This window comes from Aliivibrio thorii, assembly GCF_057368585.1.
On the sequence record NZ_CM170654.1, the window covers coordinates 2,191,514 to 2,249,184 of the forward strand.

Below are 57,671 nucleotides of genomic sequence, written 5' to 3' on the forward strand. Positions count from 1 at the left end.
AAGCCAAAAGAAATAACACACCAACAACAACTGCAGTTAAACCTGTGCGACCACCAGCGGCGACACCAGCAACACTTTCAATATATGACGTAGTATTTGATGTACCTAGAAGCGCACCAACAGATGTTGCTGTTGAATCTGCTAATAATGCTTTATTTAAGCGTGGAATATTACCATCTTTATCCATGATCCCTGCTTTTTGAGAAACACCAACTAGCGTTCCAGCAGTATCAAATAAATCAACAAATAAGAAAGCAAAAACAACCGTTAACATACTAAGTTCAAACGCACTAGAAAAGTCTAATTGTAAAAATGTAGGTGCGATACTTGGTGGCATTGACATGATACCGGCATACTGAGCATCACCGAAAAGTAGTGAAATAGCCGTTACTGCTAAAATTGCAATCATAACCGCTGCTTTATAACCACGGTGAACCAGTGCAATCGTTAAAAAGAAAGCCAACGCCCCCATTGCAGCAGGGAAACTATTTATATGCCCCATTGAAACAAGTGTTGCTGGGTTATCGACAACGATACCTGAATTTTTTAAGGCAATAAAAGCAAGAAATAAGCCGATACCAGCTGAAATTCCTGTTCGTAGAGAAAGAGGGATTGAATTAATAATCAACTCTCTAATTTTAAACAAACTTAATAGTATGAATAAAACCCCTGACATAAACACAGCAGCTAATGCAACTTGCCATGTATGACCCATACCAAGAACCACGGTATAAGTAAAAAAGGCATTAAGCCCCATACCTGGCGCTTGAGCAATTGGAAAGTTAGCAACAAATCCCATAATAAAACAGCCAATTGCAGCTGCAATACAAGTCGCTACAAATACAGCGCCTTTATCCATGCCCGCATCAGCTAAAATTGCTGGGTTAACAAAAATGACATAAGCCATGGTTAAGAAAGTCGTTAACCCTGCAATAATCTCAGTACGAACATCCGTACCGTTTTCTTTTAGTTGAAATAGTTTCTCAAGCATTTGAGTAATTCCTAGAGTTTTTTTGCAATCTAAACGTTTGCGTAATCGATTGGCTGAGGATTATAAAGAGGAATTATATGAATTTCTAGCGATAGTTACCCATTTAATGAGCTTATGGTAAATAAAGTGAATACACTAATTTTAGTTAAGTTATATTTATCATTTAAATCAAACGGATAAATACAATTAAAAAAGAAAAGGATAGAGAAGAAATTATTTAAAGGCAAAAAAAACGCCACCCAAATGATATGGATGGCGGAGAATATAAGTCACCCTAGTTGGGTAAAATAGAATTCCAATTATAGGGGTATTACTTTACGCATAAAACCGAAGTTTTATTAGTAACCAAAGCAAGCTGGGTAAACAAATTGACTTGTGTAAACAGAGCGTTGGTTCCAGAAACTTGAAGAACTTAAAAAAGACATAACATCACCTTATCAATTGACAGTTAAAAACAATAAAATTGATCTCGGTTCCTTGGAGGCGATAAATCGGACTCATCCTTTGAGCATTTACTTCCCGCTATTAAGCAGGTTGAATAACTATATCACCATGAAATTTAATTACAACAAAAACATGACTCAGCTCACACAAAATAACAAGAAAGCCTAAATAACACACTGATAATGTAATTTTGTTACGTAATCGTTTGTGATTAAAGAAATAAAGATATTCTCCCTATGCTTTCATAAAATCTGATAATGTAATTACAATATCAAACAGAGTAATTGACTAAATTCAGGGGTATACTGAAGTTAAATTAATAATCAATTGCTCACGTTAATAGAGCATTTCTAAATAAATATTGTTTTAAAAAGGAGATCCTTGTGTCAGAGATCACTCAACTTAGCCCTCAACCACTGTGGCAATTTTTCGACAAAATTTGTTCAATCCCTCACCCTTCTAAATATGAAGAAGCATTAGCTCAATATATTATTGAGTGGGCAACAAATGAAGGTTTAGAGGTTCGTCGTGATCCTACAGGTAATGTCTTCATTAAAAAGCCAGCAACCGAAGGAATGGAAGATCGTAAAGGTGTGGTTCTTCAAGCTCATATAGACATGGTTCCACAGAAAAATGAAGATACAGACCATGACTTTACTAAAGATCCAATTCAACCTTACATTGATGGAGAATGGGTCACAGCCAAAGGAACTACACTTGGTGCAGATAACGGTATGGGTATGGCTTCTTGTCTTGCTGTATTAGCCTCAAACGAGCTAAAACACGGCCCTCTTGAAGTTTTACTGACTATTGATGAAGAAGCAGGCATGACTGGTGCTTTTGGCTTAGAAGCTGGTTGGTTAGAAGGTGATATCCTTTTAAACACAGATTCAGAGCAAGAAGGTGAGATCTACATGGGTTGTGCTGGTGGTGCTGATGGTGCTATCAAACTAAATATTGAACGTGAAGTATTACCAACAGGCTATGTTACTCGTCAAATTACATTAAAAGGTTTAAAAGGCGGTCACTCTGGTTGTGATATTCACACTGGCCGCGGTAATGCAAATAAGTTACTAGGGCGCTTCCTTGCTGGGCACGCAGCTGAACTTAATTTACGCCTTGTAGAATTCCGTGGTGGTAGCTTACGTAATGCTATTCCTCGAGAAGCATTTGCAACAGTGGCTGTTCCTGCTGAAAACGAAGCTAAGCTATCTGAATTATTCAGTTTTTATACTGAGTTATTAAAAGAAGAATTAGGCGGAGTTGAAACTAATATTGTAACATTCAATGAAGCTGCATCTGCTAAAAATACACTAACTCCAGTAACTCAAGCACGCTTTATTGCTACTCTTAATGCATGTCCAAACGGTGTCATCCGTATGAGCGATGACATTGAAGGTGTCGTTGAAACTTCTTTAAACGTTGGTGTTATTACAACAGATGAAGATTCGGTTACTATTCTTTGTCTTATCCGTTCACTAATGGACTCTGGCCGCAGCATGGTTGAAGGAATGCTTACTTCTGTTGCTGAACTGGCTAGTGCACAAGTTACTTTCTCAGGAACTTACCCTGGTTGGAAGCCTGATGCTGATTCTGAAATCATGCATGTTTTCCGTGATGTTTATGAAGGAATTTACGGTAACAAACCAAATATCATGGTTATTCACGCAGGTCTTGAATGTGGTTTATTTAAGAAACCTTACCCAGAAATGGACATGATCTCATTTGGCCCAACAATCAAGTTCCCTCACTCTCCAGATGAGAAAGTGAAAATTGATACAGTAGCTCTTTACTGGGAACAGATGGTTGCTATCTTAGAGAACATCCCTAAGAAATAATCCATTCATTAGTAATAAAAAAACGGTCAGCATACGCTGACCGTTTTATTTATATCAATTCAATTAATTAGCTAATTATTGGTTTTAGAAATAGACTCTTGGGTTAGTTGCCCCCCAGATAACGTATAGTTCAGGCATACTACGGCTACTGAACGCTTCCATTTCTTTAGTTTCAATCGTCTTTTCATTTTGAGAACCAAAAAGAACCACTTCATCACCTGGTTGAACATCAGCAATATCGGTAACATCAACCATGGTGGTATTCATAGATGTCACACCCACTACATTTGCTTTCTGGCCATTAATTAATACATAGCCGTTATTACCAATTGAGCGTACATAACCATCAGAATAGCCTAATGGTAGATTGGCTAGAATTGAATCACGACCTAGTACGTAAGTGCTGCTGTAGCCAATAGTGCTGCCTTTTGGTAAGTAATTTAAAGAGGCAACAGAGGTTTTAAAGCGAACGATACGTTTGTATTCAGGGTTACTTGGCATATCACCGTACAGTAGGCCACCAGGGCGAACCATATCTAAATGCGCTTCTGGTAAGTTAATTGTGGTGTAAGAGTTAGCTACATGTAAAGTGATATTTTCACGATTTAACTGAGCTTCGTCAATCAGCCATTGGCTTTCTTGTTTGAATAAATTCAGCTTTGTCCGGATCTCTTCAACTGACTCATTAGGGAAGTGCGTCATGATCCCAACTATATTAATATGACCATTAAAGGCAATATTTAACGCTTCTTTCTTACCTTGTAACTGAGTTAAATCTAACCCATTACGTCCCATGCCACCCGCATTAATTGCTAAGTGAACAGGAATAATTGTATTATTTTTTTTCGCTAATTTTGCAATGGTATTAGCTTGTTCACTAGAACCAATTAACTCTTCAATTTGGTACTCTAAACCTGATTGAATTTCATTAGGTGTTGCCGCGCGAACACGCATGATTTCGCCTTCGAAACCCTTAGCTCGAACAATACGAGCTTCTTCATTACTGGTAATGCCGATACAATCAACATTACGATCAATAACAGAAGCCATTAATCCTTCGATACCATTACCATAAGCATCTGCTTTCATGATTACACATACTTTTGTGCCTTCAGATAATGTCTGTTTTAATGTATCTATATTATGCTGGAATGCTTTTGTATCTATTTCTAGCCATGCATTGGTTTGTTGAATTTTCTCTTGATTCGTTAACGTATCTAAAGAAAGCAGTGGCGCAGAAACAGCCACTGTAGGAAAAGCTAAGCTTAACGCCAACGCACATTTTGTAAATTTCATAAACAACCGTTTCTGTATAATTATTATCTTATAAATTTTGAAACGGAATTATATAGTGCTGTTTTTCTAACCTCTAGAAAAAATACTTTATATTACAAACACCTAATTTATAAACAACGATAAAAAACAAAGTCAAAACGAGCAGATTACACCCACACCTCACTTTATAAACATAGGTATCATTAGTGCTACATCACGCTCAATAAATCATCTTCAAATTAAACTTAACTGCTGAAACACCTCTTTATCTTTTAGCATCACACTTACCCCTATCAACCTAATTTCTCGTCCTTTCTTTCTTTCTAGAACTTCAACGAGCAATTCTTCGAAAAAAGGTAAAGTGAGGTGATAATGTACGTGCTCTATTGTCGTTTGCTGAAAGTCTGCAAATTTAATCTTTATACCCTGCTTAGCAATATCTAATGAACCGTTAGCTTTTAAAAGTCGCTTTTCTAATTCAGGATATAATCGGGTTTGAATCACTGACCAACATTCTTCAAACGAACTAATATTATGAGTAAAAGTTCTTTCTACCCCTACCGATCTTCTATTTCTCTCTGTAACCACTTCACGCTCATCAATGCCATGAGAGCGCTTCCATAAAGAGGCTCCCATTTTACCAAATCTCAATAGAAGATCTCGTTGGTCACTGTTTTGAACATCACTACATGTATACAGCCCACATTGATGTAAACGCTCTAAACTAACCTTTCCAACTCCTGGAATTTTCTCTAAGGGTAATTTATTAACTTCATCCATTACCGTTTCAGGTGTTATGACATATTGACCATTAGGTTTGTTAAGATCAGAAGCTATTTTGGCTAAAAATTTAAGCGGAGCGATACCAGCAGATGCAGTTAAGGCTAACTCGTTAAAAATATCTTTACGGATTTGCTCTGCTATTAATGTCGCAGAACCATGTAAAAGTGAGCAGTTACTAACATCTAAATAAGCCTCATCTAAAGATAAAGGCTCTATTTTATCGGTATATCGTCTGAATATACGATGGATATGATGGGATACCTCTTTGTATACCTGCATTCTTCCAGGAACAACAATAAGGTTAGGACAAAGCTTTAAGGCTTTACCTGTCGGCATAGCTGAATGAATACCAAATTTTCTAGCTTCATAATTACAAGTACTTAATACACCACGTTGCCTTTCATGACCACCAACCGCTAAAGGCACATTACGCAAAGCTGGGTTATCCCGCATTTCTACTGCTGCGTAAAAACAATCCATATCAATATGAATTATTTTTCGCCCTTTTTTTTCAGCTTCTAGTTGCGAGATTTCCATGTTTACATTCATATAAGACAACTGTATAAATACACAGCCAAATAATAACGCTGAACTATTTTTTATTCAAATAATTAATCATCAAATAAAAAAACAGCACCATTACTGATGCTGTTTTTATTTATCTATAACTCACTGTCGACAGTTATGCGATACGATCTTTTTCCCATGCTGCCAATTTCTCAGCTCTAATCGCCTCTTTCGCTTCGCGTTTTTTACGAGCATCGCATGGTTCAGGACAGTTACATACTTTATCGATACCAACAGCACCAAGACCACCACAACTTCCTTTAACGACTTTACGTTGCACAATATAGCCAATTGCCATTGCACAAATAACCGCTAAGAAAACACCAAATGTAATTAGGAAAGTACTCATTATCTACTCACTTATTTCAAAAAAGGCTTAAAGGCTTTAGAAGCTATCTCTTTAAAGCCATCTTTTGTTTTCACAATCATGAAAACAGGAATATTGTTTTTGTTGGCGATTTCCATGCCTTTCTCTTCACCTAACACCATTAAACCTGTTGCTAGGCCATCCGCTGTCATTGAAGATTTATCAAGTACTGTAACTGAGACAACTTTATTGGCAATTGGTTTACCTGTAATTGGGTTAATGATATGAGAATAACGAACACCCTCTTTTTCAAAATAAATACGGTAATCACCAGATGTCGCTACAGCATGATGTCCTGGCTCAATAATTTCTTGAATTGAGCGTTCATCTACTGAAGGTTTTTCAATTGCAATACGCCAAGCAACATTCTCTTTATTGCTGCCTTTAACTCGCATTTCGCCACCAACTTCAACCATGTAGTCAGTAATGCCTAATTCTTCTAAATAATTAGCTACAACATCAACCCCCCAACCTTTTGCAATGGTTGAAAGATCCACATAAAGATTTGGGATATCTTTTGTTACTGTTGTCGCTGTCGCACTTAAATGTTGGATACCAACAACTTCACGACGAGCATTTAGTTCTTCTTCTGTTGGAACCACTTCAGGGCGAGCTTCTGGACCAAACCCCCATAAGTTAACTAATGGGCCAACCGTAATATCCAGTGCACCTTCCGTCATTTTATTTAAACGAATGGCCTCGTTGATTACTGTTGCTGTATCTTTAGAAACAGTAAACGGTGTTAAATCTGTACTTTGATTAAATTGGCTTAACTCTGAATCTTGGCGATATGTCGACATTTGATCATTAACAAGTTCGAGTTTTCTATCCACTTCTGCATGGATTTCTTCTGTTGTAGGTAAACCTTCTTTATTAATGAATTTAATATTGTAGCTAGTCCCCATTGTCGGACCATTTATATATATTTGCTCACGTTGATCACCACAACCTGAAAGCAAAACTAATGCTAAGCAAGATAATAAAACAATTTTAGTTTTATTCACTAAATGAGTAACACTGACAATCACTGCCAACTCCTTAATTAAAATACATTAAAATAACGTAAACAATACACAGGAATATAGATTTTAAAAAACCTATAACCCTGTACTTTGTCAGGTTAAATATCGCTCATTAATACGAAAAAAGGCTGACTCAGTGATGAGTCAGCCAATATTTCTTACTTCAATGGATTAACCACCGAAGTCATCTAGTAAGATGTTTTCATCTTCAACACCAAGGTCTTTCAGCATACCGATTACAGCAGCGTTCATCATTGGTGGACCACACATGTAGTATTCACAATCTTCTGGCGCTTCATGATCTTTCAAGTAGTTTTCATAAAGTACGTTATGAATGAAGCCTGTGTAACCATCCCAGTTATCTTCTGGCATAGGATCAGACAGAGCACAGTGCCATACGAAGTTTTCATTGTTAGCCGCTAGGCCATCAAAGTCTTCAACATAGAACATTTCACGCTTAGAACGAGCACCATACCAGTAAGACATTTTACGTGTTGATTTAAGACGTAAAAGTTGGTCAAAGATATGAGAACGCATTGGCGCCATACCCGCACCACCACCGATAAATACCATTTCATTATCAGTATCTTTTGCAAAGAACTCACCAAATGGACCAGAAATAGTACATTTGTCGCCTTCTTTTAAAGACCAGATATAAGATGACATGATACCAGGAGCTACGTCAGGATTATTTGGCGGCGGAGTAGCAATACGTACGTTAAGCTTGATAATGCCTTTCTCTTCTGGGTATGAAGCCATAGAGTATGCACGGATCGAATGCTCTTTAACGATAGACTCGTAACGGAACAAGTTAAACTTATCCCAATCACCACGATATTCTTCTGGAATATCATAATCTGAGTATTTCACATGATGTGGTTCAGCTTCAATTTGAATGTAACCACCAGCACGGAATGGAACTTCTTCGCCATCAGGGATAGCAAGAGCAAGTTCTTTGATGAAAGTAGCTTCGTTATCATTAGAGATAACCGTACATTCCCACTTTTTAACACCAAATATTTCTTCAGGAAGTTCAATTTCCATGTCAGTTTTCATTGCAACTTGACATGCTAGACGCTCACCTTCGCGAGCCTCACCTTTAGAAATGTGATCAAGCTCTGTAGGCAGAATATCACCACCGCCAGATTTCACTTTCACACGACACTGACCACAAGAGCCACCACCACCACACGCTGATGATACAAAAATACCAGCGCTACCAAGAGCATTAAGTAATTTGCTACCAGGTTGTGTAATGATCGCTTTTTCAGGATCGCCGTTTACAGAGATAGTAATGTCACCTGAAGGTACCAGTTTAGATTTAGCGAATAAAATCACCAATACCAAAGCCAATACTATAATGGTAAACATCGCTACACCAAGAATAATGCTTTGCATTTGTTATTCCTTATTATTGGGTGCTTACCCTACAGTTGAACACCAGAGAAAGACATAAAGCCTAACGCCATTAAACCTACTGTAATGAAAGTAATACCTAGGCCACGAAGACCTGGAGGTACGTCTGAATATTTCATTTTCTCACGAATACCAGCAAGAGCCACAATAGCCAACATCCAACCAACACCTGAACCGAAACCGTATACTACAGATTCTGCAAAGTTATAGTCGCGTTGAACCATGAAAGATACGCCACCGAAAATCGCACAGTTAACTGTGATTAACGGAAGGAAAATACCTAACGCATTGTACAAAGGTGGGAAGAAACGGTCTAAGATCATTTCTAGAATTTGTACAAGGGCAGCGATAACACCAATAAAGGTAATGAAGCTAAGGAATGTTAAATCAACACCAGCAACAATCGCATTTTCTTTCAGTAAGTAAGTGTATACAAGGTTGTTCACTGGTACAGCAATTGTTAGAACAACAACTACCGCAACACCAAGACCAAACGATGTTTTTACTTTCTTAGACACAGCTAAGAAAGTACACATACCTAGGAAGAATGAAAGCGCCATGTTTTCGATGAAAATCGATTTAACAAGTAAACTAATATAATGTTCCATTTCGACCTTACTCCTTCGCTTCTACTTGTTCAGGTTTAATGATACGGATAGCCCAGATCATGAAACCAATTAAGAAGAATGCAGATGGCGCTAGAAGCATCATACCATTTGGTTGGTACCAGCCACCGTTAGAAACAAGTGGAAGAACTTCAACACCAAACAGTTTACCTGAACCTAAAAGTTCACGGAAAAATGCAACTGTCATCAATACAAAACCGTAACCAAGACCGTTACCAATACCATCAATGAAAGATGGAAGAGGTGCCGACTTCATTGCGAACGCTTCAGCACGACCCATTACAATACAGTTTGTAATGATCAAGCTAACAAATACAGAAAGCTGTTTAGAGATATCATAAAGATATGCTTTCAATACTTGGTCAACAACGATTACCAAAGAAGCAATGATCGCCATCTGTACGATGATACGAACGCTGTTTGGCATGTGATTACGAATTAGCGAAACGAATAGGTTAGACAACGCAGTAACAAACATTACCGCTAACGTCATAACAAAAGCCGTCTCAAGTTTAGTAGTTACAGCTAGAGCCGAACATACACCAAGAACTTGAAGCGCGATCGGGTTGTTATCCAACACCGGCGCTAAAATGCTCTTTTTAATTTCTTTTGCGCTAGCCATTAGTTCAGACCTCCATCACGAACTTTAGCAAGGAATGGACCAAAGCCATCATTACCTAACCAGAAGTCAAACGTGTGTTGAACACCGTTACCTGTTAGCGTTGCACCAGAAAGACCATCTACACCGTGCTCAGAACCAGCTGGAGCACCGCCTTTAACAATCTTAATTGCAGGGTTATGATTTTCATCAAACAATTTCTTACCTACAAATTGTGCACGCCACGTTGGGTTTTCAACTTCACCACCAAGTCCTGGAGTTTCCGCTTGATCGTAGTAAGTGATACCCGCAACTGTGTTACCGTCAGTCTCAACTGCAACAAATGCATACATCATTGACCATAAGCCAGTACCATGAACAGGGATAATAACTTTAGATACTGTATCACCGCTCTTAACTAGGTAAACAACACCTAAGTTAGCACGACGAATGATCTTCGCTTTATCTTGCTCAGCGGTTAGCTTGATTGATTGTTTTGGATCTTTTGCTGCTTTACGTTGATCGTAAGTCGCAGCATCACCGTCAACAAACTCACCTGTTTTAAAATCAACAAGACGAGGTTCGATGTTCGCTGCAAATAGCTCAGGAATAGTACCTTCGCCAGTCACACCAGCAACTTGAACAATTTTGCTTTGCTTATCAAGCACTGCGTTCGCTTTTTGCTTATCACGCAGGCCAACAGCAGCTGTTGATACGATGATTGAACACACTAAGCTCAAACCAATAACAACACCGAGTGTTTTTTTAATGCTATCGTTATTACTTGCCATAGCGTTTTAGTCTCCGTTTCACGTTACCTTCAACTACAAGGTTATCAAACAGTGGAGCAAATAGGTTTGCAAACAGAATAGCTAACATCATACCTTCAGGGTATGCAGGGTTAACTACACGGATCATTACAGCCATACCACCGATTAAAATACCGTACCACCACTTACCTTTATTGGTAAATGACGCCGATACAGGGTCTGTTGCCATAAAGATCATACCAAATGCAAAACCACCTAGAACTAGGTGCCAATGCCAAGGCATGCTAAACATTGCGTTTGTATCAGAGCCGATCAGGTTAAACAGTGTTGATACTGCAACCATACCGATCATAACACCCGCAATAATACGCCAAGATGCAATACGCATATAAACGATCATTAGACCACCAAGGATCAAAGCAAGAGTCGAAACCTCACCAATTGAGCCTGGGATATTACCAATGAATGCATCCATCCAAGAGATAGTGTTGCCAGTTACCGTATTAACTAGACCACCTTGGCCGCCTTGTGCCCATTGGCTAAGTGCAGTTGCACCAGAAAAGCCATCAGCAGCAGTCCAAACCGCATCACCTGAGATTTGAGCAGGGTATGCAAAGAATAAGAATGCACGACCCGCAAGTGCTGGGTTAAGGAAGTTACGACCAGTACCACCAAAGATCTCTTTAGCAACAACAACACCGAAGGTAATACCTAACGCTGCTTGCCATAAAGGAAGTGTTGGCGGAACGATCAATGCGAAAAGAATAGAAGTAACAAAGAAACCTTCGTTTACTTCATGCTTACGCACCATACAGAACAATACTTCCCAGAAACCACCAACCAAAAATACGGTTGCATAGATAGGTAAGAAGTAAGTAGCACCCAGTAGCATGCTACTGCCCCAGCCTGCATCAGCACTTACCGTGCCGCCAAGCATTTCAGTCAACCAGTAATGCCAGTTGCCAGAAATTACCGAAGCCAGTTCAGCACCAGAATACATGTGCTCAAGAGCAACAATTGCTTGGTTACCTGCGTTGTACATGCCCCAGAACATTGCTGGGAATACTGCAAACCAAACCATGATCATGATACGTTTTAAGTCAACGCTATCACGAACATGTGAACCACCTTTTGTTACCGTACCAGGTGTATAAAAAAGAGTTGCTGCTGCTTCATACAGAGCAAACCATTTTTCATGCTTTCCACCAGGTTCGAAATGAGGTTCAATTTTTTCAATAAACTTTAAAAGGCTCATCGATTACCCTTCCTTCTCGATGGTATCCAAGATCTCACGAAGCATTGGACCATACTCATATTTACCAGGGCACACATAAGTACATAAACCTAGATCATCTTCATCTAATTCTAATGCACCTAAACGCGCAGCACTGTCAACATCACCAGCACAAAGATCACGTAGTAACATTGTTGGTTCCATATCTAATGGCATTACACGCTCGTAACTACCGATTGGCACCATTGCACGATCACTACCATTAGTAGTTGTCGTCATGTTAAACACTTGACCAGAGAATAGATGACTCAAGAATGAACGAGTAACTGAGAATTTGTTTTTACCTGGGACAGCCCAACCAAACAATTCTTTCTCACGACCTTCACGAAGCACACATACTTGTTGATGGTAACGACCAAGGTAGCCATGAGGACCAGACGCTTGAGTACCGTTTAATACAGAACCAGAAATGATTCGTACTTCACCAGGCATAACTTCGCTGTCTGTTAATTCAAGTAAGCTAGCACCAGTAATAGTACGAACTAAACGAGGATTATTTACTGCAGGTCCAGCTAGAGAAACGATTCTGTCCGAGTAAATTTCACCCGTTAAGAAAAGTTGACCAAAAGCAATTACATCTTGGTAGCCAATACTCCACGCAACATTATTTACATCCACTGGATATAAATAATGCATGTGTGTACCTGCTAATCCTGCTGGATGAGGTCCATCAAATACATGTTCTTCAACATTGCTTTGAGAAGAACGAGGTAAACTACCCCCTTTCTTACATACATAAACCTTCTCACCTGTTAATACAGATAATAGATCTAAGCCTGCAACAAAAGCTTCTTCTTGTTGGTTAATGATCACTTCTGCATCAGCTGCTAGAGGATTAGTATCCATAGCAGTCACAAAGATAGCCTTTGTTTCAGAATCGATCGCTGGAACCTTGCTGAACGGACGAGTACGTAATGCAGTCCATGCACCTGAATCAATAAGCTGTTGCTTAACCGCATTACGGTCAAGAGAAGCTAACTGATTTGCTGCATAGCTATTAAAAGTAACCTGCTCTTCGCCTTCAACTGCAATAACTACAGATTGAAGTACACGTTTTGCACCACGGTTAATTTCAATAACTTTACCACTTACTGGAGCAGTAAAAATAACGCCAGGATTCTTTTTATCAGCAAAAAGAATTTGACCTTTTTTTACTACATCTTCCACGCGGACATGCATCGTAGGACGCATACCAACGTACTCTTCGCCAAGCAAGGCGACTTTACTGATGGCTTTACCATCATTAATCACCTGAGTTGGAACTCCTGCAATAGGAAGATCCAAACCCTTTTTTATTGTAATCATACGCACTTGCACTAATTTTATTGGGAAAAAGGATTCTATATAAGACACGACATTACTAATCTGCTCAATCCAAAGTAGAAAAACCACCACAGATGTAACATTTTAGCAATATGCTTTTTACATAAAGACGAAAAAAGCTATTTTAAGACGGAAGATTCTAGCACTTTTTATGGTGTGGATGCCACGTTCAATAGCCAGATTCCCACAATTTTTTGCTCTTCATTGTTAGAAATCATTGAAATGGTTTAAGCATTTTAGATCCAGTGCACAATTATTGTCCAAAATCAAAAAATACCACCTTAGTAGCAATGACATCGATAGTTAGTCATTTTTTAACAATTGAAAGTAACATTTATTTATTTTATGTTAAAAATTAAACATTTTCGTTTCATTGTTAACCTTTTGAACCCCCCATACAGTTAGGTGATAATGGAACTTTTTCAGCATCTAACGCTTCCCACTCAGCTTCTGTATAGGTATGGATAGCAAGAGCATGGATATAATTCGCTAGTTCATCCGCCAAAATTGCATTTATCATGCGATGGCGAGCTAATAAACGCTTTCCTTCAAACTCATCACTAACAACAATCACTTTAAAGTGACTCTCTGAGCCTTCTGGCACATTATGCATATAACTCTCATTTAATACTTTTAAGTAAGACGACGACAGTTCAGTTCGTAATTTATGTTCAATTTGATGCTGAATCATATAATTCCTTTCTTTATTTGAATTCTTCTATTTCCACTTTATACACCATTTGCGACAATAGCCAGAAGTGTACCTTATTGAAGACCTAAATTATGAAAACCGAATTATGTTTATTTGACCGAAGCTTGAATTTACAGCGTTACCCAAAACGCGCTCAAGAATTATTACAAGCTTGGGATGCTGGTGATGAATACATCATTAATCACATTGAAGAATTAAACTTAGAAGATGGAAAAAACATTCTTATCTTAAATGATAATTTTGGTGCTTTATCTTGTTGGTTCTCTGAAAAACATAACGTTACTATGATGACTGATTCTTTTGTTGCTCAACGCGGTACCTTAAAAAATCTACAACGTAACCAATGTAATCGTGTACAGCTAATCACATCAACAGAAGAAATGCCCCAAGGGTTTGATCTTGTATTAATGCAAATCCCTAAAAATAACCGCATGCTAACATGGCAACTTCAACAACTTCGCCAATCGATGACAGCTAAATGTCCAATCATTGCTGTTAATAAAGCAAAAGAAATTCACAGTTCAACACTTGAGTTGTTTGAAGATTATCTAGGTGAAACTAAAACCTCTTTAGCTTGGAAGAAGCATCGTTTAGTGTTTTCAAATGCAAATGCAACGAACCCAGCAACCATTGCAGAAGCGGTATGCTGGAGTGTTGATAATGAAGACATTGATTTATTAAACTACCCTAATGTCTACTCTGGTGAACGTTTAGATCAAGGGGCTCGCTTTATGCTTGAGCACATCCCAGTTGATCCTGAATTACGTCATATTATTGATTTAGGTTGTGGTAACGGTGTTCTTAGCGTTAAAGCAGCTCAACTAAACCCTGAAGCTCGTATTACCTGTGTTGATGAAAGCTTTATGGCTGTTGAATCTGCTCGCCGTAATCTAGAAGTCAATTTAGGCAAAGAGCGTCAATTCCAATTTATTGCCAACAATTGCTTAGATGGCTTTAAAAAACACAGTAGCTATTTAGTACTATGTAACCCTCCTTTCCATCAAGGGCAAGCCATTACTGATCATATCGCGTGGCAAATGTTCTGTGATGCTAAGCACATCTTATGTAAAGAAGGGAAATTATTAGTTATTGGAAACCGTCATCTTGATTATGATGATAAATTATGTCGCTTGTTCGGTGAAGAAAATGTCACCACTATTGCTAGCAATTCAAAATTCGTTATTTTAGAAGCTGTTAAAGCTGAAAAATCAAAATAAAAAGGATATCCCAATGAAAAAGGCAATTATCGCCCTTTCTGCTTTATTTTTAGCCGCATGTAGCGCTCCTTCTGATCCTCAGTTGGATATCCAACCTGTTGCTTCATCAAATGCACATCAGATCGTGGACGGTGTAAAACTGACTTTAGATAGCAGTGACTTACGTACAGCACAATACGTTGCGGTCATCGATAACGGACGCCAGAACGTACAACCAATCCACGCTAAACAAAACCTACGTGTAACACTTGAAGATGCATTGGCAACACAACTAAAAACACAAGGGTTTGTTATTACTGTAGATAGCGATAACACACTGCGTTTAGACATCATTAAAGCTCTAGTGAGTGTTCAGCACTCACTAATGAGCAATGAAATCAAAACTCAAGTTAAACTGCAAATTACCGCAGAAACACCACAAGGTAAATTTGTAAAAACATACAACGGTGTATCTGAAAAAACAGGCGCAATGAGCGCTGACAATCAGGATATCGAAGCAGTTCTTAATGATCTTTTAAATGCAGTACTAGATAAGATTGCAGTAGATGAAGAACTACAAACCTATATTAAAGGTAATTTCTAATGATGAAATGGACTTCTAAAGCCGCACTATTAATTGCAGCTCTTGGATTCACTAATGCCGCATTTGCTGAATCTGTAAAATTCGAAACAACACTAGGTAACTTCACTGTTGAACTAAATTCAGAGAAAGCGCCTATTTCTGTTGCCAACTTTATCCGTTATGTAGAAGACGGTAGCTACGTAGGCACTCAATTTCACCGTGTAATTCCGGGCTTTATGGCTCAAGGTGGTGGTTTTGATAAAGACATGCTGAAAAAATCAAGTTATGGTCCAATCAGAAATGAAGGCAATAATGGATTAGAAAACGATACAGCAACGATTGCAATGGCTCGTACTAATAACCCTGATTCAGCCACTCGCCAATTTTATATTAATCTTAATGACAATGACTTTCTAAACGGAAGTCAACGCCCACCAGGTTATGCTGTTTTTGGTAAAGTAACTCAAGGTTTTGATGTTATCCAAAAAATGGCAACAAAAAAAACCAAAGCACTTCCTAATGGAATGCGAGATATACCGGTTGAGCCAATTATCATAACTAAAGCAACATTGATTAAATAATCACGTTAAAATAACCAAATTACAGAGCAGCTTTCGGGCTGCTTTGCTTTTTCTATCTCTTTTAATAACAAGGAGCGTTTCATGTCTCATTCCATGCAATGGAAAACAGCCATAAAAAGCTACATGGATAAACGCCTGCTTTGGGTTTTCATGCTCGGTTGTTCGAGTGGTTTTCCATGGGTACTTATTGGCTCAAACATGTCAGGTTGGCTTAAAGATGCAGGGTTAACTCGTGCTGCCATTGGCTATTTTGGATCTGTTTTTGCTGTTTATGCTATTAATTTCATGTGGGCTCCACTTGTTGACCGTGTAAAATTACCTTTTCTAGGAAATAAATTAGGCCAACGTCGTAGTTGGATTTTCTTGTGCCAGTCAATTGTTTTCGTTTGTACCTTGCAAATTGCAGGTTTAGATCCTGCAAATAATTTAGCACTAACATCTATGTTTGCCCTAGCTATTGCTACCGCATCTGCTACACAAGACGTCGCTATCGACGCGTTTCGTATTGATACTTTTCCTAAGTCAGAATCCAGTAAAATGCCACAAGCATCAGCAATGGCAGTAATCGGTTGGTGGACAGGCTATTCTCTTCCTGGATACCTAGCGTTTGTGAATGCTGACAGCATTGGCTGGAATGGTGTTTATTATGGAATGGCTGGAATTGTGGCTTTATTAATGGTCTTTACTTTACTTGTTGGCGAACCAAAAACAAAACGTGACGAACTTCAACATGAAGCAGAAGAGCGCCATAATAAAGTTGTAGGATCTAAAATTGCTGCTTGGTTTACGGTAACCGTCATTGAGCCGTTCTATGACTTCTTTAACCGTAATGGTGTTAAAACAGCCTGTACCTTATTACTCTTTGTTTTCTTATTTAAGATCGGTGAAGCTTTCCTAGGCAGGATGTCGATTACTTTCTATAAAGAAATTGGCTTTAGTAATGAGCAAATTGGTTACTACTCAAAACTAATTGGTTGGGGCGCGACGGTCTTCTTTACTTTATTAGGCAGTTTAATCAATGTTCGATTTGGTGTAATTAAGGGCCTTATGATCGGCGGCATCGCCATGTCTGCAAGTAATCTAATGTTTGCTTTAATCGCAAATGTAGGCCCTAACGAGCACTTATTTTTAGCGACAATTCTCGTGGATAATTTTACAACGGCTTTCTCTACTGTTGCATTTGTGTCTTTCTTAACGATATTAACGGGAGAGGCTTTTTCCGCCACTCAATATGCCTTACTTGCCTCATTAGGTAACTTGGGTAGAACCACTCTCGCTTCTTTCAGCGGGGAGCTTGTTGACTACTTAAATAGCTGGCCATTGTTCTTTATATTAACTGCCGTTATGGTTATCCCAAGTTTGGTTATGTTACTTATGCTTAAAGGGCACTTCAAAGCTCTACTTGATAAAGCTCAAGGTTCTTAAGCTGCATATTTAGATAACAACTATGCTACTAAAGCCTCCGAATTACGGGGGCTTTTTTGTTCTTATTCACACTTTACCGTCATAATAACGTCAAGTAAGTGACAAGGATCACCTTATTATTGAACTTAACAATAGAAACAGGATCAAGATCTATATATAACATCATGATTACATAAATTGCATTTAAAAAAGTGAACTTTATCTATAATATGAGCGCAACTTAAAGGCAGTACTAAACTACTCGCCACTTATTTTAGTAATACATAACTATAGAGATGCCATTATGCGTAAATCCCTTTTAGCTCTATCTGTTCTTGCTACTCTTTCTGCTCCTGCTTTCGCTGCTGATTATACAGATGGTGATACTCATAAGAATGATTTCAAATTCATGCAGTTTAACTACATGTATGCTATCGATGAAAAACCAGCAGCAAGTAACGCAGCAGAAAATAGTCACGATTATTTAGAAATGGAATTTGGCGGCCGCTCTGGCATTTTTGATCTTTATGGCTATGTTGACGTATTCAACCTAGCTAACAAAGACGACACTGATAAATCTACATCACCAGACAAAATGTTCATGAAATTTGCACCACGTATGTCTTTAGATGGATTAACTGGTAAAGATTTATCAATAGGTCCAATTCAAGAACTGTACGTTGCGACATTATTTAACTGGGGCGGTAATACTAGTTATAATGAAAAAACAGGTAAAACAGAAGGTGTTAATAACTCTTTCTGGGGTTTAGGCTCTGACATCATGGTTCCTTGGTTAGGAAAAGTTGGTCTTAACTTCTACGGTCTTTACGATTTAAACACTAAAGATTGGAACGGCTACCAAGTATCGGCTAACTGGTTCAAACCATTCTACTTCTTCGATAACGGTTCATTCATTTCTTACCAAGGTTACATTGATTACCAATTAGGTATGGATGATAGTAAAGCAGGTACAAAGAGCAACGGCGGCGCTATGTTTAATGGTATCTACTGGCATTCAAACCAGTTTGCTGTTGGTTACGGTCTAAAAGCTTACCAAGACATCTACGGCTTAGAAGATGGTGCAGCTACTGGCTTTGGTGGTGATTGGGAATCATCAGGCGTGAGTCACTACCTAAGTGTTACTTACAAGTTCTAATCTAATTTAGAATATTAATTTTACAGAGGCGCTCATCATGAGCGCCTTTGTTTTTTCTAGCAAACCCATTACACTACTTTTATTATTGATACTTAATGGATAGTCGTGTGAATATCACCATTCTTGGCCCTGGAGCCGTTGGTTCTTTATGGGCATGTTACCTACAAAAAGCAGGGCATAATGTCTCGTTATGGACAAGAAGCTCAACGCCTTCTGAACATTCTCTTTTTTTAAATGCAAAAGACAATTCATCCCACTCTTTTTCTTGTAACGACAAAGACTCACTCATTCATTGTGATCTGCTTTTTATTACCGTTAAAGCATGGCAGGTAGAAAACGCACTACTCCCTTTACTTTTATTATTATCACAAGAAACCATATTACTCTTTATGCATAATGGCATGGGGGCGATTGATGCAATAAAAGAGCACATTAATCACCATCCAGTATTGCAAGCCACCACCACACATGGTGCATTAAAAGAGAACAATTACACCGTAAAACACACAGGCTTGGGTCATACCGTTATTGGTCCATTCAACTCATTGGGTAATCAATGCCAATTTATCCAAGAGGTGCTTACTCATAGCTTACCAAGTACCGAGTGGAACCCTGAAATTAAGGTCGCATTATGGAAAAAGCTTGCCATCAACTGTGCGATTAATCCACTGACTGCTATTCATCAATGTCAAAATGGGCACTTAGTTCATTCTGATATTCACCAAGATGTCATTCGTATTTGCAGTGAGGTACTGCAAGTATTGCAGCAAGAAAAAGTAGAATGGGCAGAAGCAGAACTCGTTTCAATAGTAAACCAAGTAATATCAGCTACATCTGAAAACTACTCTTCAATGAACCGCGATTGCTTTTATCAACGAAAAACGGAAATAGATTACATTACTGGCTATCTATTACAAAAAGCCGAGCTGCATGGTATTTCAGCACCAATTAATCAAACGTTATATAATCAAATAAAACAATTAGAAGAGAACACACTATGACCACTAAAATTCTCGTTTGCCTGGCTCCAGGGACGGAAGAGTTAGAAGCTATCACAGTAATTGATATTCTAGAACGCGCTAAATTTGATGTGACGATTGCTAGCACCGCTTTTGATGGTGCATTAACAATGAAAGCAGCACAACGAGTCACGCTAACTGCTGATGTAAAATTAGTCGATGTGGCTGATGAAGAATTTGATTGTATCGTGCTTCCCGGCGGGCTTAAAGGTGCAGAAAACTTCAGAGATAGCACTCTTCTGATCGAAATGTTAAAACAACAAAAATACGATGAGAAATGGGTTGCGGCTATCTGCGCAGCACCAGCAGTGGTACTTCAGCATCACAATTTATACCCTAATGCACGAATGACTTGTTATCCAAGTTTTATGAATACCATCCCAAAAGATAACTTGCGAATTAAACGTGTATTTACTGATGTGTTAAATCATTTAATTACAAGCCAAGGTCCAGGCTCTGCTCTTGAATTTGCAATGGAAATCGTAACCCTATTGGGCAGTAAAGAGATAACAGCAAAATTAGCGGCTGATTTAGTAACACTACCAAACTTAAATTATCACCAAATCTAATAACGCTATTTTAAGACTCCAATGCCAAATTAAATTGGCATTAGAATCTTCATCCCTAAAGCTATGCCTTTGCTTCTTGCCTCGTCACTATAAATGTTGCAATAAAAATAAGACTCGCACCAATAATTTGAATCAAAGTAAAGCTTTCACTTAACCATAAAAAAGCAAACAGAGCACCGAAGATTGGTTCACTTCCCATTAAGATCGACACTTTTGTGGGCGACATCTTCTTTACACTATAATTTTGAGCATAAAAAGCAAACACGGTACAAAATAAAACAAGATAAATAGCTAATAGCCAGAAAGATAAATCAAGTGGTATCAAATTAATCCATTCAAACCCGTGGATAGATAAAAGCAATGCGACAGAAAAAATCGATACAACACTTGATTGAACGCTTGTCACCATAATCGGATCAACATCTTTATCGACCATCACCTTTTTAGTAAAGACAACCATAATACCTCTCAATAAGGCTGCCATTAACATTAGAATATCGCCCGTATTTATATTAAGTTCGTGGGTAGTAATATTTGTTAATAGAAACACGCCTATGACAGAGACAATAGACAAAAAGAATAGCTTGTTCGTCGGTTTCTTTTTATTTACCAGCCACTCAACAAATGGCGTAAATACAACAAATAAACTAATAAGAAAGGCCGCATTAGAAGCTGTCGTATTTTTTATACCATACGTTTCACAAACAAAGATCAAAAATAAAATAACCCCTGTAGGGATAACAGATTTCCAATGCGCTATATTTTTTCTATAAATAACAATTGGTAATAAAATAAGTGTCGTCATAACAAATCTAATGACTAAAAAAACTAATACGCTAGTAAATAGTAGTGCTTCCTTTGCCACTCCATAGCTTGTTCCCCAAAAAATCGCTACAAGCAATAAAATCACTGGAGGTAAATATTGATTAACGGGTAGCTCTCGCCCTCTTTCTATTCGTCTTTCCATTACTCTTCTCTTCTTCCCTGTGAGATAACATAAATCACATCCTTATTTGCATCACGATACCGCAAGCTGATAAGTTAAATAATCCCTACATAAATCAAATCTTTTGTGACTCATGGACATAAATAAACTCGTAACCTTATTACCAGACATGGCCGCCTTTGTAACCGTGGTTGAATCAGAAAGCTTTAGTAAAGCAGCCCAAGTTCTTGATATGACCCCATCAGGAGTCAGTCGTCAGGTATCTAGGTTAGAAAATGCCTTAGAAGTCAAACTACTAGAAAGAACGACAAGAAAGCAAACATTAACAGTGGCGGGACAAGAGACTTATAACTACTGTAAAAATATTGTTGATACTGCAAAAGAAGTTATTCATGTTTCAGATAGAAACACAAACAAAGTGGAAGGGTATTTACGAATAGCGACACCAAAAGCTTTTGGTCGGCAAGTATTGCAGCCAATATTACTCGAGTTTATTAAAACGTATCCAAACATAAAGCTTAAAGTAAAAGTAACCGATCAGCCTTGTGATCCTATTCATGACAATTTAGACCTTATTTTTAAACTAACAAATAAACCGCAAGAAAACTTAGTCGCAAAGAAATTAGATGACGTTGATTTGATCCTATGCGCAACACCTGAATACCTAAAACAGAAGGGAATCCCATGCCATCCAATGGAGTTAAGTGAACACGATTGCTTATATCTGGGAGAAACCATTCATGATAATGAGTGGCAATTTCTATGCGGTTCAAATGTGTTTAAAGTGACTGTTGAGGGACGATTTATTGTCAATCACACTGAAATGAGATTAGATGCTGTAATGCATAATTTGGGTATTGGCGTTTTTCCAAATTTTGTTGTAGAAGAGCGTATTAAAAATAGAGAATTAATCGAGGTGTTACCTGATTGGAAACTACAGGGAAATTACCATGGGGACATCATTATGCAGTTTTTAAGAAGTAACCATATGCCTAATCGCTTAAGGGTTTTTATTGATTTTATTACTCAACACTTTAAAAAATAAAAAAGGCGCAAATTTCTCAGCGCCTTTCAACATAAAACATTAACTTTTCATTTAACGCCTATGGACGATAAACTTTTACATTCTTATAGCCATTGTCGATTAGCAATAATGCTTGAAGACGGCTCATTACACCGCGATCACAGTATAAAAGGTATTCTTTAGATTGGTCTAAATCACCAAATTGGGTCGCAATCTTAAAGAAAGGTAAATGCTTAACTTCTACACCATCAATTTCTAATGGGTTTTCGTCTTCTTCTTCCGCACTACGAATATCTAAAACAACAACATTTGAGCCTAACTCAGATACCATTTCAACTTCAGGCGCTTGTTCTTGGCTTTCCGTTTCAATTGCACGAATATCCATTACGCGCGCATCATAAACCACTTGCTCAAGAATAGAGAAATCAAACTTAGCTTCTTCTTTCTCTAACTTGAATTTTTCAGCTTTGATCGTTGGTTTTTTAGAAATAACACCACAATACTCAGGCATCGTTTTAGCAAAATCTTCAGTACCAATTTCACGAGCTACGTTAATGATATCTTCTTTATCCCAGTTGATTAGCGGACGAAGGATCAATGTATCTGTTACATTATCAATATGACGTAAGTTCGTCAGTGTTTGACTTGATACTTGACCGAGAGCTTCACCAGTAACCAAACCTTGAATACCTAATTTCTCAGCTACCATACCACCAGCTCGCATGAACATACGCTTCAGGATAACCCCCATTTGGCCATCATCGACTTTCTCAAGAATCTCAGCAACAACAGCTTCAAAATCAACAGCGATGAATTTTACTTTTGCTGATGAACCGTATTTTTTCCATAAGAAATGAGAAACTTGTTTAACACCAATTTCGTGAGCCGGGCCACCTAGGTTAAAGAACATGTAATGCACTTTTGAACCACGTTTGATATGCAAGTAACTTGAAACACCCGAGTCAAAGCCACCAGAAATCAAGCTTAATACGTCTTCTTGAGTACCTAGAGGAAAACCACCAAGTCCCTTATGACGCGCAATCACTAAGTTCAGCTTTTCATTCTCAACTTCAAACTTAACCGTTACTTCTGGGTTCTTTAATCGTACTTTTGCTGATTCAACCGCTTGGTTTAAACCGCCACCAACATAACGCTCTAATTCAATAGAAGTAAATGGATGCGTACCACGACGTTTAACACGTACACAGAACGTTTTACCTTCAATGAGCTCACGGTTCATCTCTAAACATTGTTCATAGATATCATGCATATCCGCAAAAGCGCTTTGCTTAACTTCTAATACATGGTGAATACCTGGAGTATGAGTAACAGCCGTAAGTACTTCATTACGGTATGTGCCATCAAGACCTGAAACTTCAATGTAATCACGACGGTTAATCACTTCAACGCCTTTTGTTTCGCGTTTAATGATGCTGCGTAGATTCGTTTCAAGAATACGAATAAAACGCTTACGTACTGAATCACTTTTAACAAAAACTTCTGGATGTGGCTTAACAATAAACTTCATATATAGGCTTCACTGACGTGGAATAACAATCAAAAAGGGTAGACTAAATGGATTTAAGACCTAATCTAAGGCGCAAGATTATACCGAAAAAAAAGGCGAGTTGCTAATTCAACTCACCTTTCATCATTATCTATTTACGGTAACGTTACTGCTGAGCGCTTGGGACCTCATCACTTTCATGAGGCTTACCTTGCATAATACTGATTTCAACACGGCGGTTACGCGCACGCTGCGCTGCCGATTTATTCGGTACTAAAGGCTCTGTTGATGCCATTCCTCGAACTCGTAAACGATCACTATCAAATCCTTTTACTCGTATCATTTCATGGGCTACAGAAACCGCTCGTTGAGCTGATAAATCCCAATTAGAACGATATAGCTCTGATTCTATTGGTTGATTATCCGTATGCCCTGACACTCGAATAACCCCAGGAACATCTTTTACAAGCTCACCAATTTGACGAATAAGCGGTCGAAACTTCGGCTGTAAAAAAGCAGAACCGGCAGGAAACGCACCTTTCTCTCGAATTCGAATAACTAATTGCTGCCCTAAGTTTTCAACTTCTAGCGCTCCATCATCAATCTCACGCTCTAGCGCTTTTTTAATGATTTCTTCTAATTCTTGCTGTGACTGACTCTGGCTTTGCGATTCAGATTCGCTTTGTGAACTCGTTTGCGTAGAGGTCGAAGATGATTCTCCTCCAGTTTGCTTACCAGCATCACGCTTTGTACCACCAGCACGATCTGACTCACCATCATGAAAATCTAATGTTTTCTGAGGAATATCGATCGTTTGTTGCATGATAACTTCAATTGGTGTCGGCTCAGGACGACCAGGTCGAAACTCTTGAGCAATAACACTTGTCCCTTTAGGAATGTCTTTTACTTCAAGAACGTTCTGAACACCAAACGCAAATTTCATCGAACCTGCAATTTGCTTAAATTTCAGAACATCCATCTCAGAGAAAGAAAGTAACAACACGAAGAAACACATTAATAGTGTTGCTAAGTCAGCAAATGTTGCCATCCATAAAGGGGCACCAGGAGGACATTTACAATTATCTTCATCTTCCATCATTAGCTCCTAGTCTTATTCTTCGCCAGTATCAACAACACGTTTTTTCTCGTTTAAGTAGTTACGCAAATAACTATCAATTACACGTGGGTTCTGACCATCTTGAATAGCTAAAATACCATCAAGAATTAAGCGACGATTTAATTTTTCTTGTTCTTTACGTAGTTCTAATTTATGCGCAATAGGGAATGCGATCATATTTGAGATAACAGAACCATATAATGTTGTTAATAGTGCAACCGCCATCGCTGGACCAATCGATTTAGGGTCATCCATATTAGACAACATCCCCACTAGACCGATAAGGGTACCAATCATACCCATTGCAGGCGCTACATCGCCAAAAGCAGTAAATACACCAACGCCTTTTTCATGACGCTCGTTCGTTAATGCGATGTCTTTTTGTAATGTAGCTTTTACCACTTCAGCGTCATGACCATCAACTAATAAGTCGATGCCTTTCTGCATAAATGAATTGCTGATCTCTTTTTCTTCTAACGCCAGAAAACCGCCTTTACGAGCAGCATCTGCCATTTCAACAATAGTCACAATCAAATCAACAGGTTCATCTGTTTTAAACATAAATGCTTTAACGGCAATCTTACCTGCGCCAAAAAATTGGCCTACTGTAAATTTCATTAGTACTACAAAGATCGAACCGCCAAATACGATAAGAACCGATGTTGTGTCCATAAAAATGGCTAAACCACCCGCTAATACCATTGCCATTATAATAAATGCAAAGCTACCAACTAAGCCTATTAACGTTGCTAAATCCACAGAGCGCTCCCCTATCTTGCTGCTTGTGTTTATTTATAATTAGCTAAGCAAAAATTAAGCCATAAATATCATTACTTTTTTGCCGCTTCTTTACTTATCGACCAAAAAAATGAATGGTTTAATTTTTTTATCAAAAAAGATTACTTCATTGCTATATTGTTTGAAAAATAACCCTTATTCGTTAAATTTTACTTTTATGTATCACTTTATCGCCAGTTCAATTGACCCTTTAAGCTCTCTGAGTTACCTTTCTTGGATCATTTTAAGAGTGAATCATTATGGCTGTAAAAAAACCGGAAAATTTATCATTTGAAGCGACAATAGAAGAACTAGATTCTGTCGTTAATCAACTAGAAAGCGGCGACTTGCCTCTTGAAGATGCGTTAAAGAAATTTGAGCGAGGCATTGCATTAGCAAGAGCTGGGCAAGAAAAATTAACAGATGCTGAACAACGCGTCGATATTCTTCTACACGCTGATGATAATGCTGAATTAACGCCTTTTGATACTGATAATGACTGATTCACTAAAACAACAATTACCTATTTTTCAACAACGCAACATTGAGCATTTGCATCAATGGCTTGAAAAAATAGAGATTCAACAGCAACCTCTCACCGAAGCAATGAAATACGCATTGTTACTGGGTGGCAAGCGTGCTCGACCTTATCTCGTTTATATTACAGCAAACATGCTTGGGGTTAACTCTGACTTTGCAGATGATGCAGCCGCTGCCGTTGAATGTATTCATTCATACTCATTAATCCATGATGATTTACCCGCTATGGATAATGATGATTTGCGCCGTGGTCATGCGACCTGTCATATTAAGTTTGACGAAGCAACAGCTATTCTTGCTGGCGATGCCTTGCAAACATTAGCGTTTGAAATTTTAGCAAATGGTTCGTTAACTCAAGAAGCTGAATCTTCGCGTATAGATATGATAAGAGTATTATCAAAGGCATCAGGGGCATCAGGTATGTGCATGGGTCAATCGCTTGATCTTCAAGCGGAAGGCAAACTGGTTAACCTTACTTCTTTAGAAGAAATTCATGCTCATAAAACTGGGGCATTAATGAAGAGCGCGATTCAACTAGGTGCGCTGTGTGCCGGTGAAAAAGGCAAAAAAATTCTTCCACAACTTGAAAGATACGCCGACGCTATCGGTTTAGCTTTTCAAGTTCAAGATGATATTTTAGATATCATTAGCGATACAGAAACACTCGGAAAACCACAAGGTTCTGATCTAGAATTAGAGAAGAGTACTTATCCTGCCCTATTAGGACTTGAAGGTGCTCAGCAAAAAGCTGAACAATTATATCAAACAGCAATTGACGCATTGAATGATATCCCTTACAACACGGATGCAATGCAAGCGTTCGCTCAATACGTCATTGAGCGTAAAAACTAAAACAGATAAGCGCTAATACTATGTTACTAGATATTTCAAAATACCCGATTCTGGCTTTGGCAAATACGCCTGATGAATTACGCTCTTTGCCAAAAGAAAGTCTACCTACTTTATGTGATGAGTTACGTACTTATCTCTTAAATTCCGTAAGTAAATCTAGCGGTCACTTGGCGTCAGGGCTTGGTGTCGTTGAGCTGACCGTTGCATTGCATTATGTTTACAATACCCCTTTTGATCAATTGGTCTGGGATGTAGGTCATCAAGCTTATCCTCACAAGATCTTAACAGGTCGCCGTGAGCAGCTAGCGACAATTCGCCAAAAAGGTGGGCTACACCCATTCCCTTGGCGTGATGAAAGTGAATATGATGTTTTATCTGTAGGGCATTCATCAACATCTATCAGTGCCGCTTTAGGCTTAGCTATTTGTGCAGAAAAAGAACAAGCAAATCGCAAAGTTGTTAGTGTTATCGGTGATGGGGCAATTACAGCTGGTATGGCGTTTGAGGCCTTAAACCATGCGGGTGATATTCATCCTGATATGTTAGTTGTTTTAAATGACAATGAGATGTCAATTTCAGAAAATGTTGGCGCACTAAATAATCAACTTGCTCGTGTGTTGTCTGGCAGCTTATACACTTCTATTCGTGAAGGCGGTAAAAAAGTTCTTTCTGGTACCCCAACGATTAAAGAATTACTTAAACGCACTGAAGAGCATTTAAAAGGCATGGTTGTTCCTGGCACCATGTTTGAAGAACTAGGTTTCAATTATATTGGTCCTGTCGACGGTCATGATGTTAACGAACTCGTTCGTACACTTAAAAACATGCGAAACCTAAAAGGGCCACAGTTTTTGCATATAATGACTAAAAAAGGAAAAGGCTACGAGCCTGCTGAAAAAGATCCTATCAGCTATCATGGCGTACCTAAATTCGATCCAAGTAATGACTCTTTACCTAAATCATCAGGCGGAAAACCAACCTTCTCAAATATTTTTGGTGATTTCCTTTGTGATATGGCAAAAGAAGATAGCAAATTAATGGCAATTACACCCGCCATGCGTGAAGGTTCTGGTATGGTGCGTTTTTCTAAAGAATTCCCAAGCCAATACTTTGATGCTGCCATTGCTGAACAACATGCTGTTACTTTAGCTAGTGGGATGGCTATTGCTGGTTATAACCCTATTGTTGCCATTTACTCAACCTTCTTACAACGCGGTTATGACCAATTAATCCATGATGTGGCAATTATGGACCTCCCTGTGATGTTTGCCATTGACCGTGCAGGTTTAGTTGGCGCCGATGGCCAAACACACCAAGGTGCATTTGATATCAGCTTTATGCGTTGTATTCCAAATATGGTAATCATGACACCAAGTGATGAAAACGAATGCCGTCAAATGCTCTACACTGGCCATAAACATACTGGCCCGAGCGCAGTTCGTTACCCTAGAGGTAGCGCGACTGGTGTAGACGTAGATAGCGACATGAAAGCGTTAGAAATAGGCAAAGGCCGTTTAGTTCGTGAAACAAAAATCACTGAAAAAGGTGAACGTGTTGCGATTTTAAATTTCGGTACTTTCTTAGCTAATAGCTTAGAAGCAGCAGAACAGTTAGATGCTACAGTTGCTGACATGCGTTTTGTTAAGCCCCTTGATGAAGCTCTATTATGTGAGCTAGTAACAACCCATGATGTTCTTATTACTATTGAAGAAAATGCAATTTCTGGTGGTGCTGGCTCTGGTGTCGTTGAATTCTTAATGAAAAACCGCCTCATTAAACCAGTACTGCAACTAGGTTTGCCTGATCAATTTATTGATCAAGGAACACAAGAAGAGATGCACACCGAATTAGGCTTAGACGCACAAGGTATTGAAAAACAAATCAGAGATTATTTAGACTTATAAGTAATCTCACTTTATAAAAAATGCCACAACTTTGTGGCATTTTTTGTATGTAATGATTATAAAATTTAACTTAATTTCGGCTCATCAAAATTACTAGGCTCATCGGTATAAATACACACATTCCATTTATCCACTAACCCATCTTCAGCGATGCATTGTTGTTCGAAAAATTGCTTAATTTCTTCACGCTGACAATGCGCTTCAAACGCTGCGTTATCAGCCCAAATCTCATTAAATGCAATAGGAAAGCTTTGGCCTTCAGCAAATGGGCTTTGTAACTGACAAGTTACTGTATATTGTAAGCAACCATCTTCACGCATGGTATTAGGCTCTAAGCTCTGTAATACAGAAAACAATGCATCTAATTTACCTTCTTTTGGTAAAAACTGAGCAATACAATACACTTTCTTAGACATGATGAACTCCTTATTTGATTGACTAACATCCTTTTTTCTCTCACTATGACGCATAGTTTTGTACACTTTACATGGTAATAGTAATGAAATCAGACGTAGATAAAATGCTGAATAAACATCAGCAACTCACCCATAGCGTAGAGGTAAAAGTAACGTCTCATACGCAGCGAGATACTGGTGATTGGATACAGCATACCATTATGATTGAAAACTGTAATGCTCCATTTAAATTTAATAGAACAAAAGCATACCAATCTCTCAAAGGCGCAAAAGTAAACTTAACGTACTATCCAGCCTTGGAAAAAGTAGCAGGGTTTGATATTGAAATAATGAAAATAGTTCGTATTAAACGCAGCTAATTTAAAATTAAAACTTAGGGCGAGTTGTCGTTTTATAAAAAAACAGCGCATCTAAAATAGACTTTTCTTTGATTGGTTTGGTAATGATGTAGTTAGCACCTGCAGATAAAAATTCATCACTCGCCTCTTTTAAAACATCAGCGGTATATGCATATATCGGAGTCATTAAGTTTAACTCTTGACGTATGTACTTAGTCGCTTCAATTCCACTCATCTCCGGCATTTGATTATCCATGAGAATGAGATCAAATGATTTTTCTCGTAATCTCTTTATTCCTGCTTTTGCGGATATTTCCCATTCAACCTTTAGGCTATATTTCTGGCAGTATGCTTTAGCAATATAAGCATTCGACTTATTATCTTCAATCAACAATACGTCTAAATTAGTTGGTAATTGAGATTCAATATTCAAGCTTTCCATACTTAGTGGTTCTTCTGTCGTTTCAATAACAGAAAGAGGGATCTGCACGTAAAAAGACGAACCAACCCCTAACTCACTTTGAACACAAATACTGCCATAAAGTAAATCTAACAGTTGTTTTACAATAGCTAAACCTAAACCACTACCACCAACCTTTCTGATCTCAGTAGATTCAACTTGAACAAAGGGTTCAAACATACGCGATTGTTCATCACTGCAAATCCCCAAGCCTGTGTCATCAACATGAATATTAAGTAGTGATTGAGGCCCTTGAACATCTAAACATACCGTTAATTTCACATGACCCTTCTCAGTAAATTTAACGGCATTACTTAATAAATTAAATAATATTTGCGTTAATCTCACCTGATCCGAATTCACTAGTTCTTTGCTATTTACTTTATTTTCAATGATAAACTCAATGCTCTTTTCTTTACAAAGAGGGGTATATATCGCATTGATTGTTTCCAACACATCATTTAATACGAACAATTCATAATTTATATTCAATTTATCTTGTTCTATTTGAGAAAAATCCAATACATCATTAAGTACCGCAAGTAGGTGCTCTCCACCTTGATGCAGTATGCAAATTTGCTTTTTCTGTTCAACGGTTAAATTGGTTTGTTTTAACAGACTAGATATGCCCAAAATACCATTGAGAGGGGTTCGGATTTCATGACTCATTCTCGCTAAAAAGTCAGACTTAACCTGAGTTGATTTTTCAGCTGCAGCTTGAGCCCTATAGCTCTCTTCTTTAGCTTCAATTAATTCAACAAATGTTTGCTCTAACTGTTTACCAATATGATCAAACTCTACAATGCCACTGCCTAAATAATGAATATTAGCGTCTTTTTTAGAAGCATCATTGGTATAGTTCAGTAACGAGTTTAATGCTAATAATATCTTATGCTCAAAAAGGCCTCGAACTAAAACCGCAATGGCAATAAGAATGAAGAAAGAGAGAATGACACTATAAATAAAGCGCTGCTCTAGCTGCTCAATGTTATTCTTATTCTTTAATGACAATATAGATAATGAACCATTCAATGACTTAATATTTAAGGGAGTATAATTTAAGATCTTATCAGGCAAGATTAACTTAGGATTAGAAATAACACTGTCGATCTCTTTATATTCATCTGACCCTTTTCTAAGGCTTGATGCTATTATCTCACCATTACTAATAATAAAAATCCCTTGGCTATTACTTACCGCTTTTAAATTATGAGCAAAGGAAAGGTTATTATTTAATATCGCACCATTGTACAAATAGCCTCGGATATGACCCGTAGAAGAGGCAACTATTGGCGTTTTTCGAATTAAAACATGAGCTTTAGGGTTCGCATTATCAACCAACATATAATACCAAGTATTTATATAAATACTTTTATCAATAATAGATTGAAGGCTATCCTCCATCATCCCTAAAAATAAGTTATTACCATCATTCCAATATAACTTATTATCCACTTCGATAAATCTAAAGTCCGGTGAATTATAAGGTGATTTAGACTCCATATCTGCAAAGTAACGCTCTAGAGTAAAAATACGATCTTTATTATGAGCATCAGTCAGACCTAAACTTCCAGCATCAGTATCCTGTCTAATTTGTAATATAGCTAAGCGATGATTTAAATAATTCGTTATTAGTGAAGACGTTTGCTGTAAATTCCGTTTCACTTCTTCATTTATAGTATTGATACTAAGCTGATAGGTATGAATCGTAATACCTACCGTTAAGATAGAAAATATAACAAAAATAGCACGAAAGATAAGATCAGCTAACGATGCTTTTTTTAGTACATTTCCTTTACTCATCCTTTACACTCGCGTCAGAATACCGAAAAGCTCTCTCTTTCAATGCTTCTATTTTTTCTGGAGTAGTCTCAGAGGTTATGACTTCAAAGTCCCCAGAAAATACTATAGGTACCTGTTTACCTTCGAGGTCTAATTTTATTGCTTCAGCCATCGCAACACCGGTGTCGTCATTCATTCTCATAACTGTCACATCTAACGTGCCGTTTTCAATTGCCTCCAACTCTAAAGACCCTCCTCCCCAACCGTTAACCAAAGGTTGACTGTCCTTAAAAAGATTAAGTGCATCAACAGCACCTAGTGCAATATCTGTTGAAGATGCATAAATAAAATCTACATCAGGCCTATCTTGTAGAATACTCTGAGTTGCGTTATCAGCACTCTCTCTCGTCGCTTCAGTATAAAAAGAAGACGTTAATGTGTACTTATTATTATCCATAGATTGAACAAAAACATCACCTCTGGCCGTACTTAAATAACCATACGAATAATATAACATTCCATATTTAGCACCATTTGGAAACTTGTGTTGGTAATAGTTAGCTAACAACTTAGTTCCTATTACATGGTCAAAGCCAACATACATTAATGGCTGACAATCATGCCATGCTTTTACTGGTGTGGTTATATTTTGCAGAATAATTCGAGTATCAGGACTCTGAATGACGTGTTCAATAAACTTCCGATGACGAGTCGTATTAAGAGTAAATATAAGATAGTCTGATTTTTTATCGATGGCATTGAACAAAGAACGACTTTGTTCTTTAAAATCAATATTTAATCGAGTTGATACCGTAGTTAATTCATATTTAATATTCAATGCTTTTAGACGTGACTCTAATGCAATTAAATTACGAACCCAATAATCAGAGGCTTGTTCACCAGGATAAATAAATGATATTTTAATTGGTTTATCTTGTTTAATAGAAAGCGGTACCGGATCTATTTTAACTATATTTTTTAACTCAGAAGTTAATACGCTCTCTTCAGGGTGCTTAGCTAAGAATTCATCATACCCCCAATAACCGACTAATACAGAATTAGCATCGACTATTTTCGAATAACTGAAAAAAGTAATTATAACAAGAAGTAAAGAGCACGTATTAGCTCTGATTTTTATCATTTTTTATAACCAACCAGAATATTGTCCAACTAACCAGAGACTAATTAGAGCCATAAATCCAGCGACAATATCATCAAGCATGATACCAAAGCCGCCATGAACTTTTTTATCTAGCCATCCAATTGGCCAAGGCTTCACCATATCGAAAAATCGAAATAGAACAAACCCTATAAGTAACCATTTCCAGTCGGTTACTGGTAAATCTAAGAATGGAACAATGCTCATTGTTATCCATAAGCCCACAAACTCATCCCAAACAATAGAACCGTGATCATGTACCTTCATATCAGATGAGGTAATATCACAAATTTTAATGCCAATAAGAGCAGAAACAGCAACAACAATCACAAATAAGTAAAAAGGCAATTGAGCTATTAATAAATAAAATGGAATTGCCGCAAGGGTTCCCATTGTTCCTGGAATAATTGGTGCCAAACCACTCCCAAATCCAGTTGCTAATAGATGCCACGGATTTTTTAAGCTAATTAATGCTAAAGGGTTTGTCATGCTTCACTCCTGAAATGATCGTAACCAGATAACTGCCAATCGAGTACGGTCTCATTTTTATATAATTGTACGTTAGACTGTAAGTTAGTAAATGGTTCATTTGATATTTCACCAATTATACTAACGTTTTGATTTAAAAAAGTAGTTATTTGTTTAATCGCTTCTCTATTTATTTTAGGAGCAGTGAAACAAAGTTCATATTCTTCGCCACTTGTCAGTGCTATCCTCTGGTACTTATCACTGTCATTTTGGCAATACTGAATAAGTTCTTCAGACACAGGTAATTTTTCAACATCAATTTTAGCACTGACTCTAGACTGTTTTAGTATATGGCCTAAGTCAGAAATCAGTCCATCAGATATATCCAATGCTGAATGACATAAGTGGCGAATTTGTTGAGCTAACTCTATTCTTGATGATGAATAGTAGTGTCGTTTTTCTAGCTCTTGCTCTAATTCATTTTTATCAAAAATCGATGTGTTTAATGCAACCTCTAGGCCTGCTGCGCTATCTCCTAAATTACCGGTCACATAAATATCATCCCCACAACAAGCCCCTTTTCGAGTCATTGCTTCACCTTTAGGAACTATACCTTGAACTGTAATGGTAATACTTAATGGCCCTTTAGTTGTATCCCCCCCAATAAGCTGCACATTATGCTGCTTCGCTAAACCGAAAAAGCCATCACAAAAACCTTTAAGCCAAATTTCATTTGGTTGAGGTAATGTTAGCGCCAAAGACACCCATGTTGGTTTAGCTCCCATGGCTGCTAAATCACTTAAGTTAGAAGCCAGTGCTTTATAACCCACTTTAACTGGGTCTGCATCTTCTAAAAAATGAGTCCCCGCAACTAAACTATCCGTTGTAACCGCAATTTGATGATTAACAGGAACGCTGACTAATGCGCAATCATCACCTATCCCTAAATCAACATCATCTCGAGATAAGTTTCCTTGTACGAAAAATCGGTCAATTAAATTGAATTCACTACTCATCGTATAATAATATCGTTTTTTAGTTATAAAAAAGGCCAGCAACTAGACTGACCTTTACTATTAATTAGTATGCTAAATCCAACTTACTTTTTACGTAATGTCGGAGCCGCTTTATCTAATACACCATTTACAAATTTGTGGCTATCTTCTGCTGCGAACACTTTGGCAAGTTCAATCGCTTCATTGATAACAACTTTGTAAGGTACATCGTCACGATTCATCATTTCATAGATAGACATACGTAATAACGCAAGCTCCATCTGATCAAGATCTTGAAGTGGACGAGATAAGTATGGACGCATTTTACCGTCTAACTTCGTGTGGTTAAGAGCAACGCCTGAGAAAAGATCGCGGAAATACGCTACATCTGTCTCTGGAGCTTGTAGCTTAGGCTCTTTTGCATGATGCTCTTCTTCATCATACTTCTCTGCAGTTAAAAACTGCTCTTCAATATCAGCAATATTTTCTTTGCTTAATTGCCATGAATAGATTGCTTGAAGCGCAAATTGACGTGCATTACGACGTGCGGCTGGTTTCACACTAACCCCCATTAGGATTCGATTTGAGACAGAACATTAATCATTTCGAGTGCGCTTAGTGCAGCCTCTGCCCCTTTATTACCAGCCTTGGTACCGGCGCGCTCGATTGCTTGATCGATAGTATCAACAGTCAAAACACCAAACGCCACTGGAATACTATACTCCAGAGATACTTGTGCTAGACCCTTATTGCATTCACTACATACATAGTCAAAATGTGGTGTACCACCACGAATAACAGAACCCAATGAAACAATAGCATCATATTTTGCTGTTTTAGCTACTCGTTGAGCAACTAATGGTAATTCTACAGCGCCAGGGCAGCGAACAACAGTGATGTTTTCTTCAGATACTTGACCAAAACGCGTTAAAGTATCAATAGCGCCAGAAAGTAAACTTTCATTAATAAAGCTATTAAAGCGAGAAATGACAATTGCAATTTTCGCATTAGGAGCAGCAACGCCGCCTTCAATTACGTTCATAAGCCTTCCTGTATCTATATTATTCCAATTAAACTGGGTAACTATTTTCAACTATATATCATAGTGAGAATCGGCGAATTCTATCACAGCTTTGTGACAAATATCTAATTATTTGGGCTCTATTTACTCAATAGAGCCCATGGGAGCCTTTATTTTGATACGTATTCAACCACATTAAGGCCAAAGCCTGATAATGAATGGTAACGCTTTGAAGACGACGATAGTAAACGCATGTCAGAGATCCCTAAATCAGCTAGGATTTGAGACCCAACACCGACACGGCGAGAAGTACCTTGCTTTTTCGCCATGGTTGGCGCTTCACCACTATCTTGTCGTTCTAATACTTTGATTTTATGAACAATGCTATCTGCTGATTCTTCATTACCTAAGATAACCAACACGCCACCTTCATTTGCAATACGCTGCATTGCTGTTGGTAATGTCCAACTGCGCTCAGAACAGCGATCAGAATGAAGGATATCTGTAAAGGTATCTTGTAGATGAACGCGAACCAAAGGCGCGTTATCTGATACATTCTCTTTTTTCATTGCATAATGAAGTTGGTTATCAATGGTGTCACGATAAGTCACTAACTCAAAGTCACCAAACTCTGTTGGTAACTTACACTCCGCAACGCGCTCAATTGTGGTTTCATTATCATTACGGTATTCAATTAAATCGGCAATGGTACCTAATTTAATATCGTGCTTTTCAGCAAAAACTTCTAAATCTGGGCGACGAGCCATTGTTCCGTCATCATTTAAGATTTCAACAATAACACCTGCAGGTTCAAAGCCAGCTAAACGAGCTAAATCACAACCCGCCTCAGTATGGCCAGCACGAGTTAATACGCCACCTTCTTGAGCTGCTAACGGGAAAATATGACCCGGCTGAACTAAATCTGCGGCAACCGCATTTTTAGCAACAGCTGCTTCTACTGTACGAGAACGATCGGCTGCTGAAATACCTGTAGTTACGCCTTCAGCTGCTTCAATAGACACAGTAAAGTTAGTCGTAAACTGTGCGTTATTGTCTTGTACCATTGGTGGAAGACCCAGCTTTTCACAACGATCTTTCGTCATAGTAAGACAAATTAAACCACGACCGTGTGTTGCCATGAAATTAATAGCTTCTGGTGTGATTTTTTCTGCAGCAATGATCAAATCGCCTTCATTTTCACGATCTTCATCATCCATTAGGATAACCATCTTACCTAAACGAATATCTTCAATAATGTCTTTTGCTGAGCTAATTGCCATGTGAAATACCTTTAATATATTAAGTTAGGTTAAGTGGTTATTTTAAGAAACCTGATTTTGCCAAAAGATCCATCGTAACAGAAGACTCAGGTTGCTCTTCTTTCTGTCCGATCACAAGTCTTTCTAAATAACGAGCGATAACATCGACTTCTAAGTTCACTTTTTGTCCTACAGAGAAGTTATCCATGGTTGTTTCTGCTGCCGTATGAGGAACGATCGTCAGCTTAAATGCATTTTTACGTAAATCGTTCACTGTTAAGCTAATGCCATCAACCGTAATCGACCCTTTTTCTACCACATACTTTGCTAAACTTTGTGGTAATTGGATCCAAAACTCAACCGCTCGACCTGTTTGATGACGTTCAATAATTTCACCAACTGCATCAACATGGCCAGAGACAATATGTCCACCAAAGCGTGTCGTTGGTAACATCGCTTTCTCAAGGTTCACTTTATCGCCTGCTTTGTACTCAACAAACCCAGTACGTTTAAGCGTTTCTAGTGATAAATCGGCAGTGTAAGTTTGTGCGGTCATAGCAACAACCGTTAAGCATACTCCATTGGTTGCGATACTATCTCCAAGCTTTACATCACCCATGTCTAATTTACCAACATTAACAGTTACACTAATGTCCTCACCTTTTGGCGTGATAGCTTGAAGTGTGCCGATTGATTCAATAATTCCTGTAAACATACGTTACCTTGCTATTTTTGCTGTAATTCGAATGTCTTTTCCAACCATTCGAACATCTGTAATGTCTAATTCAATAGACTCAGACATTGCGGTTAATCCGACAATATTTAATAAACTACGTCCATCAGCGCCCATTAACTTAGGCGCTAAATAGATAATTAATTCATCCACTAAATTCGCTTCTATCATACTCGCAGCTAAAGTCGCACCAGCCTCAACCCAAATATGATTAACATTGTATTCTTGAGCTACTTTATCAATTGCTTCTGACAAAATCAGCTTATCCTCATCACAAACGTTACAATGCAGATGATGTTTTTGAGAATCAATTGAGTGATCAAAGTGAGAAGAAATAGTTGCAACCTCCCCCTCTACCTTAAATAATTTAAGCTCTGGGGTGAGTTGATGTTGGCGATCTAAAATAACCCTTAATGGTTGTCTTAGTTCTTTTTCTGGATAGTTTTCTAGGGTGGATAATGGAAGTTCATTCCAACGAACATTAAGAGAAGCATTATCTTCTATTACCGTTTTTGCTGTTGATAATATTGCGCCAGATAAAGCACGATAACGCTGAACATCTTGTCTCGCTTCTTTAGAGGTAATCCATTGGCTTTCACCATTTTTCAATGCGGTTTTACCATCAAGGCTGGCTGCCATCTTTAATTGAATAAACGGCTTTCCCGTTTCCATTCGTTGTAAAAATGAAGGATTTAGGGCTCTAGAGTCTACTTCTAATAAACCTGATGCAGTTTCAATACCAGCAGCATTTAGCATCGCTAACCCTCGTCCAGCAACTTGAGGGTTTGGATCTACCATGGCACAAATAACCTTAGCAACACCTGCTTTTATTAAGCCTTCTGCACAAGGGGGCGTTCTACCATAATGAGAACATGGCTCTAAGGTTACATAGGCAGTTGCACCTTTAGCATTTTCACCCGCTTGACGCAATGCATGAACCTCTGCATGCGGTTCGCCAGCTTTTAAATGCGCTCCCTCTCCAATGATTTGCCCATTTTTAACCAACACACAGCCTACATTTGGATTGGGCGCAGTAGTAAAAATGCCTTGCTTTGCCAATAAAATGGCCTTTTGCATCATTTGGTAATCTTGGGAGCTAAATTTCATGTTATTTCTCTAACTTTGCGATTTCTTCACCGAACTCTTTAATATCTTCAAAACTACGATATACCGAAGCAAAACGAATATAAGCAACTTTATCTAACTCTTTTAATTGGTCCATAACTAAGTTTCCAATCATATCAGAAGGCACTTCTCGTTCACCAGTAGCTCGCAATTGTGATTTAATCGTATTCAACGCCAATTCGACTAAATCTGCACTAACAGGACGCTTTTCTAATGAACGATATAAACCACCCGAAAGTTTATCTTCATTAAATGGTTCACGATTACCATTCGACTTAATTACTTTTGGCATTACTAATTCGGCTGATTCAAATGTAGTAAATCGCTCATTACACGCCAAACATTGTCGACGACGACGAACTTGATGACCATCAGAAACCAATCGGGAGTCGATAACTTTTGTGTCGGTTGCACTACAAAATGGACAATGCATTCTTGCCTCCTATTATTTTTTATTTAGTGTACAAGAAAAGCGTAACGGTGCCTACATTAGACCTAAAGAAGAAGGGAGGTTTAGAGCAAGATAAATAAATTATTAACTAAAGTATCAATTGAATATACCAATATACGTGTATACCCATATTAATTAGAAGGTTACTTATGACAATCTCTGTTTTTAAAAGTATTAAACTCCGCTTGTTAATCATATCTCTACTGCCAACATTGATTATCTCAGTCTTTCTCATTCAACTTTTAATGCAAGAAAATAAAAACGTTTATAACGCAAATTATTCTCTTGAAGCTGTATCTCTTTTTAACGCTTTAGATAATGTGGCACATAACTTTGCTGTTGAACGTGGATTAACCGCAGGATTTATTGCTTCAGAAGGGCTATCTAGCAAAGAAAAATGAATCCAACAGCGTAAAAAAATCAGACCTCGCAGAAAAAAACTTACAAAATTTCAACGCGGTGTATTTAGATAAAAACATGGTAAGTACCTTGCTATCAGATATCACTGCACAACTAAACAAGAAGCCATCAATTCGAATTCAAGTGGACAATTTACAAATTACCACATCCCCTTTCGTTTATTACTCAACAATTAATCAGCTTTCACTTGATTCCATTTCTGTCATTATTGGTAACATTAACTCTCAAAATTTACGTAACGAAATGCTCGGGCTATCAGCTTTACTGCAAGTAAAAGAGGAAGCCGGAAAAGTAAGAGGGGCATTAAATGGAGCATTTTCAGGAAAGAAATCAAGTTTAGATAAATATGCCGATATTAATAATTATCTAACCACAGAATCTCTTGCCATCCGTCAGGCAAGCTCTGTTTTATCTCCACTATTTATTGAACAGTTAAACTCAACCTCTCGTTCTGATACTTGGCAAAAAGTATCTAATATTCAAAATGATTATTTATCTCAAAAAAATAATTTAAAGGCATTAAATGGTCCAACAGCTAGTGACTGGTTTTCATTAGCAACTCAACGTATTGGCTTAATCAAAACGATCACTGATAACATATCTAAAAAATTGAATGCTTCCGCTCATGACACCATGAGTGATGCAAAATTCATTCGTAATATTTACATTGCGATCGCACTGTTACTTATTCTTCCGATTACAATCATAAGTCTTATGACAACACGCTCGATCAGTAAACGAATGACAACATTCAGCCTCCGTATCAATGAAATATCAGCGACTAAAAATTTAACGTTAGTCTTAGACGATAATAATGAAAATGAATTTGATGACATCGCAAAAGACATTAACTCTCTAATTGAAAATATTTCATTACCTTTACGCGCCGCGCATACTGTCGCCTCTAAAACTCAGAACGAACTTAATTCATTAAGCCACCACCTAAAACAAGCGACTAAATCAAGCCAAACAACTCTGACTCACTGTGACAGTATTGCAACAGCAATGACTGAAATGGCACAAACCAGCTCTGAAATTGCAGGAGTAACAAACAGTGCCTATGAGACAACAACCAAAGCAACAAACAATGCTACTGAATGTAAAAACCACACAATGAATACCGCTGACATAGTGAATGATTTGCATCACAGTATTATTAACACCCATGAACACGTTGAGCACTTAGGGCAGCAAACTCTTAATGTCTCTGAGATTTTAGACACTATTACTGCCGTGTCTGAACAAACGAACTTACTTGCTTTAAATGCCGCTATTGAAGCAGCTCGCGCAGGAGAGCAAGGACGAGGCTTTGCTGTCGTTGCTGATGAAGTAAGAAAATTAGCTCAACGAAGCAAAGAAGCGACAAGCGATATTCGCCAATTGTTAGATACCATTGGTCATAGCGCTAAACACTCATTTTCTTCAATGGAAGAGAGCAAAGCATTAAGTGCAAAAACTCAAGATAGCGTAAATTCTTCAACCGTATTTATTGATTCATTGCATTCTGCCGTTACTGAGATCGACAGTTTCAATACCAGTATTTCAGCAGCGACATTAGAACAATCTGAAACCGCAAATTCGGTAAATTCCGACATTGATGATTTGGCCTCATTAGCAAATGGCACCAATGAGCTTATTCATCATCTTGAAAATGAAATGATGAATATCGAACAAACAATGTCCGAGTTAACAATTCAAATCAATACTATTAAGGTCTAACTGATTTATCTGGCATAAGCTCGCAATCCAGAGAGTTACAAGATATATTTAAAAGATAATTTAGCTTAAAGGAATAATCAAAATGAAAAAGATCAGTCTAGCGTGTGTTTTTGCACTTGTTTTAGCCGGTTGTAGCAGCGCTCCAAAGCAGCAAGATAACTATCAAGATGCGTCTTTTGAGCTATGTAATACAGAAGTAAAAGTGTATTCAGTAAGTGATGATGGCCGTGTTCGTATCGTATGTAGTGATGGCTCTAAGTTCCAACTGAACAATGAAAAAACATTAGACATCATGCGCGATATTAATGTGGATTACTGTACTGGTGAAGGTCTAGGCAAATTTAATGAAACAAGCCGTTACTATACTTTCCAATGTAAATCTGGCGCGTTAATTAATATTAACAAGTAATACCCAATTTAATCAGTTTCTATTTTATTAAATAGCTGACAATAAAAAGCCCCCGAACCGTGATGGTTCGGGGGCTTTTGTTTAGTTAATATAAGCTTAATTACTTAATATTAATTAGGTAGCGAATTAATAGTTAGTGGGCTTACTTCTGGTTTTTCTAAGCGTAATCTTGTTAATTCACTTAACCCTGTATCACTAATCCCACCCGAGTACACTTTAGTACCATCGGCATTAGTTACAGAAGTTTCTCCCACATTCCATGTAGTGAAGAAATCTCTTAAATCATAGCCTGATACATAAGAGCTACACACCATCATTAGATCACCAGCACTTAAGCCTGTATCGTGAGAACTACAATAATTAATACCTTGATCACCTTGTTGATCACCACGAGCTTTACGATGCATCAGCTTAATCATGTTCCAGCCTTGATCTTGATTGTAAATAGCAGGTTTAGTTTCACCATCAACATACCAATCATCAACATTGAAATGACTTTCCGCCCAAATTTTCAATTGACCAAACATAACTAAACGAAGACCCGCATCACCATGACTCCACGCGTGTCCATTATTAGAGCCTAGCCAAATTGGAGCTTTTTGAATGCTAGTTCTAATTCTATCCATCTCAGGATTAGCATTACGACCTTCCAATTCTTGCATATACAGAGCTAGAAGGTTATTTGTTACTTCAGTACTTCCAGGAACTGAGAATGGTGCAGAAGCAAGATTATGACCGACTTCGTGCCATACCAACCAATCATCAATTGCATTTGTTGGCGGTGTCGTTGCCTTCACGTTAAATGAACTACTCATCACAGGATAACCAGAATGAGCCGCGCCAATCGAAATCTGTACATCATTCACAAAACGATGGCGGAACTCTTTTAGCTCTGGATAAGTAAAGCGACGATGTTTACCATCTACACTCTCTTCATCACGACCGTAAAAATCACTTGCCGCATCAGCAAAACGGTTCATATTTTTACTGAATTCATTTAGATCAGCTGTCTTAACATTATTAAGAGCGGTAGTATAAATAAATGAGCCCGTATCAATTTCTGCGATTGGCGCAGTTGAAGAATCAGGTGTATTTACCCACTCACCAAGATTATTAGCTGGATCTTTCTTCCACCATGCCGCTTTTTCAACACCGTCCAAATTAAATTCAGCGACAGTTGAAGCACCACTTAATGTTTCTGTCGGTTTAATATAAATTAAACCACCATAAGGAACTTTAAATGTTGTTGAACTACCATTATGAGCAAAGCTCATCTGCATTCTTGGAGGACGATTTAAACTTGTTTCATGCTGTGGTTTACCTGTTAAATCATCCGCCATCATAACGGTAATCATTGCAGTCACACCATCACGAACCGTCACCTCACTTAATTGAGGAGCCCATAAGCCCGTTGATTGGTTATTTCCAGCGGAATAACTTACCGCCTTGCCTGCGGTCTCAATATTAACAGCTTCAGATGTTATAACACCAACTGTTTGACCTGGGTATTTAGTCGTATCAACCGTTATTTCATGATCCCAGAAAGAACGACCTAACATAATGCGAGTTAACGGTTTTTCCATGTAGTTTAGTGGGTAGCTAGGGTTCATTTGTCCCGCTAATTCACCTTCACCATGAATCATACCATTTGCAATTAATGTTGCTTTTAGATCAACCGGGCAAGCAGCTTCTTGAATATCCGTTTGATGTTGATTATCTGTATAACAATTTAAGAAGTTAACCGCCGTTTTAAACCCTAATTCATCTTGACCATTAGGATCATAAGCGTATGGGTTATCGTTCCACATCCAAATTGAAAGATTATCGTACGTCTGATTTAGCTCGACCGTAGATAAACGTGCTCCTTGTTTACCTTTGGTGCGGTAATAAAGCTCATGCTCCATTAGAGCATTAAAATTATCACCAAGGTTTGCAGCTTTAACCATACTCTCTACAACATCTTGGTTCATTTGATAACGATCAAAATCCGCACGCCAATATGCACCACGGACTTGTACACCATCACCTTGACGAGTTTCTATACAGTTAAATTCATACTCATAAGAATGAGTACATAAAGGTGTTCCTTCAAATGCTTCTTGTAATTCAGATATAGCAGCTGCTCTTTCTTCACCATTCTTAACAAAAATGCGAGCGAACTTAGTCTCCATTACAAAGTTGCCATCTTTGTCTAATAAAGGGATACCTTTATCATCACGTTTGATCATTTCATAAGTTGGAATTTCAAACTTAATCTTAGTTTCATCTTTAGTCCATTCAACCGAACCATCTTGATTTACTGTATACGGTTGTTGTCCATCTACATCTTGGAAGCGTTCAAGAACCACCATTTCATATTGGCTCTTCACATGAAGGTTTGGAGATGGTGCTTGACAATAATATGACGAACCACAAAATGCTTGTGACGTTGGTGTAACGTTACTCCCACCTAGTGAAACACCAGCTGAATCAGCTAAACGTCCAATCGGTTCAGGGTTAGTCACTTTATCAATTGCATCCATAAATACAACACTGCCGCCTTCATTAATGTAAGTAATTAAAGCAGTAATATCATCTTGGCTTAGATTGGGATTTTCTAAATCAGCAATAAAACGATGGCTCATACCATCACCTTGAGGCTTAGGCGGATAAGCCTGAAGAATTAATAACGGCGTTTCACTTACTGATAAATGTCCAGAGAATCCATCCTTAGTTAACATTTTGACAAATGGTGAGAAACCAAAAGATCGGTTTACAAAGAAGTCATATTCTGTACCGTGTGATGTGCCAGGTTTAAGTAGTGTTGCTTTAGTAATATTTGTAGCAACATTAATATCTTTGATCGAGTTACCACCATTTAACCAAGTAAATAGATTAGAGAAAAAAATCCCCATACTTCCTTGATCATTACGCACATCATTTAATAAATAAAATGATGATGTACATTGTTGTGCCTCACTATCAATACGCACAAGTTCATGAGCCCAATAGTTATCAGGGCATGAAATAATGCTTGGGTACATGCTATTACCCATAAATACCACTTTACCAGAACCAATTTCGCCAGCGGTAACAAAAGGAAAACCAAAAGTAGCGTTATCTTTTGATACAAGAGGGATCGGCGGCATTTCTGTACCAGGATAAGTTGCAATATAAGGACGGCCTTCACGAGTCCATGCTTGCTGCTCTCCAAACGGAATATCTTTGTTGATGTCCGCACGAGGCATCATAATAGGAAATGCTCGGTTAGATAAATTTAACGCTCGCATTCCTCGTGTATAGCCAGTTGCACCATAAAAGCTGCCGTTATCATTGAAGACATGGAAGCTAGTTACCCCATTAAATATTTTAGTTAGAGAATCGGTTACATAAGTGCCATTATCTAGTGAGAATACATATGGGATATCTAAAGAATAAAATGAGACTGGTTGTTGTAACTCGGCATCAATAGCAGCAGTTAACCCATTTTGGAATTGTGAATCAAATTCATTAGGTAATAAAAATTCTGTTCCTTCAATTTTCCCACCATTGGGTAAACTTAAATTAATCAGTTCGTTGATTACATTTGGGTAAAGAGAAAACGTCTCTTGAACTTTATCAGAGATAAGCAGCCCATAATTATTATTCTCTGCGTATCGTGTAATTAACGATTGAATATTCGTTTTTACTACCGCATTATCGCTAACATCTGTGATCTTATAACTAACTTGGTTCCCAGCTACGCTGCCAAATTCAAAGGTATCAATACCAAAGGTAAGTTTGTCGCCCCACAAGTATTCAAACTCACCATTTTCCCCCGTAGTACCTACCGCATTAGCTGAGAAGAAATTAACTCCAGCTAATGGTGTACCTGCATTATCCGTTAACTGGCTTTTAGTTAATACTTTCGCTTCAGCACTTGGTTTATAGGCATAACTATCTTCTGCACTAGCTGAAACAAAACCACTATTTAAATCATTACTTGTTCCAGGTGTCACTTCTGGAACAATTTCAACATCAACGTGTGAGCTAGGTGCTTTACCTACTTCATCAGTCGCTTCTTCTTCTTTTGGTGCAATAAAAGCATCAACCGCAATTTGGTCTGCTAAGTTTTCATCCGTATAAATGTCTTGAATATCAAACGAATCTATTTTGTTTAAACAAATTTCATCTTGCCCGCATGTCGAGATAGATTGTAAAACAACCGTGGCATTTATACCTTTACTATCTTCTAGGTCAAAAGAAGCTAGAAGTGTCGCATTACTTACATTGATTGCTTTATCACTAGGGAATGGAGCATTGAAACTACCTAATTCAACGCCGCCGAAAAAGCAGCTAAATGCTTGCCCTTGTTTAACGCTGAATGTTCCAGTGTCTATATCTAACCCATTACCGTTACATTCAACATCACCTGTAATTGCTTTTCCAGATGCAACTAACGTTCCGGTATAAGTAACTGGCGGAATAATATCCGTAGGAGGGATTGGCTCTGGTTCTGGCGGAATAATATCTGTCGGCGGAATAGTTTCAGGCTTAGTCGACGTACCTCCACCCAGCTCTATACTTTCTTGATTACAGCCAGTAAGCAACATTGATACCAACGATGCTAATAATAATTTCTTACTCATAATTCAACCTTTTAGAAGTGCTGAAACTAAACGTTCAGTTCACTAAGATCGAAACATACCATATTTATTTTCACCAATTCTCAAAAATAATACAGAAATAGAATAAGAATCATGAAAGGGAATCTAGTTTACATTTAATTCATGAATAATATGAAGTTAATTTCCACTGTGTATATAAATCACTCAGAATAACCAATGAATTATTAATAATTTACTAAATTTCAGACAAAAAAAAGCCAGCTTAACTAGGCTGACCTTCTTAATACTTAAAGCAGGTTTAGAGATTAAGCGTATACAGGTAAACGCTTACAAATTTCTAGTACTTTTGCTTTTGTTGCTTCGATAACAGACTCATCACCCATGTTGTCCAGAATGTCACACATCCAGCCCGCAAGGTTTTTTGCATCTTCTTCAGAGAAACCACGACGAGTAATTGAAGGAGAGCCAACACGAATACCAGAAGTAACAAACGGGCTACGTGGATCGTTTGGTACAGAGTTCTTGTTAACGGTAATGTTAGCAGAACCTAATGCTGCATCTGCTTCTTTACCTGTGATGTCTTTATCGATTAAATCAACTAGGAACAGGTGGTTCTCAGTAGAACCAGAAACGATGTTGTAACCACGAGCAAGAAACTCTGCAACCATCGCTTTTGCATTAGCAACAACGCGCGCTTGGTATTCTTTAAATTCTGGCTCTAGTGCTTCTTTAAATGCAACCGCTTTACCAGCGATAACGTGCATTAGAGGGCCACCTTGACCACCAGGGAATACAGCTGAATTTAGTTTCTTATAAAGATCTTCCCCTTCATTAGAAAGGATAAGACCACCACGAGGACCAGCAAGCGTTTTATGAGTTGTTGTTGTCACTACGTGAGCATGTGGTACTGGGTTAGGGTAAACACCAGCAGCAATAAGACCTGCTACGTGAGCCATATCTACGAAGAAGTAAGCGCCAACTTTATCTGCGATTTCACGCATACGAGCCCAATCACATACTTGAGAGTAAGCAGAGAAACCACCAATGATCATTTTAGGTTTATGTTCTACTGCTAGTGCTTCCATTTCTTCATAGTCAATTTGACCAGCTTCATCAATACCGTAAGGAATGATGTTGTAAAGCTTACCAGAGAAGTTTACTGGAGAACCATGAGTTAAGTGACCACCGTGAGCAAGGCTCATGCCTAACACTGTATCGCCAGCATTGAGTAATGCCATGTAAACTGCGTTATTTGCTTGAGAACCAGAGTGTGGCTGTACGTTTGCGTATTCAGCACCAAACAGTTCACATGCACGGTTAATAGCTAGTGTTTCTACTTTATCAACGAACTCACAGCCGCCGTAGTAACGCTTACCTGGGTAACCTTCTGCATATTTGTTTGTTAGTTGTGAACCTTGAGCTTCCATCACTCGTGGGCTAGTGTAGTTTTCAGAAGCAATCAGCTCGATATGCTCTTCTTGACGTACTGTCTCTTCCTGGATTGCTGCAAACAAGTCTGCATCGTAATCTGCAATGTTCATATCACGCTTAAGCATCTGTATCTCCTGACTCAGATAAATATAAAACCCAAAAATAGCCCAGCGACGCAAACGATTACGTCACTAGTCTTAACTGCAACGTATTCTACATAATTTGATCTGGATCAGATACCCTAAATAGTACTTTTCTTTGTTATTTCTGTTGAGGATTGCTCATTATCAACATGAATGAGACTCAAGAAGTGTCAATATTGAGCTTTACACTATGTAAAGGGTTTACTACAAAATCACTGCCATATTTATCTATCAACAATTGCATAAATTGAAAATCACACTATTCTTGCGGGCATTATTTTGTTGGTATTAGTTAATAGACTTATTGTTATGGAAAAAATAAAACACACGCACAAGGAAGATGTAATTGCTATCCTGACTGGCACCTTTCTCGTTTCTCAAGGCGTTTTCTTTTTACAGGCGGCACAATTACTTACAGGCGGCACAACGGGTTTGGCTTTATTAATCAGCCAAATGAGTGGTATCAGCTTTGGTATTTTATACTTTTTATGTAACTTACCGTTTTACGCCTTAGCTTGGCAGAGGTTTGGAAAACGTTTTGCATTAACTAGTCTAATTTCTGGTGCTCTTGTTTCTATCATGACTGACCATTTGAATATGATGATATCTGTTGATCATATCAATGATATTTACTGCGCTATTGCTGGTGGATTATTGATGGGGTTAGGCATGTTAATCTTATTTAGACATCGATCTAGCTTGGGTGGGTTTAATGTTTTATGCCTATTTATCCAAGAAAAATTTGGTATCTCAGTTGGTAAAGTTCAGATGGCTATCGACTTCTGTATTTTAAGTGCTTCTTTCTTTTTTATTACACCGTGGTTATTGGCGATTTCCGTTCTTGGCGCCGTTGTATTAAATATTGTTCTTGCCATGAATCATAAACCTAATAGATATATTGTGACTTATGGTTCTTAAACGTAAATTCACTAGCTAAATAAAAAGGCGACGCATTATCAATGCATCGCCTTTCTGCTTATACGTAAACTAAATCATTTCATCACAGTGCAGTTTTTTAAAACAACACGCCCAAGATCTAACCGAGCTTCATCTCCTTTTCCAAGAAAAGTAATCGCTGTACTAATATCTGGCATCCCATCATCAGAAATATACTTCATACCCGACGCTGATACTGCACGTTTCAATGCATAATCTTCTTTTGGTAACTGTAATAATGCTTTATCTTCATTGAATGTGATTTGAAAATTTCGCCCCTCTTCACATTGATAATGTACCGGTTTCGCAGTTCCCATGTCTGGCATTTGTGATGAACAACCAGCCAATACTCCAAAGGCAATCAATACGAGTAATTTTTTCATAATATCCTCAATTCTTTTTTATTAACTATAGGATAAAACAAGTAAAAAAAAGATGTTCCAAAAAAGATATTTATTTATATAAATGACAAGCAACTTCATGACCTGCATTATTTAAAATCTTTCTTTGTGGTTCCTCTTTAAAGCATTGCTTTTCTGCTTTTGGACACCTTGTAGAAAATCGACAGCCTTTGGGAGGGTTAATTGGTGATGGTACATCGCCAGTCAAAATAATGCGTTTTTTCCCCCTGAACCTAGGATGAGGAACAGGTATAGCGGATAATAATGCTTCGGTATAAGGATGCTTAGGAAAATGATAAAGCGTCTCTGAGTCGCCATATTCCACTATTTTACCTAAGTACATTACCGCAACTTTATCTGAAATATGCTTAACCACCGAAAGATCGTGAGCAATAAAAATTAATGCTAAATTCATCTCTCGTTGTAAAGCTAATAATAAATTCACAATTTGCGCTTGAACAGATACATCTAATGCAGATACTGACTCATCACACACAATTAACTTTGGTTTCAATGCTATAGCTCTAGCAATTCCAATACGTTGTTTCTGCCCACCAGAAAACTCATGAGGATAACGGGTTGCAGCACTTATTGGTAAGCCCACTTTTATCAATAGCTCTTCTACCCACTGTTTGCGTTCTTCTTTTGTCCCAACATTATGAATAACAAAAGGTTCCTCTAAGATCATTTCAATAGTATGACGAGGATTTAATGATTCTGTTGGGTCCTGAAAGATAATCTGCATCTCTTGACGAAGTGAGCGCATTTCTTTATTGCCTAAATGAGTAATATCCTGCCCTTCAAAAAAAATACGCCCGGAAGTTGGCTCAAATAACTTCATAAGGCTACGACCTAATGTACTTTTTCCACAACCAGACTCTCCCACAAGCCCAAGCGTTTCACCTTTATTAACACTCAGTGAAACTCCATCAACCGCATGAACCACATAACCCTTATTAAAGATCCCTTTACCTGAGTAAAAATACTGCTTGAGATCATCAACACTCAACAATTCACTCATTTTATCTCCTCAGTACTGATCGCTAATGCATTACTAAAATGACAACTCACTTGGTGTAATAAGCTGATTTCGCTCATCATAGGTACTTCCGACTCGCATTTCTCTTGCTTGTATTTACAACGAGTTGAAAAACGACAACCGCTTGGCATTTCATTTAAGGAAGGTACGGTACCTTGGATGGTTTCAAGTTCTGTTTTTGGCTGAAGACTCAAGCTAGGCATTGAGGACATTAGTCCTTTTGTATATGGGTGACTAGGGTTATCAAATAATTCAAAAATACCAGCTTGTTCAGCTACCCTTCCTGCATACATCACGACTACTTCATCACATATTTCAGCAACAACGCCTAAATCATGAGTAATAAAAATAATCGACATACCCGTTTCATCTTGCAGTTTTTTCATTAACTCTAAAATCTGAGCTTGGATAGTCACATCTAGTGCAGTCGTTGGCTCATCACAAATCAAAATATCAGGCTCACAAGCAAGAGCTATTGCTATCATGACTCGTTGGCGCATACCACCAGATAGATTATGTGGATATTCGTGCAATCGCGTTTCTGGTGAGGGCATTCCTACTTTTTCAAGCATTTCAATTGAATATACTAAACGCTGTTTTTTGTCTAAATCAGGACGATGAAGCTCTAATACTTCATTAATTTGCTTTCCAATGGTATGTACAGGGTTTAATGCTGTCATGGGATCTTGGAAAATCATTGAAATACGGTTACCTCGCATTTCATATAATTTATCGGTACTTAATTGAACCAGATCGATATCTCCGTATAAGATACGACCACCAACCACATTACCGTAAGGCTTAGGCAGTAAGCCCATAATAGACATGGACGTGACGCTTTTTCCGCAGCCCGATTCACCAACAATCCCAATAGTTTTACCTTTAGGTACTTGAAAACTCACACCATCAAGCACTCGAACTGTTCCTTCGTCCGTTTGAAACTCTGTAACTAGATCTTCAACGGCTAATACAATTTGTCTTTCCATATGCTTCTTCACTGTTTTTATTATACCAATGTAACTAATTAGATGATCTATTTATTACGCAGAAAAATCACTTAAGAGTAAGGCAAAAATTCTTATAAGTAGTTATTCTACAAGAATAATTTTTAACGCAACTATTGAGTGATTTAACCAGTAATAATGATTAGATAATTAATGGAATTGGTATTATTATTTTCTAGCTAAGAGATCCCTCTCCTAGCCATTAATTTATAAGAATAAGCGCTACAGCTTATAGGTTTCATCAATAATAATGACTGGTTCAAACGTTTTATCTGACTTCATTGCCGCTTTAGTTTCTTTCTTGGTTTTTTCATCAATCCAAAAAGTACTGAAGGTTTGAGAGAATCCCCAACCATGAAATAAATATCCCGTCTGCTTCGTCGCTATTTGCTCTGGTAATTTAATCCAACGCCAGTAACCCGCACGAGCATAAGGCACCATATAACCAGGAACGATCACGTTTGCATCAGCAATAACTTGCTGGATTTCACGAGATAACGCCTGCTTCTTTTCAATATCAAATTCATTTTTAAATGAAATAATTAACGCGTCTAACTTTGGTGAAGAAAAGTTAGTAAAGTGATTAGTTTGTGGTTTATTGGCATTATCTGAGTGAAAGTATTCCCAGTAAGCGGGGATCTCTCCGGTTCCCATATTATGGAAGGAAATATCATGTTTTTTCTCAAGTACATATTTAAACATACTCGATCCATCAATAAGGTTAAGCTCAAGATCTAACCCTGCTTGTTTTGCTCGTTCTTTTAATACGGCAACTCGTGGGGTAAAGGATTGTTGAGAGTACGTCACTGCAAAACTCAAGCGTTCCCCTTTATCATTGATACGGATACCGTCAGATCCTACTTTGCTAAACCCTGCCTTTTCAAAATACTCAATGGCTTTTTTAGCATCAAACTTAGGCGCTTTTATGTCGGTATTATCGTAACCCGGGTGACCAAAGCCCATGCCATTTGGTTTACGTGAATAATCATTACGTAAGACTTTAGCTATCATCATGTCAAAGTCGGTCGCAAACATAATTCCTTTACGAACATTAATATCATCTAACATAGGTTTTGCCGTATTCATCCAAAGCCCTCCGGCTCCAACCGCGGCTTGGTTATAAACCCATGCTTTTTGTATGTATCCATTCTGATAATTTTTACCGTCCGATTTTTCATGCCACAAATCAGGTCGCACCAAATCAAACGAATCTAAATTGCCTTTTTCAAAATGTTTAAGGGCAATGTCCGCATCACGGATCACTTTAATATTAATTTTTTCAACATTAAAACGGTGTTGATTGTATTTATTTTCATACCCCCACCAATCCTCACCGACGTGTTTAAACGCAATGTTTTTGCCTTTTTTAATCTTGTCGATGTAATAAGGTCCAGTCACTGGCTCTGGTTTAAAGTTGTATTTACGAACAAACTTATCATCAATACCGTCGTTATTTTTATCGACTTTCGGCTTACTGTAAAAATGGGCAGGACGCGGCATTAAGTTTGTGTATTCAATTAATTCATCACGGTTACGAGCTTTTGCTGAAACAATGGCGATCGTATGTTTATCAAAAGAAATTACATCTGCAATTTCATTGGTAAAAAAGTCGTTATACCAAGGAGCAACAATATCTTTTGAACGCATTAGTTTAAGCATAAACTGATAGTCGTCGGCTGTAACCGGTTTGCCATCACTCCATGTTGCTTTAGGATTTAACTTAAAATAAACGGTTTTGTTATCATCACCAAACGCCCAAGATTGCGCTAATCCTGGCAACCATTCATTGGTATTTGGGTGTTTCATTAATGGCGGTAAGTTGGCTTGTAATATCCACGAACGAAAGGTGCCATTAGAGTCCGGCCCTACCGTTCGAAACGTTTGAGGAAAGCTCAACGTATAGGTTCGAAACGTCCCACCAAAGGTCGCTTTTGGTGATGCAAATGTCGGTGCTGAATCATTCGTTTCCCACTCTAGATTGTTGGGTAAATCAGCAGATAACGCTTGAAAGCTAAATAATGCAGCGATTGATACCGCTAATGTTGTCAGTCCTTTTTTCATCATCGATTCCTTTCTTATTATTTATCTTCGATAGATATTAAACATATCTTGTGTGTTTTTTCGGATCGAACGCCTCACGGATCCCTTCCCCAATAAACGTCACCATGATTAATACGGTGACAATTGCCGTAACAACAGAGCTCGCTATCCATGGTGAATCTAAATTTGATTTACCTTGTTGCAATAGTTCTCCCCAACTTGGTGTCGGTGGCATTAAACCTAGTCCCAAATAATCCAAAGCAGTAAGAGCGGTGATATTGGCGACAATGGTAAATGGCGCTAAGGTAACAATCATTACCATGGTGTTTGGTAATATATGATGGAACAAAATTCGTGTATTTGATGCACCTAATGCTTTAGCTGCCATCACATATTCCCGTGCTTTCTCTTTGTACGTCATGGTTCGCATATACCATGTCATCCCCATCCAACCAAACATGACATTGATTAAGGTAAAGAGCATAAAACTTGGCTTCATGATGGAGACTAAGATCATGATGACATATAAGAAAGGCACCATAGACCAAATTTCGATAAAACGTTGAAAAAATAGATCGAACTTTCCACCAAAGAACCCCATAGCACAGCCAACAGAAACCCCTATCGCATACGAGATCACTAACGTTATTAGCGCAAAGCCCATCGCAATCCTAAAGCCATAGGTCAAGCGAGATAGAATATCTCGCCCAATGGTGTCTGTACCTAGATAATGTTTTCCTTCAATACTTGGCTCTGTCGGTGGAAAACCACCAGAAAAATCTTGTTCATAAGGGTTCCAAGGGACAATTGGCATAATGACAAAGTTACCTTCGCCCTCTTGTTCAAACTTAAGCTGTAATTCTCTGTAATTAGTTTCATGAGCATAACCCAAGTCAAAAGTGTCTCCTGATTTCACATCACCATACGTCGGAAAATGCCACTCGCCTTGATAGCTAACAAGCAAAGCTCGGCTGTTAACAAAAACTTCAGCAAAAATAGATAAAACCAATAACAAAGATAAAATTAAAAAAGACCAATAGCCGCGTTTTATGTCTTTAAATCGTTGAACCTTCTTTTGCGTTAATGGACTTAAATTCAAAATAGACAACATAATTAAGCTCCAAATTTAACGCGCGGATCAACCGCTGCAACACAAATGTCAGATAAGATATTACCTAACATCAACATGGTGGCATTAATGGCAAACAATCCCATAACTACTGGGTAATCACGCTCCATTATCGCTTCATAACCTAGTAATCCAATACCATCAATATTGAAAATAACCTCGATCAAAAATGACCCAGTCATAAAGAACATTAATGAATTACCAAAATGACTTGCTACAGGAATTAAGCTATTTCGCAATGCGTGCTTACGTACTGCTTTTTTAAACGGCAACCCTTTTGCAATGGCAGTACGCACGTAATCCGACGCAAGGTTTTCCATTAGGTTGTTTTTCATTGTCATGGTAAGTAAAGCAAAATCACCAATCAAATAACAAAATAGAGGCAACACCGCATGCCACATAATGTCTTTTATTTGTTCAAAAACGCCAAAGTCATCAAAATCATCGCCAACAAAGCCTCCCATTGGAAACCATTCTAATTGGTAACTGAATAAGCTAATCAAAAAAACACCAATCACATAGCCCGGCAAAGCAAAACCAACAAAAATCGCAATGGAAGAAGTAGAATCAAGAATGGAACCATGCTTTAAGGCTTTAAGATAACCAAGAGGAATAGAGATCATATAACTAAGTAGAAAGGTCATTCCCCCATAAAAAAGAGAGACAGGTAAGCGCTCGACTATCATGTCCCATACTGGTTCGTAATAACGGGTCGATTCACCTAAATCAAGAACAACTAACTTAGTTAACCAATCATAGTAGGCTTCAAAGACTGGTTTATCTAAGCCGTAAAAAGCATTGAGTTCTGCGATTTGCTCTTCAGACAATGCATTATTACCATCGGTAACACTACTGGTTCCTCCGGTTTCAGAGGCACCTTGCATTTGTAAGCTCAGTAGCATTCGTTCAACGGGGCCACCCGGCACAAATCGAGTAAGGGCAAAAATAAGTAAGGTAATTCCAATAAAGGTAGGGACAACCAATAAAAGTCGTCTGAGTAAATAAGATATCATCCGTGACTATTGCTCCATATCCTTCGACAAACTCCGTTGCCTATTATTTTTATAATAATTTTATTAACTTAGCTCAATGATTAAGTAACTACAAAGCTAAGACTTGATAATGTAATAGAGTTAACAGTTTGCAGAATAGTGAGGGGATAAGGAAGAAAAAGGCTATTTTTTGATACAATTGTTATAAAAGTGCCACAAAGTAAACCTCATTGGATTAAATTATCCGAATAAGGGAATAAAGAATGTTTTAACGCAAAAAATTACTCAAAAGGTATTGCTGTCAAATGAGCGAGTATATCTTGTTGTTGTTTTTCAGTTAATTGGTCCCACGTATTTACAGTATCATCTAGCTGATCATGTTGAATTGGTAATTTTTTTGTCGTTTCTAAATCTGAAACCATACTGTTACTTGTATCTAACGTATTCATATAAACCACCTCTTCCTTAAATGCTTACTAAATAAGTGTAAGTAACCTTATGTAAAATTGCCTTATAAATATACAGGCAAACAGCCTTAACTTTGAGACAAGTGTAAAAAAGGCACTCATTGTTTTTACCATGAGTGCCATTAGTATGCATTACTTTTTTACTCTACTTAGACCAGTTCACCTGCCCCTTTTAGAGATTGTTCACTATTTTCGACTAAAATAGCGGTCGCGGTTTTTTTCAAGTTTTCCCAATCGACATCATCAACATCAATGCCGTGTCGCCATGCATTCTCTTGTGTTGAACTTAATTCCGCAGAATCGATATGAATACTGTATCCTTCAGATAGTGCCATTACATCGAAATCTCTTACTGATAATTCAATTGTCATATCATTAAGGTAACCACTGTTTAGATCTATTTTATCGGATAAGAATAATTCAGGAGCCACACACCCTCGATTCAAGACATATAAAGTTCGCTTAGGGCTCGTACCGTTTTCCCAATGAGCTTTACAGGCAATACCTTTCGCTGCCAACTTTACTAATTCACTGTAAGCTAACCAACGGTTATGGCATTTTTTAAGCGTGATCGTTAAGGCTTTTTTCTCTACCATTTTTTCAATCGCATAATCAACGATTACAGGCAAATGACAAGCTACACTGCAACCGTGTAAGTCCACCACCAAGCTCCCTGAGTTGGACATTGTAATATCTACAGGGCAATCTTCTTCAGCAATTAAAAACTTAGTCGCATTATTAAAATGCCTAACGCCATTAAGACCAACCATTTGCAGGTCTGCCACCATGTTAGCAATGATATCAGCCTCTCCACAGGTACGTCTCATCCCCAGAAATGCCTTATTAGTTACTGCAACTAACTCATTATGTGAAACGATCATTCGCTTTCTCCTTCGGCTGGCAATAATGGGAACAGCCATTCACCATCATTAATCTCATCGAGCAATGGCGCTCCTTGAAAAAACGTAACTCTAACCCAGCGATCTGAGCGAGGATCAAATTTTGTCGCACCAAACACCGCTAATTTACAGCGTAATAAATGCATAGGTAAAGACGACTTATGTAGTACATTCATTTGAATATCCCCCATTGCCTTATGCCCTAATGTCCACACTCTTCGTGCAATGGCACGGTACTTAGGATGCTCAACCAAAAACTCAGCCAATGATAACGTCTTATCACATTTCAATAGCGAATGGTAAAGGCGATAAACCTGTCGACCAATGTCTAATGGCAGCTCTCTATCCTCTCCCTTTTCTTGCCCTCTAACCCCTAACCGTGGCTCTTCTTTATCTTGTGAGCGATACCAAAACCAGTAGTTATTCTCTGGTTTAGTAAAATCAGTGCCGATCGCCCATTGATAACAACCCTCTATGATTATCTGCAAATCTTGCACTTTCTTCCCACTCGGTAGAGAAAGCGTTTCACTACAGTTCATTTGCTCTTCAAATCTATCGACTAATTCTGGATGAATTTCCATTAAGCAAGACAGAAGAATCTCTTGTGCTTCTAAGCTCATATTATGAGCTTGAGTGACTACATCCTCC

55 protein-coding genes (2 of these 55 running past the window's edge) are annotated in these 57,671 nt (G+C 38.0%); 17 read left to right on the forward strand and 38 right to left on the reverse strand.

Going from position 1 to position 57,671, the window contains the following annotated elements; translation table 11 throughout:
• Positions 1 to 991, reverse strand: the 5' portion of a protein-coding gene (locus AC2IP4_RS09920) for an NCS2 family permease (protein WP_375321981.1). The gene continues 302 nt to the left of window position 1, outside the view; the window shows 991 of its 1,293 coding nt (coding positions 1-991); it begins with the start codon at positions 989 to 991; the stop codon falls past the left edge of the window.
• Positions 992 to 1,818: 827 nt separating this feature from the next.
• Here AC2IP4_RS09920 and AC2IP4_RS09925 point away from each other — a divergent pair.
• On the forward strand, positions 1,819 to 3,273 hold the full coding sequence (locus AC2IP4_RS09925; RefSeq protein ID WP_486310223.1) for an aminoacyl-histidine dipeptidase: 1,455 nt from the start codon (positions 1,819 to 1,821) through the stop codon (positions 3,271 to 3,273).
• 84 nt (positions 3,274 to 3,357) lie between these two features.
• Here AC2IP4_RS09925 and alr read toward each other — a convergent pair whose 3' ends face one another.
• The 11 genes from alr to bolA all read right to left on the reverse strand — a co-directional run bounded on the left by alr (position 3,358) and on the right by bolA (position 14,005).
• Positions 3,358 to 4,569: an alanine racemase gene (gene alr / locus AC2IP4_RS09930; RefSeq protein WP_486310224.1), complete on the reverse strand. Its 1,212-nt coding sequence runs from the start codon at positions 4,567 to 4,569 to the stop codon at positions 3,358 to 3,360.
• A 213-nt stretch (positions 4,570 to 4,782) separates the two neighbouring features.
• On the reverse strand, positions 4,783 to 5,868 hold the full coding sequence (gene dinB / locus AC2IP4_RS09935; protein WP_375321978.1) for a DNA polymerase IV: 1,086 nt from the start codon (positions 5,866 to 5,868) through the stop codon (positions 4,783 to 4,785).
• A 145-nt stretch (positions 5,869 to 6,013) separates the two neighbouring features.
• On the reverse strand, positions 6,014 to 6,247 hold the full coding sequence (nqrM, locus tag AC2IP4_RS09940; protein ID WP_375321977.1) for a (Na+)-NQR maturation NqrM: 234 nt from the start codon (positions 6,245 to 6,247) through the stop codon (positions 6,014 to 6,016).
• 11 nt (positions 6,248 to 6,258) lie between these two features.
• Positions 6,259 to 7,293 (reverse strand): FAD:protein FMN transferase, encoded by a 1,035-nt coding sequence (locus tag AC2IP4_RS09945; protein ID WP_375321976.1) that lies wholly within the window; start codon positions 7,291 to 7,293, stop codon positions 6,259 to 6,261.
• Between the two features lie 165 nt (positions 7,294 to 7,458).
• Positions 7,459 to 8,685 (reverse strand): NADH:ubiquinone reductase (Na(+)-transporting) subunit F, encoded by a 1,227-nt coding sequence (nqrF, locus tag AC2IP4_RS09950; RefSeq protein WP_375321975.1) that lies wholly within the window; start codon positions 8,683 to 8,685, stop codon positions 7,459 to 7,461.
• Between the two features lie 29 nt (positions 8,686 to 8,714).
• The gene (gene nqrE, locus AC2IP4_RS09955; RefSeq protein WP_060993545.1) at positions 8,715 to 9,311 is read right to left on the reverse strand and encodes an NADH:ubiquinone reductase (Na(+)-transporting) subunit E; all 597 of its coding nucleotides are present in this window, start codon (positions 9,309 to 9,311) and stop codon (positions 8,715 to 8,717) included.
• A 7-nt stretch (positions 9,312 to 9,318) separates the two neighbouring features.
• Positions 9,319 to 9,951, reverse strand: a complete 633-nt coding sequence (locus AC2IP4_RS09960; protein ID WP_060993546.1) for an NADH:ubiquinone reductase (Na(+)-transporting) subunit D — start codon at positions 9,949 to 9,951, stop codon at positions 9,319 to 9,321.
• A complete protein-coding gene (locus AC2IP4_RS09965) occupies positions 9,951 to 10,718 on the reverse strand; it encodes a Na(+)-translocating NADH-quinone reductase subunit C (RefSeq protein ID WP_105054226.1) in 768 nt (255 codons plus the stop codon). Before AC2IP4_RS09965 ends, AC2IP4_RS09960 begins: the two co-directional genes overlap by 1 nt.
• On the reverse strand, positions 10,708 to 11,952 hold the full coding sequence (locus AC2IP4_RS09970; protein WP_105054225.1) for an NADH:ubiquinone reductase (Na(+)-transporting) subunit B: 1,245 nt from the start codon (positions 11,950 to 11,952) through the stop codon (positions 10,708 to 10,710). Before AC2IP4_RS09970 ends, AC2IP4_RS09965 begins: the two co-directional genes overlap by 11 nt.
• 3 nt (positions 11,953 to 11,955) lie before the next feature.
• Positions 11,956 to 13,296 (reverse strand): Na(+)-translocating NADH-quinone reductase subunit A, encoded by a 1,341-nt coding sequence (locus AC2IP4_RS09975; protein WP_061005130.1) that lies wholly within the window; start codon positions 13,294 to 13,296, stop codon positions 11,956 to 11,958.
• Positions 13,297 to 13,690: 394 nt separating this feature from the next.
• Positions 13,691 to 14,005, reverse strand: a complete 315-nt coding sequence (gene bolA, locus AC2IP4_RS09980) for a transcriptional regulator BolA (protein ID WP_105054224.1) — start codon at positions 14,003 to 14,005, stop codon at positions 13,691 to 13,693.
• A 92-nt stretch (positions 14,006 to 14,097) separates the two neighbouring features.
• Here bolA and AC2IP4_RS09985 point away from each other — a divergent pair, with 92 nt between their 5' ends.
• From AC2IP4_RS09985 to AC2IP4_RS10015, 7 genes are all read left to right on the forward strand, one after another.
• Positions 14,098 to 15,243 carry a methyltransferase gene (locus AC2IP4_RS09985; RefSeq protein WP_375321972.1) on the forward strand — a complete coding sequence of 382 codons (1,146 nt, stop codon included), beginning with the start codon at positions 14,098 to 14,100 and terminating at the stop codon, positions 15,241 to 15,243.
• A gap of 13 nt (positions 15,244 to 15,256) precedes the next feature.
• Positions 15,257 to 15,826: a YajG family lipoprotein gene (locus AC2IP4_RS09990; protein WP_375321971.1), complete on the forward strand. Its 570-nt coding sequence runs from the start codon at positions 15,257 to 15,259 to the stop codon at positions 15,824 to 15,826.
• On the forward strand, positions 15,826 to 16,386 hold the full coding sequence (locus tag AC2IP4_RS09995) for a peptidylprolyl isomerase (RefSeq protein ID WP_375321970.1): 561 nt from the start codon (positions 15,826 to 15,828) through the stop codon (positions 16,384 to 16,386). The genes AC2IP4_RS09990 and AC2IP4_RS09995 overlap by 1 nt, the downstream gene beginning before the upstream one ends.
• A gap of 81 nt (positions 16,387 to 16,467) precedes the next feature.
• Positions 16,468 to 17,811, forward strand: coding sequence for an AmpG family muropeptide MFS transporter (locus AC2IP4_RS10000; RefSeq protein ID WP_105054220.1), 1,344 nt, complete (start codon positions 16,468 to 16,470; stop codon positions 17,809 to 17,811).
• A 283-nt stretch (positions 17,812 to 18,094) separates the two neighbouring features.
• A complete protein-coding gene (locus tag AC2IP4_RS10005) occupies positions 18,095 to 18,946 on the forward strand; it encodes a nucleoside-specific channel-forming Tsx family protein (RefSeq protein WP_486307077.1) in 852 nt (283 codons plus the stop codon).
• Positions 18,947 to 19,053: 107 nt separating this feature from the next.
• Complete coding sequence (gene panE / locus AC2IP4_RS10010; protein WP_486310225.1) at positions 19,054 to 19,947, forward strand: 2-dehydropantoate 2-reductase; 894 nt, start codon at positions 19,054 to 19,056, stop codon at positions 19,945 to 19,947.
• Positions 19,944 to 20,534 (forward strand): DJ-1 family glyoxalase III, encoded by a 591-nt coding sequence (locus AC2IP4_RS10015; RefSeq protein ID WP_375321967.1) that lies wholly within the window; start codon positions 19,944 to 19,946, stop codon positions 20,532 to 20,534. The genes panE and AC2IP4_RS10015 overlap by 4 nt, the downstream gene beginning before the upstream one ends.
• A 61-nt stretch (positions 20,535 to 20,595) precedes the next feature.
• Here the strand turns inward: AC2IP4_RS10015 and AC2IP4_RS10020 are convergent, their stop codons facing one another.
• Positions 20,596 to 21,501, reverse strand: coding sequence for a DMT family transporter (locus tag AC2IP4_RS10020; RefSeq protein WP_375321966.1), 906 nt, complete (start codon positions 21,499 to 21,501; stop codon positions 20,596 to 20,598).
• A 112-nt stretch (positions 21,502 to 21,613) separates the two neighbouring features.
• On the opposite strand from AC2IP4_RS10020, the gene AC2IP4_RS10025 reads away from it, so the two are divergent.
• Positions 21,614 to 22,525, forward strand: a complete 912-nt coding sequence (locus AC2IP4_RS10025; protein ID WP_486307073.1) for a LysR family transcriptional regulator — start codon at positions 21,614 to 21,616, stop codon at positions 22,523 to 22,525.
• Between the two features lie 58 nt (positions 22,526 to 22,583).
• On the opposite strand, the gene thiI is transcribed toward AC2IP4_RS10025, so the two are convergent.
• The 3 genes from thiI to pomA form a co-directional block, all read right to left on the reverse strand.
• Entirely contained in the window at positions 22,584 to 24,032 is a 1,449-nt protein-coding gene (gene thiI, locus AC2IP4_RS10030; protein WP_486310226.1) for a tRNA uracil 4-sulfurtransferase ThiI, read from the reverse strand.
• 145 nt (positions 24,033 to 24,177) lie between these two features.
• The gene (locus AC2IP4_RS10035) at positions 24,178 to 25,107 is read right to left on the reverse strand and encodes a flagellar motor protein MotB (protein WP_375322771.1); all 930 of its coding nucleotides are present in this window, start codon (positions 25,105 to 25,107) and stop codon (positions 24,178 to 24,180) included.
• A gap of 15 nt (positions 25,108 to 25,122) precedes the next feature.
• The gene (gene pomA / locus AC2IP4_RS10040; protein ID WP_060993560.1) at positions 25,123 to 25,887 is read right to left on the reverse strand and encodes a flagellar motor protein PomA; all 765 of its coding nucleotides are present in this window, start codon (positions 25,885 to 25,887) and stop codon (positions 25,123 to 25,125) included.
• Positions 25,888 to 26,165: 278 nt separating this feature from the next.
• Between pomA and xseB the strand changes: the two genes are divergently transcribed.
• The 3 genes from xseB to dxs are packed head-to-tail and all read left to right on the forward strand — an operon-like array spanning position 26,166 to position 29,201.
• Positions 26,166 to 26,408 (forward strand): exodeoxyribonuclease VII small subunit, encoded by a 243-nt coding sequence (xseB, locus tag AC2IP4_RS10045; protein ID WP_375321963.1) that lies wholly within the window; start codon positions 26,166 to 26,168, stop codon positions 26,406 to 26,408.
• The gene (gene ispA, locus AC2IP4_RS10050; protein ID WP_375321962.1) at positions 26,401 to 27,297 is read left to right on the forward strand and encodes a (2E,6E)-farnesyl diphosphate synthase; all 897 of its coding nucleotides are present in this window, start codon (positions 26,401 to 26,403) and stop codon (positions 27,295 to 27,297) included. The genes xseB and ispA overlap by 8 nt, the downstream gene beginning before the upstream one ends.
• Positions 27,298 to 27,317: 20 nt before the next feature.
• Positions 27,318 to 29,201 (forward strand): 1-deoxy-D-xylulose-5-phosphate synthase, encoded by a 1,884-nt coding sequence (gene dxs, locus AC2IP4_RS10055; protein ID WP_375321961.1) that lies wholly within the window; start codon positions 27,318 to 27,320, stop codon positions 29,199 to 29,201.
• 65 nt (positions 29,202 to 29,266) lie between these two features.
• Here the strand turns inward: dxs and AC2IP4_RS10060 are convergent, their stop codons facing one another.
• Positions 29,267 to 29,617 (reverse strand): putative quinol monooxygenase, encoded by a 351-nt coding sequence (locus tag AC2IP4_RS10060; protein ID WP_486310227.1) that lies wholly within the window; start codon positions 29,615 to 29,617, stop codon positions 29,267 to 29,269.
• Between the two features lie 83 nt (positions 29,618 to 29,700).
• Between AC2IP4_RS10060 and AC2IP4_RS10065 the strand changes: the two genes are divergently transcribed.
• A complete protein-coding gene (locus AC2IP4_RS10065; protein ID WP_375321959.1) occupies positions 29,701 to 29,976 on the forward strand; it encodes a hypothetical protein in 276 nt (91 codons plus the stop codon).
• Positions 29,977 to 29,983: 7 nt separating this feature from the next.
• On the opposite strand, the gene AC2IP4_RS10070 is transcribed toward AC2IP4_RS10065, so the two are convergent.
• From AC2IP4_RS10070 to nrdR, 10 genes are all read right to left on the reverse strand, one after another.
• The gene (locus tag AC2IP4_RS10070; RefSeq protein WP_486310228.1) at positions 29,984 to 32,218 is read right to left on the reverse strand and encodes a LuxQ periplasmic sensor domain-containing protein; all 2,235 of its coding nucleotides are present in this window, start codon (positions 32,216 to 32,218) and stop codon (positions 29,984 to 29,986) included.
• A complete protein-coding gene (locus AC2IP4_RS10075) occupies positions 32,211 to 33,338 on the reverse strand; it encodes a substrate-binding domain-containing protein (RefSeq protein ID WP_486310229.1) in 1,128 nt (375 codons plus the stop codon). The genes AC2IP4_RS10070 and AC2IP4_RS10075 overlap by 8 nt, the downstream gene beginning before the upstream one ends.
• A 3-nt stretch (positions 33,339 to 33,341) precedes the next feature.
• Positions 33,342 to 33,845: a phosphatidylglycerophosphatase A gene (gene pgpA, locus AC2IP4_RS10080; protein WP_486310230.1), complete on the reverse strand. Its 504-nt coding sequence runs from the start codon at positions 33,843 to 33,845 to the stop codon at positions 33,342 to 33,344.
• Positions 33,842 to 34,840: a thiamine-phosphate kinase gene (thiL, locus tag AC2IP4_RS10085; protein WP_375321955.1), complete on the reverse strand. Its 999-nt coding sequence runs from the start codon at positions 34,838 to 34,840 to the stop codon at positions 33,842 to 33,844. Before thiL ends, pgpA begins: the two co-directional genes overlap by 4 nt.
• Before the next feature lie 83 nt (positions 34,841 to 34,923).
• Complete coding sequence (nusB, locus tag AC2IP4_RS10090) at positions 34,924 to 35,391, reverse strand: transcription antitermination factor NusB (RefSeq protein ID WP_375321954.1); 468 nt, start codon at positions 35,389 to 35,391, stop codon at positions 34,924 to 34,926.
• Complete coding sequence (ribH, locus tag AC2IP4_RS10095; RefSeq protein ID WP_122035847.1) at positions 35,391 to 35,861, reverse strand: 6,7-dimethyl-8-ribityllumazine synthase; 471 nt, start codon at positions 35,859 to 35,861, stop codon at positions 35,391 to 35,393. The genes nusB and ribH overlap by 1 nt, the downstream gene beginning before the upstream one ends.
• A 149-nt stretch (positions 35,862 to 36,010) precedes the next feature.
• A complete protein-coding gene (ribBA, locus tag AC2IP4_RS10100) occupies positions 36,011 to 37,120 on the reverse strand; it encodes a bifunctional 3,4-dihydroxy-2-butanone-4-phosphate synthase/GTP cyclohydrolase II (protein ID WP_130047207.1) in 1,110 nt (369 codons plus the stop codon).
• Between the two features lie 37 nt (positions 37,121 to 37,157).
• Positions 37,158 to 37,814 (reverse strand): riboflavin synthase, encoded by a 657-nt coding sequence (locus tag AC2IP4_RS10105; protein ID WP_486310231.1) that lies wholly within the window; start codon positions 37,812 to 37,814, stop codon positions 37,158 to 37,160.
• A gap of 3 nt (positions 37,815 to 37,817) precedes the next feature.
• Positions 37,818 to 38,939: a bifunctional diaminohydroxyphosphoribosylaminopyrimidine deaminase/5-amino-6-(5-phosphoribosylamino)uracil reductase RibD gene (gene ribD / locus AC2IP4_RS10110; protein WP_375321951.1), complete on the reverse strand. Its 1,122-nt coding sequence runs from the start codon at positions 38,937 to 38,939 to the stop codon at positions 37,818 to 37,820.
• 1 nt (position 38,940) lies between these two features.
• On the reverse strand, positions 38,941 to 39,390 hold the full coding sequence (gene nrdR / locus AC2IP4_RS10115; RefSeq protein ID WP_060993574.1) for a transcriptional regulator NrdR: 450 nt from the start codon (positions 39,388 to 39,390) through the stop codon (positions 38,941 to 38,943).
• Positions 39,391 to 39,557: 167 nt separating this feature from the next.
• On the opposite strand from nrdR, the gene AC2IP4_RS10120 reads away from it, so the two are divergent.
• The 3 genes from AC2IP4_RS10120 to AC2IP4_RS10130 all read left to right on the forward strand — a co-directional run bounded on the left by AC2IP4_RS10120 (position 39,558) and on the right by AC2IP4_RS10130 (position 41,956).
• Positions 39,558 to 39,809: a hypothetical protein gene (locus AC2IP4_RS10120; RefSeq protein ID WP_486310232.1), complete on the forward strand. Its 252-nt coding sequence runs from the start codon at positions 39,558 to 39,560 to the stop codon at positions 39,807 to 39,809.
• Between the two features lie 58 nt (positions 39,810 to 39,867).
• Positions 39,868 to 41,547: a methyl-accepting chemotaxis protein gene (locus AC2IP4_RS10125; protein ID WP_486310755.1), complete on the forward strand. Its 1,680-nt coding sequence runs from the start codon at positions 39,868 to 39,870 to the stop codon at positions 41,545 to 41,547.
• Between the two features lie 82 nt (positions 41,548 to 41,629).
• Positions 41,630 to 41,956 carry a hypothetical protein gene (locus AC2IP4_RS10130; protein ID WP_060993576.1) on the forward strand — a complete coding sequence of 109 codons (327 nt, stop codon included), beginning with the start codon at positions 41,630 to 41,632 and terminating at the stop codon, positions 41,954 to 41,956.
• Between the two features lie 110 nt (positions 41,957 to 42,066).
• Here AC2IP4_RS10130 and AC2IP4_RS10135 read toward each other — a convergent pair whose 3' ends face one another.
• A complete protein-coding gene (locus AC2IP4_RS10135; protein WP_375321947.1) occupies positions 42,067 to 46,563 on the reverse strand; it encodes an SslE/AcfD family lipoprotein zinc metalloprotease in 4,497 nt (1,498 codons plus the stop codon).
• A 284-nt stretch (positions 46,564 to 46,847) separates the two neighbouring features.
• Positions 46,848 to 48,098 (reverse strand): serine hydroxymethyltransferase, encoded by a 1,251-nt coding sequence (gene glyA / locus AC2IP4_RS10140; RefSeq protein ID WP_375321946.1) that lies wholly within the window; start codon positions 48,096 to 48,098, stop codon positions 46,848 to 46,850.
• 327 nt (positions 48,099 to 48,425) lie between these two features.
• On the opposite strand from glyA, the gene AC2IP4_RS10145 reads away from it, so the two are divergent.
• On the forward strand, positions 48,426 to 49,034 hold the full coding sequence (locus tag AC2IP4_RS10145; RefSeq protein WP_375321945.1) for a YitT family protein: 609 nt from the start codon (positions 48,426 to 48,428) through the stop codon (positions 49,032 to 49,034).
• A 74-nt stretch (positions 49,035 to 49,108) separates the two neighbouring features.
• Here AC2IP4_RS10145 and AC2IP4_RS10150 read toward each other — a convergent pair whose 3' ends face one another.
• From AC2IP4_RS10150 to AC2IP4_RS10190, 9 genes are all read right to left on the reverse strand, one after another.
• Positions 49,109 to 49,435, reverse strand: a complete 327-nt coding sequence (locus AC2IP4_RS10150) for an MliC family protein (protein ID WP_375321944.1) — start codon at positions 49,433 to 49,435, stop codon at positions 49,109 to 49,111.
• Positions 49,436 to 49,505: 70 nt separating this feature from the next.
• Complete coding sequence (locus tag AC2IP4_RS10155; protein ID WP_486310233.1) at positions 49,506 to 50,474, reverse strand: ABC transporter ATP-binding protein; 969 nt, start codon at positions 50,472 to 50,474, stop codon at positions 49,506 to 49,508.
• On the reverse strand, positions 50,471 to 51,478 hold the full coding sequence (locus tag AC2IP4_RS10160; RefSeq protein WP_486310234.1) for an ABC transporter ATP-binding protein: 1,008 nt from the start codon (positions 51,476 to 51,478) through the stop codon (positions 50,471 to 50,473). The genes AC2IP4_RS10155 and AC2IP4_RS10160 overlap by 4 nt, the downstream gene beginning before the upstream one ends.
• Before the next feature lie 240 nt (positions 51,479 to 51,718).
• Positions 51,719 to 53,557, reverse strand: coding sequence for an extracellular solute-binding protein (locus AC2IP4_RS10165; protein WP_486310235.1), 1,839 nt, complete (start codon positions 53,555 to 53,557; stop codon positions 51,719 to 51,721).
• A 37-nt stretch (positions 53,558 to 53,594) separates the two neighbouring features.
• A complete protein-coding gene (locus AC2IP4_RS10170) occupies positions 53,595 to 54,638 on the reverse strand; it encodes an ABC transporter permease (RefSeq protein ID WP_486310756.1) in 1,044 nt (347 codons plus the stop codon).
• An 11-nt stretch (positions 54,639 to 54,649) separates the two neighbouring features.
• A complete protein-coding gene (locus AC2IP4_RS10175) occupies positions 54,650 to 55,678 on the reverse strand; it encodes an ABC transporter permease subunit (RefSeq protein ID WP_486310236.1) in 1,029 nt (342 codons plus the stop codon).
• A 260-nt stretch (positions 55,679 to 55,938) separates the two neighbouring features.
• The gene (locus AC2IP4_RS10180) at positions 55,939 to 56,106 is read right to left on the reverse strand and encodes a hypothetical protein (protein WP_181044545.1); all 168 of its coding nucleotides are present in this window, start codon (positions 56,104 to 56,106) and stop codon (positions 55,939 to 55,941) included.
• A 167-nt stretch (positions 56,107 to 56,273) separates the two neighbouring features.
• Positions 56,274 to 57,005 (reverse strand): DUF3726 domain-containing protein, encoded by a 732-nt coding sequence (locus AC2IP4_RS10185; protein ID WP_486310237.1) that lies wholly within the window; start codon positions 57,003 to 57,005, stop codon positions 56,274 to 56,276.
• Positions 57,002 to 57,671, reverse strand: the 3' end of a protein-coding gene (locus AC2IP4_RS10190; RefSeq protein WP_375321939.1) for a hypothetical protein. Its footprint extends 1,031 nt past the window's final position; 670 of the gene's 1,701 nt are visible here — the last part of the coding sequence; its start codon lies off the right edge, out of view; it ends in the stop codon at positions 57,002 to 57,004. The genes AC2IP4_RS10185 and AC2IP4_RS10190 overlap by 4 nt, the downstream gene beginning before the upstream one ends.

What these genes read in the sequence shown, in the direction of transcription:
- alr (WP_486310224.1), bottom strand. Translation starts at nt 4,569, where the DNA reads ATGAAATTTACAAAATGTGCGTTGGCGTTAAGCTTAGCTTTTCCTACA.
- dinB (WP_375321978.1), bottom strand. Translation starts at nt 5,868, where the DNA reads ATGGAAATCTCGCAACTAGAAGCTGAAAAAAAAGGGCGAAAAATAATT.
- nqrM (WP_375321977.1), bottom strand. Translation starts at nt 6,247, where the DNA reads ATGAGTACTTTCCTAATTACATTTGGTGTTTTCTTAGCGGTTATTTGT.
- nqrF (WP_375321975.1), bottom strand. Translation starts at nt 8,685, where the DNA reads ATGCAAAGCATTATTCTTGGTGTAGCGATGTTTACCATTATAGTATTG.
- nqrE (WP_060993545.1), bottom strand. Translation starts at nt 9,311, where the DNA reads ATGGAACATTATATTAGTTTACTTGTTAAATCGATTTTCATCGAAAAC.
- AC2IP4_RS09960 (WP_060993546.1), bottom strand. Translation starts at nt 9,951, where the DNA reads ATGGCTAGCGCAAAAGAAATTAAAAAGAGCATTTTAGCGCCGGTGTTG.
- AC2IP4_RS09965 (WP_105054226.1), bottom strand. Translation starts at nt 10,718, where the DNA reads ATGGCAAGTAATAACGATAGCATTAAAAAAACACTCGGTGTTGTTATT.
- AC2IP4_RS09970 (WP_105054225.1), bottom strand. Translation starts at nt 11,952, where the DNA reads ATGAGCCTTTTAAAGTTTATTGAAAAAATTGAACCTCATTTCGAACCT.
- AC2IP4_RS09975 (WP_061005130.1), bottom strand. Translation starts at nt 13,296, where the DNA reads ATGATTACAATAAAAAAGGGTTTGGATCTTCCTATTGCAGGAGTTCCA.
- bolA (WP_105054224.1), bottom strand. Translation starts at nt 14,005, where the DNA reads ATGATTCAGCATCAAATTGAACATAAATTACGAACTGAACTGTCGTCG.
- AC2IP4_RS09985 (WP_375321972.1), top strand. Translation starts at nt 14,098, where the DNA reads ATGAAAACCGAATTATGTTTATTTGACCGAAGCTTGAATTTACAGCGT.
- AC2IP4_RS09990 (WP_375321971.1), top strand. Translation starts at nt 15,257, where the DNA reads ATGAAAAAGGCAATTATCGCCCTTTCTGCTTTATTTTTAGCCGCATGT.
- AC2IP4_RS09995 (WP_375321970.1), top strand. Translation starts at nt 15,826, where the DNA reads ATGATGAAATGGACTTCTAAAGCCGCACTATTAATTGCAGCTCTTGGA.
- AC2IP4_RS10000 (WP_105054220.1), top strand. Translation starts at nt 16,468, where the DNA reads ATGTCTCATTCCATGCAATGGAAAACAGCCATAAAAAGCTACATGGAT.
- AC2IP4_RS10005 (WP_486307077.1), top strand. Translation starts at nt 18,095, where the DNA reads ATGCGTAAATCCCTTTTAGCTCTATCTGTTCTTGCTACTCTTTCTGCT.
- AC2IP4_RS10015 (WP_375321967.1), top strand. Translation starts at nt 19,944, where the DNA reads ATGACCACTAAAATTCTCGTTTGCCTGGCTCCAGGGACGGAAGAGTTA.
- AC2IP4_RS10020 (WP_375321966.1), bottom strand. Translation starts at nt 21,501, where the DNA reads ATGGAAAGACGAATAGAAAGAGGGCGAGAGCTACCCGTTAATCAATAT.
- AC2IP4_RS10025 (WP_486307073.1), top strand. Translation starts at nt 21,614, where the DNA reads ATGGACATAAATAAACTCGTAACCTTATTACCAGACATGGCCGCCTTT.
- thiI (WP_486310226.1), bottom strand. Translation starts at nt 24,032, where the DNA reads ATGAAGTTTATTGTTAAGCCACATCCAGAAGTTTTTGTTAAAAGTGAT.
- AC2IP4_RS10035 (WP_375322771.1), bottom strand. Translation starts at nt 25,107, where the DNA reads ATGGAAGATGAAGATAATTGTAAATGTCCTCCTGGTGCCCCTTTATGG.
- xseB (WP_375321963.1), top strand. Translation starts at nt 26,166, where the DNA reads ATGGCTGTAAAAAAACCGGAAAATTTATCATTTGAAGCGACAATAGAA.
- ispA (WP_375321962.1), top strand. Translation starts at nt 26,401, where the DNA reads ATGACTGATTCACTAAAACAACAATTACCTATTTTTCAACAACGCAAC.
- dxs (WP_375321961.1), top strand. Translation starts at nt 27,318, where the DNA reads ATGTTACTAGATATTTCAAAATACCCGATTCTGGCTTTGGCAAATACG.
- AC2IP4_RS10060 (WP_486310227.1), bottom strand. Translation starts at nt 29,617, where the DNA reads ATGTCTAAGAAAGTGTATTGTATTGCTCAGTTTTTACCAAAAGAAGGT.
- AC2IP4_RS10065 (WP_375321959.1), top strand. Translation starts at nt 29,701, where the DNA reads ATGAAATCAGACGTAGATAAAATGCTGAATAAACATCAGCAACTCACC.
- AC2IP4_RS10070 (WP_486310228.1), bottom strand. Translation starts at nt 32,218, where the DNA reads ATGAGTAAAGGAAATGTACTAAAAAAAGCATCGTTAGCTGATCTTATC.
- AC2IP4_RS10075 (WP_486310229.1), bottom strand. Translation starts at nt 33,338, where the DNA reads ATGATAAAAATCAGAGCTAATACGTGCTCTTTACTTCTTGTTATAATT.
- pgpA (WP_486310230.1), bottom strand. Translation starts at nt 33,845, where the DNA reads ATGACAAACCCTTTAGCATTAATTAGCTTAAAAAATCCGTGGCATCTA.
- thiL (WP_375321955.1), bottom strand. Translation starts at nt 34,840, where the DNA reads ATGAGTAGTGAATTCAATTTAATTGACCGATTTTTCGTACAAGGAAAC.
- nusB (WP_375321954.1), bottom strand. Translation starts at nt 35,391, where the DNA reads ATGGGGGTTAGTGTGAAACCAGCCGCACGTCGTAATGCACGTCAATTT.
- ribH (WP_122035847.1), bottom strand. Translation starts at nt 35,861, where the DNA reads ATGAACGTAATTGAAGGCGGCGTTGCTGCTCCTAATGCGAAAATTGCA.
- ribBA (WP_130047207.1), bottom strand. Translation starts at nt 37,120, where the DNA reads ATGGCAATTAGCTCAGCAAAAGACATTATTGAAGATATTCGTTTAGGT.
- AC2IP4_RS10105 (WP_486310231.1), bottom strand. Translation starts at nt 37,814, where the DNA reads ATGTTTACAGGAATTATTGAATCAATCGGCACACTTCAAGCTATCACG.
- ribD (WP_375321951.1), bottom strand. Translation starts at nt 38,939, where the DNA reads ATGAAATTTAGCTCCCAAGATTACCAAATGATGCAAAAGGCCATTTTA.
- nrdR (WP_060993574.1), bottom strand. Translation starts at nt 39,390, where the DNA reads ATGCATTGTCCATTTTGTAGTGCAACCGACACAAAAGTTATCGACTCC.
- AC2IP4_RS10120 (WP_486310232.1), top strand. Translation starts at nt 39,558, where the DNA reads ATGACAATCTCTGTTTTTAAAAGTATTAAACTCCGCTTGTTAATCATA.
- AC2IP4_RS10130 (WP_060993576.1), top strand. Translation starts at nt 41,630, where the DNA reads ATGAAAAAGATCAGTCTAGCGTGTGTTTTTGCACTTGTTTTAGCCGGT.
- AC2IP4_RS10135 (WP_375321947.1), bottom strand. Translation starts at nt 46,563, where the DNA reads ATGAGTAAGAAATTATTATTAGCATCGTTGGTATCAATGTTGCTTACT.
- glyA (WP_375321946.1), bottom strand. Translation starts at nt 48,098, where the DNA reads ATGCTTAAGCGTGATATGAACATTGCAGATTACGATGCAGACTTGTTT.
- AC2IP4_RS10145 (WP_375321945.1), top strand. Translation starts at nt 48,426, where the DNA reads ATGGAAAAAATAAAACACACGCACAAGGAAGATGTAATTGCTATCCTG.
- AC2IP4_RS10150 (WP_375321944.1), bottom strand. Translation starts at nt 49,435, where the DNA reads ATGAAAAAATTACTCGTATTGATTGCCTTTGGAGTATTGGCTGGTTGT.
- AC2IP4_RS10155 (WP_486310233.1), bottom strand. Translation starts at nt 50,474, where the DNA reads ATGAGTGAATTGTTGAGTGTTGATGATCTCAAGCAGTATTTTTACTCA.
- AC2IP4_RS10160 (WP_486310234.1), bottom strand. Translation starts at nt 51,478, where the DNA reads ATGGAAAGACAAATTGTATTAGCCGTTGAAGATCTAGTTACAGAGTTT.
- AC2IP4_RS10165 (WP_486310235.1), bottom strand. Translation starts at nt 53,557, where the DNA reads ATGAAAAAAGGACTGACAACATTAGCGGTATCAATCGCTGCATTATTT.
- AC2IP4_RS10175 (WP_486310236.1), bottom strand. Translation starts at nt 55,678, where the DNA reads ATGATATCTTATTTACTCAGACGACTTTTATTGGTTGTCCCTACCTTT.
- AC2IP4_RS10180 (WP_181044545.1), bottom strand. Translation starts at nt 56,106, where the DNA reads ATGAATACGTTAGATACAAGTAACAGTATGGTTTCAGATTTAGAAACG.
- AC2IP4_RS10185 (WP_486310237.1), bottom strand. Translation starts at nt 57,005, where the DNA reads ATGATCGTTTCACATAATGAGTTAGTTGCAGTAACTAATAAGGCATTT.